This window comes from Streptomyces sp. NPDC001843, from assembly GCF_042891955.1.
Taxonomy (GTDB): Bacteria; Actinomycetota; Actinomycetes; order Streptomycetales; family Streptomycetaceae; genus Streptomyces.
Map to the genome: position 1 here is coordinate 70,605 of NZ_JBIATQ010000015.1, position 55,818 is coordinate 126,422.

Consider the following 55,818-nt stretch of genomic DNA (forward strand, 5'->3'; position numbering starts at 1 on the left):
CTTGCGTTGCTAAAACCCCCCGCCGTACACCCCCCCGCGGGGGGTTCGGTGGGTCAAACCCCGCCGGCCGGGCCGGCGCCGGGGGCCACCGCCCGGGGCCCACGGCGCAGAAGGGCTTCAGGAACCGGTGCCCTCGGGGTCCTCGGGCACGTCCGTGTCGTCCCGGTCACCCTCCGCCTGTGACGGCGTGGGGTGCTCCGGGGAGCCGGCGGTCGTGGTGCTGTCCGGCTCTTCCGGCTCGCCCTCGGCCTGCGAAGGGGTGTGATCGCTCATGCTGTCTCTCCTGGGGATGGTCATTCCTCGGTCGTCTGCTGTGTCCAGGTCCAGGCGTACTGCAGCCAGTCCGCCACCGTGAGCGCGCCGAACCCGCCGCAGACCAGGCGGGTGGCCCGGGGTGCCGACGCGTAGGCGCACACCAGGGCACCGACCAGCCAGGCCGACGTGCAGAACGGGCAGGACACCAGCTCGCCGACGGCACGCCGGACCCCGCTGCCGCGGGGCGCGTCCGTGACCTCGCCCGCCTGGTCCTCGGACTCGCGGCGGGTGAACGGCGCCCGGACGAAACCGGTGATCCTGTCCCTGGTCAGCAGCCTGGAACCCTTGTAAGCGGCGGCGCCCATCAGGGCGACGTCCCAGGGCGGCACCGTCGGGGGCAGCCGCACACCACGGCGGCGCGCTACCGCGGCGAACAGGGTGGCTCCCGCCGCGAACGTGCCGGCGAGCAGGGCGTAGCCCCCGAGGGGGTCCTCGACCTCGTCGTCGTAACGCACGCTGTCGGTCGTCATGGCGCCTCCCGTCGGTGTCACCCCTTGCAACTGAGCCGGCACCGAGTTCCCCGGGGAGGCATCACCACACGTCGGAGGGGCGGGCCGTGGTCCTCAGGCGGGGCGGGACCCAACCGCCCATACTGTTGCTACGTACGGATCTGCGTACGGAGCCCTTCCCGGAGATGAACCCCGCCGCCGTGCGGCGCGTCACCTCCCCCGACAAGGAGTTCCGGATGACCCAGACCCAGCGTCCGTCTCCGTCGGATCTGCGGATCGGCCTGCTCGGTTCGTACGGCGGGTGCAACATGGGCGACGAGGCGATCCTGCAGTGCGTGCTCGCCTGCCTGCGCGCGCACCGACCCCACGCCCGCCTCGTCGTCTTCAGCCGGCACGCCGACCACACCCGGCTCCACCAGTCGCGGGCCGACGAGGTGGTGCCCTGGGAGGGCGTCCCGCAGAAACCCGTGCTCGACGCCCTGGCGAGCCTTGACCTGCTGGTGCTCGGCGGCGGCGGCATCCTGTACGACGGGGAGGCACGGCGCTACCTGCGGCTGGTCCGGGCGGCCCAGGACCGCGGAGTGCGCACCTTCGCCTACGCCGTCGGCGCGGGCCCGCTGCGGGAGCCGGAGGACCGGGAGGCGGTGCGCAGCGTGCTGCCCGCGATGGACGACGTCGTGGTCCGCGACGAGGAGTCCCGCCTGGTCCTCGAAGAGGTCGGCGTCGAGCGGGAGCTCACCGTCACCGCCGACCCGGCGCTGCTGCTGCCGGCGGAACCCTTCACCGAGCGGATGATGCTCCAGGAGGGCCTCCCCGTCGGCGGCCGTCTGGTCGGCATGTCCGTGCGGGAGCCGGGCCGGGCCGCGGAGAACCTCGACGAGGCGAGCTACCACGCCCTCCTCGCCGACGTGGCGGACTTCCTGGCCCGGCGCCTGGACGCGCACGTCGTCTTCGTACCGATGGAACGCCAGGACGTCCACCACGCGCACGGCGTCCTGTCCCGGATGAGCGCTCCGGACCTGGGCCGGATCCTGCACAACTCCTACAGCCCGGGCCAGGTGCTGGGCTTCATGCGCCACCTCGACCTGGTGGTCGGCATGCGTCTGCATTTCGTGATCTTCGCAGCGGTCACCGGCCTGCCCTTCCTGCCGCTGCCGTACGCCGGCAAGGTCTTCGACTTCGCCCGCCGCACCGGTGCGCCGGCGCTGGTCGGCGTGGCCCGGGAACAGGCGGGACTGCTGCTCGCCGAGGTGGACCGGCTGTGGGACGAGTTCCCCGAGCGGCGCGCCGACCTGGGCGCCCGGGTGGCCGGGTTGCGCGCCCTGGCCGGCCGGACCTGCGTCCGCTGCGGCGACCTCCTCGACTCCGTGGACGGCGGCCCGCGGGGCGCCGCACGGAACCGCGAAGCCGATCTGTGCCTGTTCGCCACGGGTGCGGCGCCGGTGCGGGCCGCCGACGGCGGGTAGCGGGGGAGAGATGCCAGTTCTGGAAGAACCGCCCCACCTCCGGACCGTCACGCTCCCGCCGCGCCCGGCCCGGCACGGCGGGCGGACGGACGTCCTGGTGGTCGGCGGCGGCCCGGCCGGCACCGCGGCCGCGTACGCGGCCGCCGACGCCGGCGCGGACGTGGTCCTGGTGGAGCGCTACGGCTTCCTCGGCGGCAACGCCACCGTGGCCCTCGTGATGCCGTTGATGTCCTTCCACAACGAGCACAAGCAGGCCGTGTTCGACGCCCCGTGGCAGCAGGGCGACCGGCTGCTGCCCGGCGACCACGGCGAGGGCGAGGCGGTGGTCGCCGGCTTCCTGCGGCGGCTGCTGGACCGGCTCACCGAACGCGGCGGCTGCGTCCCGCCCTCGCTGGAGACCGGCTACACCGTGCCGTTCGACCCGGAGGTGTACAAGTCCGTGCTCCTCGATCTGCTCGACGGGGCGGGTGTCCGCCTGCTGCTGCACGCCTTCGCCTCCACCGCACTGCCCCTGGACGACGGCTGGCGGGTGGTGTTCGAGACGAAGTCGGGGCCGGTGGTGATCGACGCCGGGGTCGTGGTCGACGCGACCGGTGACGGGGACGTGGCCGCCGCGGGCGGGGCGCCCTGCGAGGTCGGCCGCCCCGAGGACGGGCTCGTACAGCCGATGACGCTGATGTTCCGCGTCGTGGACTTCACACAGCCGCGGTTCGCCGAGTACGTGCGCTCCCATCCCGACCAGTGGCGCGGGGTGCACGGCCTGTGGGACCTGGTCGAGGAGGCCACGGCGGCCGGCGAACTGCACCTGCCCCGCGAGGACGTCCTGTTCTTCGGCACGCCCCACCCCCACGAGGTCGCCGTGAACAGCACCCGGGTCACCGGGGCGCTCGGCATCGACGTCTGGGACCTGACCCGGGCCGAGCACACCGCCCGCCGCCAGATGGCCGAGATCGACCGGTTCCTGCGCACCCGCGTCCCGGGCTTCGAGGACGCCTACGCGGTGCAGAGCGGCACCCAGATCGGCGTACGGGAGACCCGCCGCGTCCTCGGTGACTACCAGCTGACCGGAGACGACATCCTGCAGGCCCGCGCCTTCCCGGACGTCGTCGCGCACGGCGCCTACCCGATCGACATCCACAACCCGGAGGGCACAGGAACCGTGCTCAAGCGCGTGCCACGAGGGCGTTTCTACGACATCCCGCTGCGCGCCCTGCTGCCGCGCGGCGTCGAACGGCTGCTGGTCGCCGGCCGCTGCATCTCCGGCACCCATGTGGCGCACTCCTCGTACCGGGTGATGCCCATCGCCATGGCGACCGGCCAGGCCGCGGGCGTCTGCGCCGCGCTCGCCGTCCGCCTCGGCCGGCGCCCCCGCGAGGTGCCCCACCGGATCGTCCAGCAGGAACTCCTGCGCCAGGGCGCCCGCCTGCGCTGCGAGGCCGCCGACCTGTCGCCGACGCCTCAGTGACCGGGCGCCGCCCCCGCCGGAGCCGGCTCCGGTACCGGCCCGGGCTCAGGCGGCGTCGGGTCGGGAGGCGGGGTGGGTGACGGGCCGGGCGGAGGCTCGGGCACCGGCTTCGGCAGCGGTGGGCCGGGCGCCGGGTCGGGACGGCCCGGGACCGGCGGGGCCGGGGCGGGTTCCGGTGGGACGGGGATGGGCGGCTGGACCATGTTCTCCTCCTTCGTCCTCATGGTTACAGGCTGCTGCGTGTTCCCCGTACGCCAGGCGTCACGCCCCACGACGGTCCGTTCGGCCCACCTGCCGCTCTCCGGGCTCCGACGGGTCGCGGTCGGCGCGAATCCCGGCCACCTGCCCTGAACTCGACGCCGTCACCGGTTACTGAGACCACGACGCGGTCATCGCTGAGGTCACGTGTGTGTATGTGCACCCTGCCCTCATTTTTTGATCCCGGGAATCATTCGATGTCGGAATTTTCGATTCCGGGGGTGGTGAAGGGTGGCGCTCTTCCTTCTTGGGGTGGCGAAGGGTGGCGATTTCTTGGATCAGGTATCCGGCTTGAGGGGGGCACTCTTTGAATAGCAAGGGACATGTCTGTCCGTGCGCCCCTGCCGTGCGCGGGCGTGCGGTGCGGCGTGTGTCGTGGGTCGCGGCTCAGCGGCCCGACCGTAGCTCTTCGTCGGCAAGGTGCCGCACCGAAGGCCTTCTTCCGGAGAGGAGAATCGCGCATGCGGAACCGCAACATGCGCGTTGACCTGCCATGACGCAGAGTGCTTTGCATGAAGTGTGGCCCCAGTACCTTGCCGGAGTTCTCGTACTGGCCACCGGCGCGGCGACTGCGGCCGCCGCACGTGCCTTCCGTCGGCGCCGTTCGGCGACCCGTGGCCAGGACACTGCGCCCCACCCGGAAGAGCCCCGCTGATCCCTATTGGAACTTCATACTTGGATGCATGTATGCCCTCTCAAGAGAATGTCGTCCGCCGGACGACAAAAAGCGTCGTCATTAAGACGACACATTCCAGTCGTCCTGAAGAAACCAATCGTGCTGCGGCCTGGCTGCATTTACACACCCAGCGCGAGCGTGACCCGGATGAATGGGCTGGTGAACTGGCCCTGGCCGCCAGCCGCGAGTTCAGGCCCGCCGACCGCGACCTGGCCGATGTGGCCGCCAAATACGACGAGCTGATCCAGCGTGTCCGCTACCGGGATCCGGACATCGACGAGACCAGCGTGCTCGCGGCCCTCCTCGTCATACGCGCCCTGCGCGACAAGCTTCTCCTGGACGAGCGACGCCTGATCGGCGCGGCTCGCGCGCTCAAGGTCACCTGGCGGCGCCTCGCCGACGCCCAGGAGCTCAAGAGCCGGCAGGCCGCCGAACGCCGCTACCTCCAACTGCGGGACGACATCGACGACATGGCCCCGGACTCCCAGGAGAAGACCCAGGCCGAACGCGTGGAGGCCGCCCGTGCCCGCCGCGCCCGCCGGGCCGAGTTCGCCTGGGCAACCACACACGCCGGCCCGATCATTTCCCTGGCGCTGCGCCTGGACGCGGTGAACGACCTGCAGCAGCGCGCTGACGCCTCCGAGGCCGCCCGCAAGGCGCACCAGCTCGTCAATGCGGGCACTGTCTTCGAGGGGCGGCCCGCACCGCCGCCGGTCCGCATGCCGTGGCCGGATCGGCTGCACGAGGCGGTGGCCACCTACCGCACCCACCAGAATGCGTTGGCCGAATACCGGGCCCGTCCGCAGCCCGCCGTTCTCGGTGAGGAGGCCCGGCCGCCCGAGGGAATCCTGTTGCCGGTGACGTACGACCGGTTGGTGCACGACCTGTTCGGCCTCATCGGCAACGCCCTGGACGTCGACTTGGATGACCACCCCGGCCTTGCCGACGACATCCGGGGCCTGTACGCGGAGGCCGGGGCAGCCTCACCGCTGCTGGACTGAGTCCGCCGCCGACGCCGTGCTCCACGCGTCCGGATGCCGCCCGTGGGTAGCCGGTGGACGCTGGAGTGCCGTTGCCTTATTTCCGCATGATGGCGGGTTCGTGGTGCCGTAGCAGGCTGACGACGGCAACTCCGAAAGCGATCGCGAGCAAGAGCAACATGCCGGTATTCAGCAACCACGCGGCAGCTGTGTGATGGAACAGGGGGTCTGTTTTCACCCTCTCGTCAGGGATGATCGACGCGAGCTGGATGGTTCCTGCCATCGCCGCGAACGCCCATCGGGAGGGTGCCAGCCACGCCAGGTATTCGATCCCGGGCGTTCCGTGCACCTTCACCAAGGCACCGCAGAAAACCACCTGGACGATGGCCAGCAGTACGAGCAGGGGCATGGTCACCTCCTCCTTGCGCACGAGCGCGGAGATGAGGAGGCCGAGCATCATGGCTGTGAAGGCCAGAAGGGCCAGCACGAGTGTGATCTCCACCAACGGCGGCATGAGTACGCCCCGCCCCCGTGGAGCGTTCAGATCGACGCCGGAAAGAGCCACCAACGCGAGCACGGCGGCCTGGACCACTGTGACGGTGCCGAGAACGAGGACTTTGGACATCAGGTAGGCCGATCTGGACAGCCCGACGGCTCGCTCCCGCTGGTAGATCACGTTTTCCTTGACCAGTTCGCGTACGGCGTTGGCCGCGCCGGTCAGAACAGCGCCGACACAGAGGACAAGCAGAGCGCTCGTTGCCGTATTACCGTCCAGTTGACTGCCCGCGATCAACCGGGTCAGAACACCCATCACAACAGGAAGCGCGATCATGACGCCGATGAAGGTACGGTCGGCGCCGAGGACGGCGGCATAGCGTCTCACCAGCGTCCCGAGCTGTGCTCCCCACGTCTGTCGCCGCTGAGGGGATCCCTCTACTCGCGCCTCGGCTCGGAGTGCGGGTTGCTGCCTGCTGAAGGCTGCGACGTAACGCTGATGATGAGGTGAGCACCGGTACTCCCCGGCCCAGTCGCGGTCGCTGTCTGTCTCGAACGCCTCAAACGCCTCTGGCCAGTCTGTGAAGCCCAGGAAGGGCAGGGCCTCGTAGGGAGGCCCGAAGTAGGCAACCTTTCCGCCCCGAGCCAGTACGAGCAGCCGATCACATTCCTTGAGGCTGAGCACACTGTGTGTGACAACGATGACGGTGCGTCCCCCGTCGGCGAGGACGCCCAGCATGCGCATCACCGAGCGGTCCATACCGGGGTCAAGGCCGGAGGTCGGCTCATCGAGGAACAGCAGGGACGGTTTTGTCAGCAGTTCCAGGGCCACGCTGACGCGTTTGCGCTGGCCCCCCGAGAGGCTGTGGATGGGCTGGTCGGCGCGTTCTTCCAGGCCCAGTTCCTCGATGACCTCCTCGACCCGTGCCTTTCGTTCCATCGACTCAGCGTCCTGCGGAAAGCGCAGCTCCGCAGCGTAATTAAGTGCACGCCGCACGGTGAGCTGCGTGTGCAGGATGTCGTTCTGAGGGACGAGCCCCAGGCGCTGGCGAAGTTCCGCGTAGTCGCGATACAGGTCACGCCCGTCGTACAACACCGTGCCGCCGTCCGCAGGTCGCAGGCCGGTGAGGGCGTTGAGGAGCGTGGATTTTCCCGCGCCGCTGGGGCCCACTATCGCGAGCAGGCACCTCTCGCCGACAGGAAAGGAAATGTCGCGAAGGAGCTGCCTGCGGTCATTTCCAACGACCACCGTCAACCCCTGGACATCAAGGCAGACCTCGCCGGTGTCGACATACTCTTGCAACTGATTTCCGACAAGGCAGAAGGCTGTGTGGCCGATGCCGATAATGTCGCCTTGGGTAACCGGAGACCGCTCGACAGGCTGACCGTTCAGAAAGGTGCCGTTGTGGCTGCCGAGGTCGACGATCTCGTAGGTCCCGTCGGAATGGGCCCGCAACTCGGCATGCCAGCGGGAGACGATCAGATCGTCGATGACGATTTCGTTGTCATCGCTGCGTCCTATGCGTACAGTTCGCGTGGGCAGTGGCCGGACTCTTGCCGGCTTCCGAAAGGTACCCGTAGTGGTGGGCAAGAGGACGCCAGAAGGCCCTGTCCGTGGGCCGGCCCTGTCTTCTGGGTCAACTCGGGTGGTAACGACCAGGCGTGGCCCGTCAGTCGGACTCCCGAAGCGGATGTCACTGTCGGGTCGAACATCCCACGCGTGGACCCGGCGGCCGTCGGCATAAATGCCGTTCTTGCTGTGCTGGTCCTCGATCATCCAGCGCCCCGCCTTGGCGCTCAGTACCGCGTGGTGCCATGACACACGGCTGTCCTCAAGGACGACATCGCAGCACGGATCCCGCCCGACGCGGTACTGCCGACTGGGATTGATCGGAGTTACCGTCCCCGCGTCGGTTTTGAGGAGAAGTTCAGGCGCGCCGCCGGTCCGCTCTCCCATGGCACTATGCTACTGAGATTCTCGTTCCTGTGCCCGCTCATGTGTCGATCTTCGACCGAACCTGACGATGCCAGAGCTGAGCCGGGCGGGAGCTTCTGGCCCTCTTCAGGCATCACAAGCAGGCAGAACACATACCTGAATCCCTTTGCCCAGGTGTCCTGCTCGTCGATCCAGGCCCACAGGTCACGAGTGCGGCTCTTGTGCGCCCCGTACTGCTTGGCGCACAGGTCGTAATAGACGGAGTTGCCAGGATCGAACTTTACCTGTTTCGGGGCCTTGACATACCCGAGGCCCTGCATCTCATGCGGTTCAGCGCAGTTCACGAGGGTGAAGGCATAGTCATGCTCTGCCAGCTTCTTGGTGTCGACACAGTCGCCGATCGAGCTGTTCTCGATGGAAAGACTGTCCCCGTACTTCCGGTAGTTGCCCACCGGGCCGTAGAGGCTGACGGACTTCCCGAAGAGCAGACAGGCGGTGTTCCGCACGCCGTTGTCCCAGCCGGCCTTGCTGGGGGGTAGTGCGAAGGCCCGCACGTCAACCATCTTGCGCACGGTGTCCCGCAAAAGGCCGGTGCAGACCCCCGGACCATTGGCCATCGCATCGGCCAGGGAGGTGGTCGGGTTCACGTCCAGTGTCTGACCGTCTGGATAGGTCCTGCAGTCCACGATTTTGAGTTTGGGCAGGCCTTTGAGCCTTCCCTCGGGCCAGGCGGCGTCGACACAGTCCCCGGGCTTCAGTTGGCGGGTGAGTCCAACCTTGTCCCCGTAGGGCCAGGTCTTGCCGTTCTCGGCAGTGTTCGGACCATTGAGCAAGGCGACCCCCGCCCAGAGCCCTCCGCCGATGAGCAGCATCGCGGCCGCGATGACCCACAGAATCCGGGAGGAAGGAAGTCTCGAAGGCCAGGGACGCCGCCACTGCGGCCATGCACCGCCCTCGGCTGCCCGGCCTTTCCCGGCAGGCGAGGCCGCGGAGGGCGACCGCAGGTCCGAGGGCTCGCCAGGCAAGGTCCTCGTCCTTTCCGAGGAGGCCGTGGGTTCCTGCACCCGGGAGGCTGCTCCTGGCGTGACGCAAAGATCGGCAAGTTTGCGCGCCGCTTCGTCGCTCCGCATCCGCTGTGCCGGGTCCTTGGCCATCAGGCCGGCCAGAACAGGCGCCAGCGCCCCGGCGCGGGTCGGAGGTGGGGGCTCTTCGAAGAACAGGGCTGCCAGCGTTTCGTAGGGGGTGGGACGGTCGAATGGTCCACTCCCCTCGACGGCGTAGTACAAGGTGGCGCCGAGGGAGAACAGGTCGGATGCCGGGCTCGGGGGCACTCCGCGGGCGCGCTCCGGTGCCAGGAACCCTGGGGTTCCGATGAACCCGGATGTCCCGGTCAGCCGAGTCTCGTCGGAGTCGGGCTGCAGTGAGATGCCGTAATCGGTCAGTAGCACCTGGCCGCCTTCACCACGCCCTAGCGCCTCGGGGGGCCCGCCGGCGAGCAAGATGTTGGCCGGCTTGACGTCCCGGTGCAGGATCCCGGCCCGGTGGCCGGCCAGCAACGCATCGAGTACGGCCAGACCGATGCGCGCCGTCTCTGCAGGGGAGAGCGGCCCGTGATCGCCCACCAGTTCGGCGAGATCCTTCGCGCCGGGCACGAACCCCATCACGATCCAGGGCAGGCCATCCTCTTCGACGACGTCATGCACGGTGGCCACATGCTGATGACCGCGCAGGCGAGCAGCATGCCGGGCCTCGACCCGCGCCCGAGCGATCCGAGCGCGCAGCTCCTCCTGGGGAACCCCCGCCGGAAGGGCGAGTTCCTTGACCGCGACCTCGCAATCGAGCGTCTGGTCATGAGCAAGCCACACCCGCCCCATCCCCCCGGCGCCCAGTCTGCGCAATAGTCGGTACCGCCCCGCTACCAGGCGTTCGGCATCATTGCCCTCCGTCATGGCAGACCTCCACAACGCCTGACACCAGAACAGTATGATTCCTAGCAAATGATGACAAACTGGCTCATTGAGGGCACCTGAGATCCCTCCCGCCAGCACGTCCCACCAGGTGGAAGACGGCTCGTCCACTCGTGCGGCACGGGGGCCTGAGCACGCACAGAGAGTGTTCACACCTCCAGCCGAAGCTCTCACGTTCGGCGAGCGCTACGTTCCCGCGCTGTTTAGCGTGGCGGCGTGAGCCCGCGCACCCCCTCCGGACCGTCACTCAGCGCCTTCCACGGATGGAGACAGGCCGGTGCCACGACGTTGGCCGGACTGGTCGCCATGTGGGCCGTCGCCGCGCTGGGGGCATGGGCGGCGGGTGCGGCGCGGATCCCGGGCGGCGCCTTCCCCCGGGTGGTCACCGCGGCCGTCCTGACGGCCGTCGGCGGAAGTGTGAAGCTCTCCGGGAGCGCCGGAGAACTGGCGAGGACGCGGGCCACGCTCACCGTTATGCCGCTGTCGGTCACGGTCACCGGGACGCTGGTGTTCGCTGCGGGTTTCCTGCGGCCGCTGCGGCACCGGGCTGCGGTCGGCGGACGGGAACTAGCCGGGTGGGCCGGCCGGGTCGGCGCGCTGTGGCTGCTCACACTGATCGGCCTGGCGTTCATCGCCCGCCAGACCTTCGCCGTGGCCCCGGGGGGCGATCTGATCGGCGACATCGGCGGTCTGTTCGACGCCTCGCCGAAGGTCGGCTTCAGCACGGACGTGCCGCTGACAGTCGTCTTCGGAACGCTGTGGCTGGCAGGGGTGATGGTGCTGGCACTGCTCATCGCGGGCGGAGCGCCGCTGCCGGCCCGGCTGGTGCGTTTGCGGCAGTCGGTGCGTCCAGCGGCGTACACCATGGCAGCCCTGCTGCTCGGGTTCGTCGCTGTCGGCGTCGTTGTCGCCTTGGTCATGGCCGCGACGCGCGGTCATGACGCGCACCGGGACGCCGTCGTCCTGCTCGGCCTGCCAAACCTGGTCTGGCCGGCGTTCACCATCGGGCTGGGTGCCACTTGGCGCGGCAGGTTGGACGGCCCGTCCGGGCTGCCCATGCCGCACCTGCTCGACGAAGTGTTGCGCGGCCCTGACGTTTCCCCGCTGAACCTCGGCACGCTGGCCGACCACGACGGCCGAGTGTGGTGGCTGGTCGTCGTCGACGCGGTGCTGCTGCTGGCGGCCGGGTTCCTGATGGCGGCGCGCTCACCCGTCAGGGTTCCGGAATGGCGGCACGGCTTGCGCATGGCTCTCTCTCTGGCGCTGACCGTGCTGATGATCTGCCTTGTCGGACGAGTCTCGGTGCACTACGGCCTGTACCTGGTGGGCCTGGGCGACGTGGGCGGCAGCCTGTCCGGGCAACTGCTGCTGAGACCCGACGTGTGGCCTGCTGTCGGCATCGCCGCCCTGTGGGGCTGGGTGGCTGGGGTGGTCGGTGCCCGGCTGGCCCGTACGATGCGCCGGCGGGGCAACACCGCAGGCCGCCGGGGATGCGGTGACCGCTAGATCAATGGTCGCGGTGGCGGGCTCGCGGGGAGCCGACGGCAGCGCCGGCACGGCAGACTCCGCAGTTCCGGCCAAGCGCAGCGACGCGGAGCGCAACCGGGGCCGCATCATCGCCGCCGCCCGCACGGTGTTCGGGCGCGACGGGCTGACCGCGTCGATGGCCTCGGTCGCACGGGAGGCCGGGGTCGGTATCGCCACCCTCTTCCGCCGCTTCCCCCACAAGGAGGACCTGGTCGCCGCGGTCTTCGCCGATCGCATGAAGGCGTAAGCGCAGGCCACCGCCGAGGCCCTGGCCGCCCCGGACCCGTGGCACGGTTTCACCGGCTACATCCAGGACGTCTGCGCTATGCAGGCCGCCGACCGCGGCTTCGCCGACGTCCTGACCATGAGCTTCCCCGGCGTCCCGGAACTGGAGCAGCACCACGCCCGGGCGTACGAGGGCTTCCTCGAACTCATCGGTCGCGCCAAGAGCAGCGGGCACCTGCGCGAGGACTTCACCAGCCGCGATCTCGTACTGCTGCTGATGGCCAAGCCGGAGTCCTCAGCGCCACCGCCGACGCCGTCCCGGACGCCTGGCGCCGCCTGGTGGCATGGATGATCCAGTCCTTCCAAGCCCGGCCCGCGGACAGCTGCCGGACCCGCCGGAAGACGCTGCGCTGTACGAGGCCATGCGCCGCGCCAGCCAGGATGTCACCACCCGCGAGACGGTAAGCGACGCTGACTCCGAGGCCGGCGGCCGTGGCCTTCACCCGGGACCTCGCCCGAGCGTGCAGCCCTTGCCTGGGGCAGGTGCCCGGCGCAGGCTGGTCGTATGGCTGCTCAAGACGGCCCCACCCTGATCGGCTCCGTGCAGCGCGCCTTCCGCCTGCTGGAAGCCGTGAGCGCGCATACGAACGGCGCGCCGGCCAAGCAGCTGGCCCGGGAGACGGGACTCCCGCTGGCCACCGCCTATCACCTGCTGCGCACCCTCGTGTACGACGGGTACGTGCGAAAGCTCGACGACGGCGGTTTCGTCCTGGGTGACAAGTTGCAGACGCTGCACGTCAGGGGCGGCGGACAGGCGCTGCTCAGCCGGGTTCGGCCCACGCTCGCCGCGCTGCGGGACGAGCTCGCGACCGCCGCCTACCTGACCTTCTACGAGGAGGGCGAGATCCGGGTCGCGGAGATCGTCGACGGTCCCCGCACACCCCGGGTCGACCTCTGGGTGGGGTTCGAGGACGCGGGGCACGCCACCGCGCTGGGCAAGTCCGTGCTGCGCGAGCTCGACGACGAAGCCCGCCGGGACTACCTCTCCCGCCACCACCTCGCCGACCTCACGCCGCGCACCATCACCAGCACCCCCGAACTGCTCCGGCAGCTCGACGCCTCGCCCGTGGCCCCGGCCGTCACCGACCTCGAGGAGTACTCCCTCGGCACGGTCTGCGTCGCCGTGCCCGTCTACAGCGGGAACACACTCGGCTCGCTGGGCGTCTCCCTGCCGGCGGACCGGGTCTCCCGGCTGGAGGAGATCCGCGCACGGCTGCTTCCGACGGCCGGCCGCGTCACCAGGGGCCTGTCGCTCACTATCTGAAAATCCGGTCCTTGTCGCGCCGGGGACCGAACTCGTTTCCTGGATTAAACGGACTTATGGGAAGTATCTCCCCGGCTTAGAGATAGAGGACTGCGGACTACACATGAGTCAGGCCCGAGACCATGGCGACCACCGGCCGACACGACTGTTCAGGAGGCGAGCGGCCGGTCCTGTGCTCAGAAGGCGAGCGGCCGGTCCCGAAGCCTCCGCCCGCAGACGCGCCGCCGCGCGGCTGGCCGCCGGCACCCCGGTACTGCCCATACTGATCGTCTGCCTGGTCGTCCTCGTGGACCTCGCCGGGGGAGCGGGGCGGATCTGGCTGCCGTTGCTCGCCGCCGGGCCCGCGCTGGCCGCCACCACCAACGGTCCGCGCGGAGTCCTGAGCGTCGGTCTCCTCGCCGCGGTGCCGAGCGCCGCCCTGGGCGTCTGGAACCGGGTCCCCGGCCACGAACTGGCGGCGGTACTGGCCGCCCTGATGGCCGTCACCCTGGCGAGCGGACTCACCAGCGCGATGCGCGGGCGCCGCGAAAGGGTGCTCGCGGCCGTCCGTTCGGTCGCGGAGGCCGCTCAGCACGCCCTGCTCAGGCCGGTGCCCGCGATGGTCGGCCCCTTCCAGGTGGCCGTCCGCTACAGTGCCGCCGCGGCGGAGGCCCGTATCGGCGGGGATCTCTACGCCCTGCTGCCCACCCCGTACGGGGTCCGGCTGATCGTCGGTGACGTGCGCGGCAAGGGGCTGCCCGCCGTGGGCACCGCCGCCCTGGTGCTCGGTGTCTTCCGGGAGGCCGCCTACGACGAACCCGACCTCCTCGCCGTGGTCGGCAGGATCGAGCGGAGCCTGGCGCGCAACCTCGGGGACGACGACTTCGTCACCGCCGTCGTCGCCGGATACCCCTCGGCCGGGCGGCTCGAGGTGGTCAACTGCGGGCACGCGCCGCCCCTGCTGGTGCGGGCGTCCGGCGGCGTGGAGGCGGTGGAGCCGGACCGTCCGGCGCCGCCCCTCGGGCTGCGCGCCCTCTCGGGCGAGGCGCCCGGCCTGAAATCACTGCCCTTCGCCGACGGAGACCAACTGCTGCTGTACACCGACGGGGTCACCGAGGCCCGCGACCACGGCCGCACGTTCTACCCGCTCGCCGAGGGACTGGCGCGCCATGTGTCCGACGAACCGGCCCGCACCCTCGCCGCCCTCCATGACGAACTGCTGGACCACGTGGGCGGCCGGCTGCACGACGACGCGGCGCTGCTCCTGCTGCGCATACCGGTCGTCCCCGAGTCCTCGGGCACCGCGGCGGCCGTCGCCGCGCTCCCCGGCGGCGCCTGCGCCACAGTCCCCGCGGAGCGCGGCTGCGCGGGGTACGGCTGCGCGGGGTACGGCTCCGAGCGGTTGCGCAACCCCGTCCGGCAGCCCCTGCCGGAGCAGGCCTGAGCTGCCCGGAAGCGGGAGCTCACGCCGCGACGAGATCCGCCCACCGGGTCACCCCGCCGGAGTGGACGCGCATGCCGTGCCGGGTCGCCAGCGCGTGGACGATCTGCTCGCCCCGGCCGTGCTCGTCCGGGTCGACACCGGCGGGCGGCTGTCCTGCCTCCCGCGCGGGTCCCGCGTCGGTGACCTCGACCCGCAGGGTGCCCACCCCTTCGCCCCGGGCCCAGGACAGCCGCAGCTGGGCGGGGGGCAGGGCGTGCACGAGCGCGTTGGTGAGCAGCTCCGACACCACCAGGAGCGCATCCTCCACGATCTCCCGGGACACCTTCCAGCCGGCGAGCACGGCCGCGACGCGCCGGCGCACGGCGGGAACGGCCCCGGTGACGGGCTGCAGCGGACACACGTGTTCCACTGCGCCCCGGAGCATCGGGTCGAGCTCGAGCTGTACCGACATCGTGTCTCTCCTCCGGTGGGCGCGATCGGCCGGGCGCTGGGCCGCAGCGCACTGTGCCGGGCCTCATAGCAACCTAGGTTTCGGGACGAAGCGGGTCAATGAACGGCGGTCGGCATTGCCGAACACCGGCGTGTGTGCGGCCACGGGTCGTCCACGTGATCGAAAAGCGGACCGACCGCGGCGGTAATAGGCTCACCTCATGACCGGCCCGGTCCAGTCCATCGAACGGGCGGCGGCGATCCTGCGTCTGCTCGCGGGCGGGCCTCGCCGACTCGGGCTCGGTGAGGTGGCGGCCTCGCTCGGGCTGGCGAAGGGCACCACCCACGGCATCCTGCGCACCCTTCAGCACGTGGACTTCGTGGAGCAGGACGCGGCGACCGGAAAATACCAGCTCGGCGCCGCCCTGCTGCATCTGGGCACCAGCTACCTCGATGTCAACGAACTGCGGTCGCGCTCCATCAACTGGGCCGACGCCCTGGCCGCCCGCAGCGGGGAAGCGGTCCGCCTGGGCACCCCGCTGGAGGGCAAGGTCCTCGTCGTCCACCATGTGTTCCGGCCCGACGACACGCTCCAGACCCTGGACGTGGGCTCGCTGCTGCCACTGCACGCCTCCTCCCTGGGCAAGGTCCTGCTGGCCTTCGGGACCGCTCCCCTGGAGCCCGCCCTGGAGTCCGGCCTCGAGGCGTACACCCGGCACACCCTGGTGGTACCGGAGCAGCTGACCCGGGCCCTCGCCGAGGTGAGGGAGGTCGGGTGGGCCGCCGAGGTCGAGGAGATGAGCGTGGGCGAAGCCGGCATCGCCGCGCCGATCCGAGGACACGGCGGACTCGTGGTGGGCGCCGTCGGACTGTCCGGCCCGGTCGAGCGGATCTGTGACGGCCGGGGCCGGCCCCGGCCGAGCCTGATCACCCTGCTGCGGGAGGCCGCACGGGCGATCTCCAGAGATCTCGGAGCGGCTCGCTGGTAGCGGCACCGGTATCCCCGCCCCGCGACACATCGGAAGGGCAGAGCCGATCATGGTTGAACGGTATGTGATGTCCGTCGATCAGGGCACCAACTCCACCCGGTGCATTCTGTTCGACCATCACGGGCGGCTGGTGTCCGTCGCCCAGCGGGAGCACCGGCAGCACTTCCCCAGACCCGGATGGGTCGAGCACGACGCGGTCGAGATCTGGCGCAATCTGGAGCGCATCATGCCCGAGGCACTGTCCGGCGCTCACGTCGGCGTCTCGGAGGTCGCCGCCGTCGGTGTCACCAACCAGCGGGAGACGACGGTGCTCTGGGACCGGCGGACGGGTGAACCGCTGGGCAGGGCGATCGTCTGGCAGGACACCCGTACGGCGCCGCTCGTCGAGGAACTGAGGCGCGACCCGGGCGAGGAGTTCTTCCTCGAGCGCTGCGGCCTGCCCCCCTCGACCTACTTCTCGGCGCTCCGCGTCCGCTGGCTGCTCGACCAGGTCGACGGACTCCGCCGGCGCGCCGGGGACGGCGAGGTGCTGTTCGGCACGATGGAGAGCTGGCTGATCTGGAACCTCACCGGGGGAGCGGACGGCGGGCTGCACATCACCGACGCCACCAACGCCAGCCGCACCATGCTGATGAACATCCACTCGCTCACCTGGGACGAGGAACTGCTGGCGTTCTTCGGCATACCCCGTCCCATGCTGCCCGAGATACGGTCATCCGCCGAGGTCTACGGTCAGGCCCGCGCGGTCCTGCCCGGCGTACGCATCACCGCCGCCCTCGGTGACCAGCAGGCCGCACTGTTCGGACAGACCTGCTTCTCCCCGGGGGAGGCGAAGTGCACCTACGGAACGGGCAGCTTTCTGCTGCTCAACACCGGCGCCGACGTCGTACGGTCCCGGCACGGGCTCCTGACGACCGTCGCCTACAAGATCGGTGACCAGCGGCCGGCCTACGCCCTGGAGGGTTCGATAGCCGTCACCGGTTCGCTGGTCCAGTGGTTCCGTGACCGTCTGGGACTGATCAGCACCGCGCCGGAGATCGAGACCCTCGCCCGGACGGTCGAGGACAACGGCGGCTGCTACATCGTCCCCGCCTTCTCCGGTCTCTTCGCCCCCCGCTGGCGCAGCGACGCGCGCGGTGTCATCGTCGGCCTCACGTCGTACATCACCAAGGGACACCTGGCCCGGGCCGTCCTGGAGGCCACCGGCTGGCAGACCCGCGAGGTCGTCGACGCCATGAACGCCGACTCCTCGCTGGCGCTGAAGGAGCTGAAGGTGGACGGCGGCATGACGGCGGACAACCTGCTCATGCAGTTCGTGGCCGATGTGCTCGACGTGCCGGTGGTACGGCCCATGGTCGCCGAAACGGTCTCCCTCGGCGCCGCCTACGCCGCGGGGCTCGCCGCCGGTTACTGGCCGGACCTGGAAGTCCTGCGCCGCAACTGGCACCGGGCCGCCCAATGGCTGCCGGACATGGATCCCGAGCGGCGGGAGCTGGAGTACGACAACTGGCAGCGCGCCGTGGAGCGCTCACTGGGCTGGATCAGACCACCGAAACACACCCGACCGAAGTGAGGTGGCCATGGACTGCGACGAGTTCATCGCCCGGGTCCGCGAGCGCGGCGAGTACCGGAGCACGGACGAGGCCCAGAAGATCACCGAGGACGTCCTCGAGGTCCTGGCGCAGCGGATCGACGCCGGGCAGGCCGAGGACCTGGCGTCCCGGATGCCCGACCCGCTCGGGCGGGCGCTGACCGGACCCGGACGGCGGCAGCCGGAGGAGTTCGGGATCGAGGAGTTCTACCGGCGGGTGGCGGACCGCACCGGTGCCCGGCCGCGCACCGCGCAGTGGGACGCCGGCGCGGTGCTGACCACCGTCGCCGACGCCGTCGCCGGCGGCGAGCTCGACCAGGTCGTCAGTCGGCTCCCCGCCGGCTACGCCGTCCTGTTCGGCCGGTCGGACCCGGCCGGCTGAGGTCCGGACCCCCGCAGCGGCGGGTCCGGCTCACCCCGCCTGGGTTCCGGCCCACGCGGCGCCGGCGGTGGAGAGGCGGTGCGTGGTCAGCGAGGTGACCGCGAGCAGCACGAGTGCCAGGCCCAGCGTCACCACCAGGTGGGCGTGTGCGGTGAGTACGGCCCCCGTGAGCGCCCCGGCGAACATGGCCAGCACGGACAGCACCCGGCGGCCGGGCCGGGGCGCCGCACCGCCCGCCGGGGAGGAGTCGGCGGCCAGCCCCGTCAGGGTCAGCGTCAGGACGGTGGTGGTGAGGTCGGGCACCCCCAGGCGGCGGGCGGCCGCGTTCTGCACGCCCATGGCGAGGCCCAGCGACACGATCAGGGCGTAGCGGACGCCGGTGGTGACATGGCCGTCGGCGGCCGCGGCGACCGCCACGGCGACGGCGACCAGCGCCGTCTGCACCGCGGTGGCCGTCCGCAGCAGATGCCCGCGGTGGGCGGCGAACCGCGCACCGAGACGGCCGCCGGCGAGCGCTCCCAGCAGGAACGCCGCCAGCGACACGACCGACGCGAGCGCCGACAGGCCGGCCGCGCCCGCCAGGGCGAAGCCGAGGAAGACCACGTTCCCCGTCATATTGGCGACGAAGACGTGCCCGAGCGTCAGATAGCTCACCGCGTCGACCAGTCCCGTGACCACGGTCAGGGCCAGCATCAGCGGCGGCAGCGGACCGTGCCGGTCGCCGCTCGGCGGTACCAGGGTCCGGGCGGCGTCAGTCAACAGCCGGCGCATACGGCGCTCCTTCCGGCGACGGGGCCGCACGGCGCAGCACCAGGCGGGTGAGCAGCCCGGCGGCCGGGCCGATCGCGATCGCCGCCGCACCGTTCCACCACGGCCGACCGGCCAGTCCCAGCACCTGGTCGGCCGACCAGCGGCCGGGGCCGGTGAGTGCCAGTACCGCCGAGACGACGACGAGGACCAGCGGGTACTCGTAGCCGTCGTTCTGCACCCACAGGCCGTTGCGCCACTTGACGGTGGACGCGACCGTCATGACTCCCATGGCGGCCATGGCCGCCACGGGAGTGAGGAGTCCGGCGGCCAGGAACACGCCGGCGCCGACCTGGCTGCCGCCCGCGGCGAGCGCGGTGAGCCGGCCGCCGCGGAAGCCGTCGTGCCGGAACTCCTCCGTCCCGCCCGCCAGACCGTTGCCCCCCAGCCGGAAACTGACCTTCTGCACTCCGTGACCGGCGATGAGGAGACCCGCCACCAGCCTCAGGACCAACAGTCCGGTGTCCATCGTGTCGTCCGCGCCCCGGTCAGCCGGCCGCGTGGGCGCCGATGACGGCCTGCGCGTAGACGAGGCCCATGCCGTAGGCGCCGCCGTGCTCCTTGACGACCTCCGTGACCGGGACGTACGTGTCGGTCCGCGCCCAGTCCCGCTGGAGCTCCAGCAGCACCTGCACCCAGGTCACGGGCACGGCACCGGCCTGCACCATGCGCTGCACGGCGTGCTCGTGGGCCTGCGGGCTGACACCGCCGGACGCGTCGGTGACGACGTACACCTCGTAGCCCTGGGCCAGCGCGGACAGTGTCGGCAGGACGATGCACACCTCGGTCCACAGACCGGCGATGACCAGCTTCTTGCGGCCGGTCGCCTTGACCGCCTCGACGAAGGCGAGGTCCTCCCAGGCGTTCATCGTGGTGCGGTCGATGATCTTCTGCTCGGGGAAGACGTCCGCGAGCTGCGGCAGGATCGGGCCGGAGAAGGACTCGGCGGCCACGGTGCTGAGCACCACCGGTACGTCGAACACCTTGGCGGCCTTGGCCAGGCCGACGGTGGAGTTGATGATGGCGGTGCGGTCGCCGCTTCCGGTGCCGAAGAACATCTGCGGCTGGTGGTCCACGAACAGTACCGCGCAGTTGTCGGGGGTCAGCAGGTCCGGGCTGGGAGCCGCGGTGACCTCGGCGATGTCGGCCATGAGTGTGCCTTTCCTTGAGTGATGATGTGTTGGCAGGGGATGGGGCATGAGGGGGTCAGAGAGAGAAGCAGGGGTCGAAGGAGGTGCCCGCCGTCGGCGCGAGGGAGCCGCGGCGGACCCGCCACTGCCGGTGCAGTTCCGCCTCGGCGACGGCCTCCGCCAGCGACTCGGCCTGACGGACGCCGGGCAGTCCGGCACCGGACGCGGCCTGGTAGCCGCCGAAGTGCGCCACCGGGCTCCAGGCGGGACTGACCGGGGGCAGTTCCTCGTCGAGGCCCTCGTACTCGGCGGCCGCGTACACGATCCGGCCGCCGGTGACCGTCAGCAGCGACTCGATGTGCGGGATCACCGGTTCGGCCACGGTGAGGAAGTCCTCGGAGAGGATCGCGAGGTCCGCGTAACAGCCTGGGCGCAGCACGCCCTTGACGTCCTCCTCGCCGGTCAGCGCGGCCCCGGACCGGGTGAACAGGGCCAGTGCGGTCTCCCGGTCGAGGCGGTGCCGCGGGGCGCGCAGCGCCAGGTCGCCGACGGTGCGGCCGCTGACCAGCCAGTGCAGGGCGACCCACGGGTTGTAGCTGGAGACCCGGGTGGCGTCCGTGCCGGCGCCCACCGTCAGTCCGCGCGTCAGCATGTCCCCGATCGGCGGGGCGTCCGCAGCGGCTCCGGTCCCGTACCGGCGGACGAAGGCCTCGCCCTGGAACGACAGCCGGTTCTGGACGGACAGCGCCCCGCCCAGCGCGGCGACACGGTCCAGGCTGTCCGGGGAGACGGTCTCCGCGTGGTCGAACAGCCATCGGTTCCCGGCCGGGAACAGCCCGTCCGCGGCGAGTTTCTCGAACACCGCGAGGTCGCGGCGGATGGTCTCGTCGTAGGTGGCGTGCAGCCGGAAGCCCCAGCCGTTCTCCATGAGCAGCCGGACCGCCTTCTCGAACTCCGCCTCGTAGTCGGGCGCGAGGTCCGGACGCGGCTGGCTGAAATTCTCGAAATCCGCCGCCGCCCAGGTCAGGTTCTCACCCGCGCCGTTCAGCCGTAGCCAGGCGTCCCCGTCCTCGGGGCGGGCCATCTCGATCCAGCGGGTCAGGTCGGCGATCTCCTGGCCCGGTGTCTGCGGAAAGAGATGATAGGCGATCCGCAGCGAAAGGCGGCCTTCCTCGGCCAGTTCCACGACCGTCCGGTAATTGTCGGGGAAATTCTGGAATCCACCGGCCGCGTCGATCGCCGACGTCAGTCCGAACCGGTTGAGCTCCCGCAGGAAATGCCGGGTCGAGGTCTTCCGGTCCTCGCCCTGGAGCACCGGCGCCTTGGCCAGCGTCGAATAGAGAATGAGGGCGCTGGGGGCCGCCAGCAGCATGCCCGTCGGCTCCCCGTCCCGGCCGCGCACGATCTGCCCGCCCTTCGGGTCGGGCGTGTCCCTGTCGAATCCGGCCGCCCTGAGCGCCGCCCGGTTGAGCACGGCCGCCTGGTACAGGTGCAGCACGAACACGGGGGTGTCCGGCGCGGCGGCGTTCAGCTCCGCGACCGTCGGCAGCCGCCGCTCGGCGAACTGCTCCGCCGACCAGCCGCCCACCACCCGCACCCACTGCCCCTTCGGGGTACGCGCGGCCTGCTCGCGCAGCATCGCCAGGCCCTGGCGCAGCGTCGGCACACCGTCCCAGCGCAGCTCCAGCACGTAGTTGAGGCCGCCACGGATCACGTGCAGATGGGCGTCGTTGAGGCCCGGCACCACCCGCCGTCCGAGCGCGTCCACCACCCGCGTGGCCGCCCCGACGCGGTCGGCCACGTCCGCGTCGTCGCCGACGGCCGTGACGATCCCGTCGGTCACGGCGAGCGCGGTCGCGTGCGGGCGGCGCGGATCCTGTGTGTGGATCCGCGCATTGCGGACCACGAGTTCCGCGGCATTGTCGGTGGCTCGCGGGACCAAACCGCCGACCGGCATGGATGACACCGTGGGAAACCCCTCCCGAAATCGAATCGTTCGGTGTCACGCTAAGCCGTCCCGCCCGTCCCGCCTGTCCCGTCCGTGCACTGAATGCGTTCTCAAAGTGCACTGACAGCTTCCCGGCATTCGGTGCGCTGTGGGAACAACATCAGTGCACTCCCAGGCAATTCCCGACCGTCCGCCGGTTTTAGCGTTGCGTGCGTATCGACATCACCGCACCACTTGAAACACCAGGAGAAGCCCATGTCCGACTCCGTCGAGCCGGTCACTCCGGTACTGGAGCCCGCGGCGGCCGCCTTCGCCCAGGCGACCGCGAACCCGCCCTACCTCTTCGACCTGCCCCCCGCGGAAGGGCGCAAGGCGGTCGACGAGGTGCAGTCCGGCGACATCGACAAGCCCGCCGTCGACGAGGAGTGGATCACCGTCTCCGGCGGCCCCACCGGCAGCGTCCGGGCCCGCATCGTCAGGCCCGCCGGCGCCGAGGGCCCCCTCCCGGTGATCCTCTACATCCACGGCGCCGGCTGGGTCTTCGGCAACGCCCACACCCACGACCGCCTGGTGCGCGAACTCGCCGTGGGCGCGCACGCCGCCGTGGTCTTCCCCGAGTACGACCTCTCGCCCGAGGCCCGCTACCCGGTCGCCGTCGAGCAGAACTACGCGGTCGCCCGGTGGGTCGTCCAGGAGGGCGGGTCCAAGGCCCTGGACGGCTCGCGGCTCGCCGTGGCCGGTGACTCCGTCGGCGGCAACATGACCGCCGCCCTGACCCTGTTGGCCAAGGAGCGCGGCGACGTCCCGCTGGTCCAGCAGGTGCTGTTCTACCCGGTCACGGACGCGAGCTTCGACACCGGCTCCTACCACCAGTTCGCGGAAGGCTACTTCCTGCGCCGCGACGGCATGCAGTGGTTCTGGGACCAGTACACGACCGACCAGGCCGAGCGCGCCGAGATCACCGCCTCCCCGCTGCGCGCCACCACCGAACAGCTCACCGGCCTGCCCCCGGCCCTGGTCATCACGGCCGAGGCCGACGTGCTGCGCGACGAGGGCGAGGCCTACGCGAACAAGCTCCGCGCGGCCGGCGTCCCCGTCACCGCCGTCCGCGTCCAGGGCATCATCCACGACTTCGTGATGCTCAACGCCCTGCGCGAGACGCACGCGGCCGAGTTCGCCATCACGCTGGCCCAGGACACCCTGCGCGCCGCCCTGCACACCGCCTGAACCCCCCGGGAGACAACCGCCATGACCACCTCCACGCCCACCGTCGTCCTCGTCCACGGCGCCTTCGCCGACGCCGGCAGCTGGTCCGGCGTCATCGCCGAACTGCAGGGCCACGGCATCCCCGTCATAGCCCCGCCCAACCCGCTGCGCGGCCTCGCCTCCGACGCCGCCTACATCGCCTCCGTCGCCGCCCAGATCGACGGCCCCGTCGTCCTGGTCGGCCACTCCTACGGGGGCGCCCTGATCACCGTGGCCGGCACCACCGAGAACGTCGTCGGGCTGGTCTACGTCGCCGCCTACGTCCTGGAGGAGGGCGAGAGCCTCGGCGAGCTGCAGGGCCGGTTCCCGCTCTCCCCGCTGGTCAGCAACCTCAAGGAGTGGACGTACCCGGTGGCGGGCGGTGACCCGGCCGTCGAGGTCACCATCGCCGAGGACGCCTTCCCGTCGGTCTTCGCGGCGGACGTGCCCGCGGGCGTCACCAAGATCCTCGCCGCGGCGCAGCGTCCGCTCGCCGCCGCCGCGTTCGAGGAGACCGCCGCCGCGGCCGCCTGGAAGACCAAGCCCTCCTGGGCGCTGATCGCCGGCGCCGACGAGGCGATCAACCCGGAGGTCGAGCGCTTCGGCGCCAAGCGCGCGGGCGCGACCGTCGTCGAGCTCGAGGGCGCCTCGCACGCGGTCGCCGTCTCGCAGCCGAAGGAGGTCGCCGACCTGATCCGCGAGGCGGTCCGCGCGACGAGCTGACCGGCCCGCACGGCCGGCCGCGCGGTTCGCGCGGCCGGCGCTCACACCCCGTACCCCCGTCGTGTGCGGTGGCCTTAACCCCCGGTGATCAACAGAGCGACGCGCTCGTAATCAGCACTTCGTACGGTCGCCGGGTACGACAGGCCGATCAGCACACGACAGGGGGGCGCCCGTGGCCGCGCCGGACTCGGGGACCGACGGCATCGACAGGGTGCGGACGGTCTGCTCGTACTGCGGTGTGGGCTGCGGCATGGTTCTCGACATCGGCAGGGGCCCGGACGGGCGCCGTACGGTCCTGAAGGCGTCCGGCGACAAGCGACACCCCGCGAACTTCGGCCGGCTGTGCACCAAGGGCGCCACCACGGCCGACATGCTCGCCGCCCCCGGGCGACTGACCACGGCGCTGATCCGGCCCGAGCGCGGCGAGGAGCCGGTGCCGGCCCCGCTGGACGCGGCGGTCGCGGAGACGGCGCGGCGGCTGCGGGCGATCGTCGACGAGCACGGGCCCGACGCGGTCGCCCTCTACGTGTCGGGACAGATGAGCCTCGAGGCCCAGTACCTCGCCAACAAACTGGCCAAGGGGTTCATCCGCACCAACCAGATCGAGTCCAATTCCCGGCTGTGCATGGCGAGCGCGGGCACCGGCTACAAACTGTCGCTCGGCGCGGACGGCCCACCCGGCTCCTACCAGGACCTCGACCGCGCGGACGTGTTCCTGGTCATCGGCTCCAACATGGCCGACTGCCACCCCGTCCTCTTCCTGCGCATGATGGAACGGGTGAAGTCGGCCGGCGCCAAGCTCATCGTCGTCGACCCGCGCCGCACCGCCACCGCCGCGAAGGCCGACCTGTTCCTGCAGATCAGGCCGGGCACCGACCTCGCGCTGCTCAACGGCCTGCTGCACCTGCTGCACGTCGGCGGGCACACCGACCCCGACTTCATCGCCGCCCACACCGAGGGCTGGGAGGCGATGCCCGGCTTCCTCGCCGACTACCCGCCAACCGCCGTCGCCGAGCTCACCGGCCTCGCCGAGGACGACATCCGCGAGGCGGCCCGGCTGATCGGCGAGGCGGGGGAGTGGACCAGCTGCTGGACGATGGGCCTCAACCAGTCCACCCACGGCACCTGGAACACCAACGCCCTGGTCAACCTGCACCTCGCCACCGGAAAGATCTGCCGCCCGGGCAGCGGCCCCTTCTCCCTCACCGGCCAGCCCAACGCCATGGGCGGCCGGGAGATGGGCTACATGGGCCCCGGCCTGCCCGGTCAGCGGTCCGTCCTCTCCGACACCGACCGCGCCTTCGCGGAGGAGCTGTGGGAGCTGCCCCCGGGCACCGTCCGCGCGGACGGCGTCGGCCGGGGCACCGTCGAGATGTTCCAGAAGATGGCCGACGGCGACATCAAGGCGTGCTGGATCATCTGCACCAACCCGGTCGCGTCCGTCGCCAACCGCCGCACCGTCATCGAGGGCCTGGAGACCGCCGAGTTCGTCGTCACCCAGGACGTCTTCACCGACACGGAGACGAACGCGTACGCCGACGTCGTCCTGCCCGGAGCCCTGTGGACGGAGACCGAGGGCGTCCTCGTCAACAGCGAACGCAATCTCACCCTGGCCCGGCCCGCCGTCGACCCGCCCGGAGAGGCCACCGCCGACTGGCGGATCATCGCCGCCGTAGCCCGGGCCATGGGCTACGAACACGGCTTCTCCTACGACAGCGCCGAGCAGGTCTTCGAGGAGATCAAACGGGCCCACAACCCGGTTACCGGCTACGACTTGCGCGGTGTCAGTTACGAGCGGCTGCGTGACACCCCCGTCCAGTGGCCCGCCCCGACCCCGGAAGGCCCCGACCGCAACCCCGTCCGGTACGTGAACGAGGACGGCGGCCTCACCTTCCCCACCGCCACCGGTCGTGCCGTCTTCCACGCCCGCCCGCACCTGCCGCCCGCCGAGATGCCGGACGACGACTATCCGTTCGTGCTCAACACGGGCCGGGTCCAGCACCAGTGGCACACCCTCACCAAGACGGCGAAGGTGCCCAAGCTGAACAAGCTCGACCCCGGTCCCTTCGTCGAGGTGCACCCCGAGGACGCAGCCGCCCTGGGCGTCGCCGAGGGCGACTCCGTCGAGGTCGCCTCCCGGCGCGGGCGTGCCGTACTGCCCGCGGTCGTCACCGACCGGGTGCGGCCCGGCTGCTGCTTCGCGCCCTTCCACTGGAACGACCTCTTCGGTGAGTACCTCAGCGTCAACGCGGTCACGAACGACGCCGTCGATCCGCTGTCCTTCCAGCCCGAGTTCAAGGTGTGCGCGGTGTCGCTGGCCAAGGTGGCGGCGCCGGTGAGCGTGCGTCCGCCGCGCGCGGAGACACCGGCCGTCGTGATGCCGCCCGCGGTACAGCCGTCCGCCGCCGCGGTCTTCGGGCTCGACCCCGCCCCGCCGCCCGTCCTCACCGACCGCGAACGCCAGTACCTGGTCGGTTTCCTCGCCGGCATCCCCGCCGGCGCCCCCGGCGTTCCCGTGCTGCCCCCGGACGCCCCGTTCAGCCCCGAGCACGCCCTGTGGGTCAACGGCACACTCGCCGGTATGTACTCGCGGGTCACCGCCACCACCCCGCAGGCGGAGCCGCCCGCCGCCGGCCGCCGTGTCGTGATCCTCTGGGCCTCGCAGACCGGCAACGCCGAGGAGTTCGCCGCCGCCACCGCCGACCGCCTCACCTCCGGCGGGCACGCCGCCTCCCTCGTCGCCATGGACCAGGCCGACCTCACCACGCTGCCGTCCGACGCCGATCTGCTGCTGATCACCAGCACCTTCGGTGACGGCGACGCTCCCGACAACGGAGCCGGCTTCTGGGACACCCTGGCCGCGCCCGACGCCGGACGCCTGGAGGGCCGGCGCTACGCGGTACTGGCCTTCGGCGACTCCTCCTACGACGACTTCTGCGGGCACGGCCGCCGGCTGGACCGGCGCCTGGACGAACTGGGCGCGGTCCGCCTGGCCCCGCGCACCGACTGCGAACCCGACTACGAGTCCGCCGCCCAGGTGTGGCTCGACCAGGTGCTCACCGTCCTGCAGGACTCTGCGGCGCCCCCGCCCCCGGTCGCCGTGCCCGTCAGGAAGAAGCCCGCCCCGGTCACCGCCCGCCTGACCGGCAACCGGCTGCTCAGCCTGCCCGGCGCGGGCAAGGAGGTCCGCCGCTTCACCTTCGACACCCGCGACAGCGAGCAGCCCGTGGTGTACGAGGCGGGCGACGCCCTGGGCGTACGGCCCCTCAACTCACCCGGACTCGTGGCGGAGTGGCTCGCCGTCACCGGTCTGGACGCGGAGGCGGTGGTACGGGTCGACGGCGCGGGCGAGGTGCCCCTCGGCGAGGCCTTCCTGTGCCACCTCGACATCACCCGCGTCGGCACCGACCTGCTGCGCTTCGTCGCCGAGCGGGCCCGCGACCCGCGCGGGCTGCGCAAGCTGCTGCGCCCGGACAACAAGGGCGAGCTGGCGAAGTGGTCCTGGGGCCGGCAGGCGGTGGACGTCGTCACCGAGTTCGGCATCCGCGCCGACGCGCAGAGCTGGGCCGACGTGCTGGGCCGGCTGCGGCCGCGCCTGTACTCCATCTCCTCCAGCCCGCTGACCGACCCCCACCTGGTGTCGCTGACGGTGTCCGTCGTCCGCTACGAGAACCTGTACGGCCGCGCCCGCCAAGGCGTCTGCTCCCCCTTCCTCGCCGACGCCGAACCCGGCACCCCGGTACCCGTCCACGTCCAGCGCTCGCCGCACTTCCGCCCGCCCGCGGACCCCGCCACCCCCATGGTGATGGTCGGGCCCGGTACCGGCGTGGCCCCCTTCCTGGGCTTTCTCCAGGAGCGCCGGGCCCGCGGCCACCGGGCGCCCAACTGGCTGTTCTTCGGCGAACAGCACCGGGCCACCGACTTCTACTACGAGGAGGAACTGACCGCCTTCCTCGCCGAGGGCACCCTCACCCGCCTCGACACCGCCTTCTCCCGCGACCAGCGCGCCAAGGTCTACGTCCAGACCCGGATGCGCGAACACGGCCCACTGCTGTGGTCCTGGCTCCAGGACGGCGCGCACCTCTACGTCTGCGGCGACGCCTCCCGCATGGCCAAGGACGTCGACCGCGCCCTGAAGGACATCGCCATGGTCCACGGCGCACTGACCGAGGACGAGGCGACGGCGTACGTCAAGCAACTCACCGCCGACAAGCGGTACGTGCGCGACGTCTACTGAGCCCTCATGAGCTGGTCTCCGCCAGCTGCCGCAGGGTCAGGGCCAGTTGCAGCCGGAACCTGCCCTGCGGGGTGCGTACCGGCCAGCCCAGCAGGTGTTCGGCGTGGGTGAGACGGTCCTGGAGCGTGGAGTGGTGCACGTTGACCTCGGCGGCGGCCGCCCGCAGGCTCGCCGTCGACGCGACGGCCTGGAGTGTGCGCAGCATCCAGGGGGCGTCCGCGGCGGCGGCCTCGACCGCCCGTACGTCGGCTGGCGGCTCGGCATCCGGCCCGACCAGCTCGGCGAGCAGCGCCACACCGCCCAGCTCCTCGGCCCATACGACGCGCTGCCCTGGTTCCCGTGCGCTGGTGAACCGCAGCGCGGTACGGGCGGCGGCCCATGACCGGGGGAGCTCCGGCACCGGCACGGCCGGGCCGACGCCCATCCGCCCCGCGGACGGCTCGACGTCCCCGGGCACCGGGACGATCCGGGGCGGTCCGTCGGCCGGTGCGACGACCCGGGCCCGTGCGGCCGGGTCGGCGGTGTCGAGGCCGAGGCGGCGGGCCGCGTGCAGCCGTATCTGCTCGGCGGCGTCGGCGTCCAGGACGGTCTCCACCAGCGCCGGATCGTCGTACCGGGTGGCGGGGGCTCGGCCCCGGGTACGGTCCAGGACCGCCCGCACGGCCGCCGCGGCCCGCTCCAGCACCACCGCGTCCACCACGCTCGGCTCGGCCGCCACCCGCTCCAGCCACAGCGCCGGCGGCCCTCCCGGCACCAGCGGAGCGGACAGCCAGCCCGGGTCCGGCGCCCCCGGCACGTCCGCGCGCCGCCCGTCGGGCTCCACCCGCAGTCCGACCCGCCGCTCCTCGTCGACCAGTCGCGTGGGACACCCGGCCAGCACGGCGGCACCACGCACCAGCGCCTCCAGTCCGGCCCGGCTCTCGACCAGCCGGTCGAAGTAGGCGATGACCTGGACGGCGGCCCCGGCATCGGGATCAAGCGCGGCCAGGCGCCCGGCCAGTTCCTTCATGTCCCCATGGTGCGGCACGCGCCGGGTTCGGTCAGCCCCCGGTGTGCGGACCGCACCGGACGCCTCACTCCGCCAGCAGCCTGCGCAGCCACTCCAGCTGGGCCGCGCGGGCCGCCTGGGAGAGGGCCGCCTGGGGGGCGAAGCCGTCGAAGCCGTGAAAGCCGCCGGGCCAGACGTGGAGTTCGGCGACGCCGCCGCAGCTCCAGATCCGTGAGGCGTAGGCGACGACCTCGTCGCGGAAGGTCTCCGCGGAGCCGACGTCGAGGAAGGCGGGAGGCAGCCCGGAGAGGTCGGTGGCGCGGGCGGGGGCGGCGTACGGGGACACGTCGGGGCCGCCCCTGCTCTCACCCAGGAGGGCGCCCCAGCCGGTCTCGTTCGCCGTGCGGTCCCATATGCCGAGGCCGGCCATCTGATGGCTGGAGACGGTGTCGTTGCGGTCGTCGAGCATGGGGCACATCAGCATCTGTCCGAGGGGGCGGGGGCCACCGCGGTCCCTCAAAAGCAGGGCCAGCGCCGCGGTGAGGCCGCCGCCCGCGCTGGCTCCGGCGAGCACGATCCGCTCGGGGTCGCCGCCGATCTCCTTGGCGTTCTCCGCGGTCCACAGCAGACCCGCGTGGACGTCGTCGACCGGCGCGGGGTGCGGGTGCTCGGGCGCGAGCCGGTACTCCACCGACACCACGACCGCGCCCAGTTCCCGGGCCCAGGCCAGCGGCCCCTCCACGCCGACCCTGTTGTTGCCGAGGATCATGCCGCCGCCGTGCACGTGGTAGATCACCGGCAGCGGGCCGGTGGCCGCCGGGGAGGCGGGGCGGCAGATCAGCAGGGAGACGTCGGGCGCCCCCTCGGGGCCCGGTACGGCACGGTCCTCCACGTCGAACACCCCGCCCAGGGTGAGGTCGAGATCGGCGAGCATCTCGATCCCCGGGCCCTGACGGACGGTGTCGATCTCCTCCGGGGTGAGCCCCGGAGAGATCACATCCCTGATCATCTCCAGGGCGGCGGCGAGTTCCGGGTCGAACGGGGGCGGGGGCGGGGTCGACGGCACGGCTTCTCCTCACACGGGGTGCTGCGGCTCGTTCGGTCATCATCGGCGCGCCGCTCACGGCGAGGAGGCCGCCGTTCGGCGGAACCTGCCCGCCGTACGGCGGGTGGCCCGGTCGACGCCCCCTCTTCCCGGACCACCCCGCGGCCTTGACTTGGAGAGCGCTCGAAGCCCCAGCGTCTCACCGCGACGACGGATCCGCCGACGCCGGTCCGAGTGAACGGAGAAGTACATGCGGGTGGGCGTGCACATCAATCGCTTCGATCACTCCGGGGGAGGGCCCGCGCTCGGCGCCGAACCGGCCGCCGCCGGAGCCGCCGCCGAGGCGGCCGGCATCAGCCGGCTCTCGGTCATGGACCACTCACGCTTCCCGATTGCTGTAGCCCTGCTGCATGAGCCGGGAGTATGCCGCGCGCTCCCGGCTCAGCTTTCTGGGCCCTTGAGGGGTCCGGTCCCGCCGGATTTCGAAGTCCATCGCCACCCCTGAACTGGGGTGTTGCGACAACCACTAGAACCCACGTACGGCTTCCGGCCCCTCAGGGGTGCAGCGACCGGGATCAGGCGGCCGCGCCCACGTTGCCGTGCAGACGCGCGACGACCTCGGTGAGCTGGGCGGCGACCTCCGAGTCGTCGACCGGGTGGGTCTCGGCGAAGCGGGTCACGGAGCCGGGGATGGACAGCTTGATGTCCTCGACCACCTTGCCGCCGGCGATACCCACGGCCTTGCGGGCCTCGTCCTGCGCCCACACGCCGCCGTACTGGCCGAAGGCGGTGCCGACCACGGCGACGGGCTTGCCGCCGAAGGCGCCCGCGCCGTACGGGCGGGACAGCCAGTCGATGGCGTTCTTCAGCACGGCCGTGATCGTGCCGTTGTACTCGGGGGAGAAGAGCAGGAACGCGTCGGCGGCCCCGGCGGCCTCACGCAGCTTGGCGGCGGCGGCCGGGACGCTGCCCTCGACGTCGAGGTCCTCGTTGTAGAAGGGGATGTCGGCCAGACCCTCGTACAGGTCGACCTCGGCACCCTCCGGAGCCAGCTTGACGGCGGCCTCGGCGAGCTGGCGGTTGTGCGAACCGGCGCGAAGGCTGCCGACGAGCGCAAGGATGCGAACAGACATTGCGGTACTCCAGGGGTGGGGCTGAAACAGCGTCGTTACGATCCGGACCGAGGTCCGTTTAGTTTTCTACCACTCTAAGCGGACCACGGTCCAGTTTTCTTCCGGATGCTTTACGCTGTCTTCATGTCCAGCGCTCCGCCGCCCTTCCCGAAGCTCCAGGAGTCCCTCGACGAGCCCCGGTTGCTGCAGGTCGGTTCCGCCGCCGACGAGCCCTGCCTGCGCGCCGACGCCGCCCGCAACCGCGCCAAGCTGCTCCAGGCCGCGGCCCGGCTGATCGCGGAGCACGGCGTCGCCGGGGTCACGATGGAGGCGGTGGCCGCGGCGGCCCAGGTGGGCAAGGGCACGGTCTTCCGCCGTTTCGGCGACCGCACCGGGCTGCTGCTGGCACTGCTGGACCACTCGGCCGGACAGCTGCAGGCCGATTTCCTCGGCGGGCCGCCGCCGCTGGGCCCCGGTGCGCCGCCGCTCGAGCGGCTGAGGGCGTTCGGTGTGGCGGTGATCCGTCACTCGGCCGAGCGACTGGATCTGCAGTTGGCCGCCCAGCCGGAACCGACCCGCCGGTTCTCCCACCCTGCGGTCCGGGCCCTGCGCGCGCACGTCATGGTGCTGCTGCGGCAGATCCTGCCGGACGCGGACTGCGAGCTGCTCTCCCTGACCCTGATGGCGTATCTCGACCCGGCGCTGATCAGTCATCTGACCAGGCAGTGCGAGATGCCCATGGAACGCCTGGAAGCCGGCTGGACCGACCTCGTCGACCGCGTGACGGGTGCCGCCTCATCCCGCTGACCGCCCAGGTTCGTCCAACCATGAACCACATTCCCCCGCCCGTCGCGCGCCCTGGGGCTTCTGCCAAGATGCGGTACGTCATGGTGCAGAAACCCAACTCGCCCTCGCCCGGGTCGCCCGCACCGCGCTCCGTTCCCACGAGTGCCGATGTGGCCCGCCTGGCCGGCGTCTCGCGCGCGACCGTCTCCTACGTCCTGAACAACACCAGCGCCGTACGGATCAGCGAGCCGACGCGCCGCCGCGTCCGCCAGGCCGCGAAGGAGCTGGGCTACGTGCCCCACGCGGCGGCCCGCAGTCTGCGCGCCGGACACAGCCGCATGGTTCTGATGCCGGCCCCGGCCGTGCCCGTGGGTCCGCTCTACAGCCAGTTCATCAGCGAACTCCAGTGGGCCCTCGGCCGTCTCGACTACACGGTCGTGCAGTACGGCAGCGTCGGGCTGCACGGTGACGAGGCCGTCCGGGCCTGGGCCGAACTGCGGCCCGTCGCCGTCCTGGTGCCCGGCGCCGGCCTCGGCCCCGAGGGGGTCGCCGTCCTCAAGCGGGCCGGTGCCCGCGCGGTGGTCACCCTCGGACCTGAGCGGGTCGAGGGCGCCCATGCGCTGCTGATGGACCACACGGGCGTCGGCCACTGCGCCGGCCGCCACCTCCATGCCCGTGGCCGGCGCCGCGTCGGCGTCGTCGTCCCCGAGGAACCCGGCCTGGAGGTCTTCTCCCGGCCCCGGCTGGAGGGCGTACGACGGGCCCTCAGCGACACGGATGCCACGGTCACCGGGCTCCCGCTCGCCCATGACGAGCAGGCCGCCGCGCAACTTGCCAAGAAGTGGCGGGAGTTGGGGCTCGACGCGGTGTTCGCGTACAATGACGAGTACGCGATGCTGCTGATGCGCGCCCTGCAGGACGAAGGCGTCCGGATCCCCGAGGACACGGCCGTGATCGGCGCCGACGACCTGATGCTCGGCCGGCTGCTGCGGCCCCGGCTCAGCACGGTCCACGTCGAGCTGCCCTCCGGCCGCGACCTCGCCGAACTGGTCGACCGCGCGGTGCGCGACCCCTCCGCCGCGCCCGAGACCCACAAGGTGCTCGGGGCGTCCGTGGTGCAGCGGGACTCCAGCTGATCTTTCGGCCCCAAGGCGCGTGTTCCGCCTTCCGGTTGCCTAGGATGTTGCTCGCTCAACCAAATGCACTTCCGGCGAACGGAGAGCCGCCATGCCGTTGCTCGACCCGAAGACTTGGCAGTCCCGCACCTCCCGCCCCCTGACCGGACCCCAGCACGCCGTCACCGAGCCCGCCACCGGCGACTCCCTCGCCACCGTCACCCTCGCCGCTCCCGCGGACGTCCAGGCGGCCGCACGGGTGGCCGGCGCCGCCCAGCGGGAATGGGCCCGCGTCCCCCACTTCGTCCGCGCGCAGGTGCTGCGCAAGGCAGGTGACCTGTTCACCGCGCACGCGGACGAGCTGCGCGAGTGGATCGTCCGCGAGTCCGGCTCCATACCCGGCAAGGCGGACTTCGAGCTCCATGTCGCCGCCCAGGAGTGCTACGAGGCCGCCGCCCTCGCCTCCCGTCCCGCCGGACAGGTCCTGCCCAGCGAGGCGCCCCGGCTGTCGTACACCCGCCGGGTCCCGGCCGGGGTCGTCGGCGTGATCTCCCCCTTCAACGCCCCGCTGATCCTCTCCATACGCTCCGTCGCCCCGGCGCTCGCCCTGGGCAACGCGGTCGTGCTCAAGCCGGATCCGCGCACCGCGGTCTGCGGCGGTCTCGCCCTCGCGGCCGTCCTCGCCGAGGCGGGCCTGCCCGAGGATCTGCTGCATGTACTGCCGGGCGGGGCCGAGGTCGGCGCCGCCCTCGTCGAGGACCCGCGTGTGCCGGTGATCTCCTTCACCGGGTCGACCGCGGCCGGCCGCGCGGTCGGCGAGGCGGCCGGCCGTCACCTCAAGCGCGCGCACCTGGAACTGGGCGGCAACTCCGCCCTGGTCGTGCTGGAGGACGCCGACCTCGACGCGGTGATCTCCACGGCCGCCTGGGGCTCCTTCTTCCACCAGGGGCAGATCTGCATGACGACCGGCCGCCACCTGGTGCACGCCTCCCTCTACGAGGAGTACGTCGAACGGCTCGCCGCCAAGGCCGACTCCCTCGCGGTCGGCGACCCGCACCGCGATCAGGTGCACCTCGGCCCGGTCATCGACGAGGGCCAGCTCGCCAAGATCCACGGCCTGGTGGAGACGAGCACCGCCCGCGGCGCGAAACTCGCCGCGGGCGGTGTCCACGACCGGCTCTTCTACCGGCCGACCGTCCTGTCCGGCGTCGACGACGACACCCCCGCGTACGCCGAGGAGGTGTTCGGTCCCGTCGCGCCCGTACGCTCCTTCCGGACCGCCGACGAGGCGGCCGCCCTGGCGGCCGACAGCCCGTACGGGCTCTCCCTGGGCATCGTCACCCGGGACACCGCCCGGGGCCTGGACCTGGCCGAGCGGATCCCGACCGGCATCGTGCACATCAACGACCAGACGGTCAACGACGAAGCCGTGGCCCCCTTCGGCGGGATCGCCGCCTCCGGCACCGGTGCCCGCTTCGGCGGCGAGGCCAACCTGGAGGCCTTCACCGAGGTGCGCTGGACGACGGTGCGCGGGGACGTGGCGGCGTACCCCTTCTAGGGATGTTCCGAAATCAGCCCGGGGCTACTCGCCCTGGGCCTCACCCTGCTGGGCGGCGATGCTCTTGCGGACCTCGTCCATGTCCAGATTGCGGGCCTGCCCGATGACGTCCGTCAGGGCGGACTCGGGCAGCGCGCCCGGCTGGGCGAACACGGCGACCTGGTCACGGACGATCATCAGGGTCGGAATCGACTGGATGCCGAAGGCCTGGGCCAGTTCAGGCTGGGCCTCGGTGTCCACCTTGCCGAAGACCAGGTCGGGGTTCTCCTCGGCCGCCTTCTCGTACACGGGCGCGAACTGACGGCACGGCCCGCACCAGGACGCCCAGAAGTCGATCAGGACGAACTCGTTGTCCGTGACCGTCTGGTCGAAGTTCTCCTTGGTGAGCTCCACGGTGCTGCTCATGCGTCTACCTCTTCCTCGACATGGGGGGCGAAGCCGTGGGCAAAACACGGCCCTCTGAGTACATATTCCGGCCGCCTACCCATGTGGCCCCCCGGCACACCACCGACCAGACTGTGCCCATGACGGAAACGGAATCCATCCCTTACGACGTCGTGGTGCTCGGTGCCGGCCCGGTGGGGGAGAACGTCGCCGACCGCACCCGGGCGGCGGGGCTGACCACCGCGGTCGTGGAGAGCGAGCTGGTCGGCGGCGAGTGCTCCTACTGGGCGTGCATGCCCAGCAAGGCCCTGCTGCGCCCGGTGATCGCCCACGCCGACGCCCGCCGCCTGCCCGGCCTGAGCCAGGCCGTACAGGGGCCGCTCGACGCCGCCGCCGTGCTCGCCCGGCGGGACGAGTACACCTCGCACTGGAAGGACGACGGCCAGGTCGGCTGGCTGGACGGCATCGGCGCCGACCTCTACCGGGGCCACGGCAGGCTCGCCGGGCCCCGCACGGTCACCGTGACCGGTCCCGACGGCGGGCTCACGACCCTCACCGCCCGGCACGCCGTCGCCGTGTGCACCGGCACCCGTGCCGGACTGCCGGACCTGCCCGGGCTCGCCGAGGTGAAGCCGTGGACCAGCCGGGAGGCCACCAGCGGGAAGTCCGCGCCGGGCCGGCTGATCGTGGTCGGCGGCGGTGTCGTCGCCACCGAGATGGCCACCGCCTGGCAGGCCCTCGGCTCGCGGGTCACCGTACTGGTCCGCGGCAAGGGCCTGCTGTCCCGCATGGAGCCGTTCGCCGGTGAACTGGTCGCTGAGTCGCTCGGCCAGGCGGGCGTCAACGTCCGCACCGGCACCTCCGTGGAGTCGGTGACCCGGGAGAACGGCACCGTCGTGGCGGTCACCGACTCCGGCGACCGCATCGAGGCCGACGAGATCCTCTTCGCCACCGGCCGCGCTCCGCGCACCGACGACATCGGCCTCGACACCGTCGGACTGGAGCCGGGCTCCTGGCTGGACGTCGACGACAGCCTGCGGGTGAACGGCAGCGACTGGCTGTACGCCGTGGGCGACGTCAACCACCGCGCCCTCCTCACCCACCAGGGCAAGTACCAGGCCCGCATCGCCGGCGCCGCCATCGCCGCCCGTGCCTCCGGCGGGACCGTCCCGGACTCCGAACCCTGGGGCGCCCACGCCGCCACCGCCGACCACCACGCCGTACCGCAGGTCGTCTTCACCGACCCCGAGGCCGCCGCGGTCGGCCTCTCCCTCGCCGAGGCGGAGCAGGCCGGGCACCGGGTCCGGGCCGTCGACGTCGAGTTCTCCTCGGTCGCCGGGGCGGGTCTGTACGGCGACGGCTACCGCGGTCGCGCCCGCATGGTCGTCGACCTCGAGGCCGAGATCCTGCGCGGCGTCACCTTCGTAGGCCCGGGCGTCGGCGAACTCATCCATTCGGCCACCATCGCGGTCGCCGGCCAGGTCCCGGTCAGCCGCCTGTGGCACGCGGTCCCGTCCTACCCGACGCTCAGCGAGGTGTGGCTGCGGTTGCTGGAGGCGTACCGGGGCTGAGCTCACCCGAGCGGGGCGGCGCGGGTGTGGGCCTCAGGTGTCTCGCCCCGCCGCCCCTGCCCTTCCCGTCCCCAGGGGCTCCGCCCCTTCGACCCCGCCGGGGACTGCCGCCCCCAGGCCCCCGCTTCGGACTGGACGGCCTCGTCCTCAAACGCCGGACGGGCTGAGAGATGCCGGGCGGGCTGAGAGGAGAGCCGCGCCTTCCGATCCGGCGCGCACGGGTGGTGGGTGGGCACAGGCCGGGGATCTGGGGGCGGAGCCCCAGCGGCCTGGACGGTCTAGGGCAGCTCGAACCCCAACTCCCGCGCGGCCCGCTCGGGCGTCGGCTCGCTCCAGCGGTTCGCCATCGACTCGTTCGACGACAGAGACCGCAGCTCCGCCCGGTCCAGATACAGCGTGCCGTCGAGATGGTCCGTCTCGTGCTGCACGATCCGCGCGGGCCAGCCCGTGAAGACCTCGTCGAGCACCCGCCCGTGCTCGTCCTCCCCCCGCAGCCGCACCTCGGCGTGCCGGGCCACCACCGCCTGCCAGCCCGGCACGCTCAGACAGCCCTCGAAGAACCCGGCCCGGCCGCTGCCAACGCCCTCGTACGAGGGATTGACCAGCACCCGGAACGGCTGCGGCACCCGGCCACGGGCCAGCCGGATCTCCTCCGGCACCGGCGCCGGGTCCTCGATGACCGCGATCCGCAGCCCCACCCCGACCTGCGGTGCGGCGAGCCCCACCCCCGGGGCCGCCCGCATGGTCAGGCGCAGCGCCCGGACGAAGCGTTCCAGCAGCGCGGGCCCCAACTGGCCCTCGAACGGCTCGGCGCGGCGCCGCAGCACCGGGTCGCCGGCGGCCACGATCGGCAACGGGCCGTCGGTGGCCAGGAGTTCCTCGACCTGCTCGGCAAGGGACGTACGACCGGAGGGAGATGCCATCACGTCAGGATCGCACGCCCACCGCCCGGCCCGCGTGACGCACGCCACTGCGGATGCGGGGAACCCGCCCGTCCGCCGCCCCGACTACTGGACCACCAACAGTGAGAGAAGAAACCCCGGAGAGCCCCGCCGATGTCCACCGCTCCCTCGCCCACCAAGGACGAGGCCCCCCGACACCCCGCCCCGGCCCACTCCCCAGGCCGCCCGGCCCCGCTCCGTCCCCTGTTCCTGCGCCTTCACTTCTACGCGGGCGTGCTGGTCGCGCCGTTCCTGCTCGTCGCGGCCGTGACCGGCCTGCTGTACGCCGGCTCGTTCCAGGCCGAGAAGATCCTCTACGCACACGAGACCACCGTCCCGGTCGGCAGGAGCAAGCTGCCGGTCTCCCAGCAGGTGACCGCCGCCCGCAAGGCCCACCCGGAGGGCACGGTCTCCGCCGTGCGCCCCTCCCCGGAGGCGGACGCGACCACCAGGGTGCTGCTGTCCGGCGTCAAGGGCGTCGGCGACGGCCACACCCTCGCCGTCTTCGTCGACCCCTACACCGGTGAGGTGCGCGGCGCGCTCGAGCAGTACGGCTCGACCGGCGCGCTGCCGCTGCGCACCTGGATCGACGAACTCCACCGCGATCTGCACCTCGGCGACACCGGCCGCCTCTACAGCGAGTTCGCGGCGAGCTGGCTGTGGGTGATCTCCGGCGGCGGGCTCGTGCTGTGGTTCTCCCGGCGCCGCGCCCTGCGCGGGGTGCGCGGCACCAGCGGGCGGCGCCGCACCCTCGGCCTGCACGGCACCGTCGGCGTCTGGGCGGCGGCCGGATTCTTCTTCCTGTCGGCGACCGGTCTGACGTGGTCGGCGTACGCCGGTGCCAACATCGACGAGCTGCGTACCTCCCTGGGCCAGGCCACCCCCTCGGTGTCGGCGACGGCGAGCGGTGAACACGCCGGCCACGGCGCGGCCGCCGCCTCCGGAGGGGAGGCCGGGCACGGCGTCGGCCTCGACAAGGTGCTCGCCGCGGCGCGGGGGAAGGGCCTCACCGACCCGGTCGAGATCGTCCCGCCCGCGGACGCGGACTCGGCCTACGTCGTCAAGCAGATCCAGCGCAGCTGGCCCGAGAAGCAGGATGCCGTCGCCGTGGACCCGGCCACCGGCCGCGTCACCGACGTGGTGCGCTTCGACGACCACCCGGTGCTCGCCAAGCTGACCCGCTGGGGCATCGACCTGCACACCGGCACCCTGTTCGGGATCGTCAACCAGATCGCCCTCGCGCTGCTCGCGCTCGCCCTGATCCTGCTGATCCTGTGGGGCTACCGGATGTGGTGGCAGCGCGGCCGGGGCTCCGCCTTCGGCCGCCCGATACCGCGCGGCGCCTGGGCGCAGGTGCCCCCGTACCTCCTGGTACCGGCGCTGGCGGCGATCACCGTGCTCGGCTGGTTCGTCCCGCTGCTCGGCATACCACTGGCCGCCTTCCTGGCCGTGGACATCGTCCTCGGCGAGATCGCGCACCGCCGAGGGCGCCGGACGTACGGGAGTGCCACGACGTGAAGTGGCCTGGGGCGCCAGGGGGTTGGACATGTTCTCCGTGAGACCGCTCGACGTGGCCACCTGGCCGGACTTCGCCCGCCTGGCCGAGGACCAGGGCGGCGTGTGGGGCGGCTGCTGGTGCATGGCCTTCCACGCCGAGGGGTCGGGCGGGACAGGTCACCGGAACGGAACCGGTCCGAGAAGGAGCGCCGGGTCCGCGAGGGCCGCGCTCACGCAGCCCTGGTGTACGACGGCGAGACCTGTGTCGGCTGGTGCCAGTTCGGGCCCACCGGCGAACTGCCCCGCATCAAGCACAGGAGGGCCTACCTGCAGGGCGACCCGGAACTGCCGGACTGGCGGATCACCTGCTTCTTCGTCCACCGCGGCCACCGGCGCAAGGGTGTCGCGGCGGTCGCCCTGGAAGGCGCCCTCGGTGAGATCGCCCGGCTCGGCGGGGGCTCCGTGGAGAGCTACCCGGAGGACGCCGATGGCCGGTCGGTGTCCGCGTCCTTCCTGTACAACGGGACGTTGGCGCTCTTCGAGAGCCGGGGCTTCGCACGCACCCGCCGCCTGGGCAAGCACCACTGGGTGGTGAGCCGGACCGTGCGGCCGGTGACAGGGCCCGGTCCAGTGCCGGAACCAGGCCCCGAACGGTGATGCGTCACCCGTCGAGGGCGGCCAGTTCCGCGTTCGCCCGTTCGGTGACCAGGGTGAGCACGCGTCCCGCGGCGGCCCGGTCCTCTTCGGGGATGCCGGCGTAGAGCCTGGTGGCGACGGCCGCGGTCTCGGCGGAGCCCTTGGCGTACAGCCCCCGTCCGGCGTCGGTGACCCGTACGCGGAACGGCTCCTCGGGGGCCAGCAGCCCGGCGTCGACCAGTTCCTCCACCGTGGCGCGCACGTCGGCCGCGCGCGACTTCACAGTGGTGACGACCCCGTCGACGAGGTCGTCCGTCCGCACCGGTCCGTCCGCGACGGCGGCGAGCCGCAGGGTGACGAACTGCTGGAAGGTGACCCCGTAGGGGGCGAGAACCCGCTCGAGGACGGCGCGCGAGGCGTAGTGGGCGAGGCCGATGACGCGGCCGTCGACAACGGGTGTGCTGGTGGTCATGACTGCTCCGTCTCATTGCCGTGCGCGGTGAATGGATCAAGCGGTGCGTCGAGCAGGGTCGTCAGGTCGCGGGTGAACTCACGGGCCCGTGCGCTGTCGAGCCCGCCCAGCGGCTCCAGCAGCTGCCGCAACAGGCCTTGGACGACGGTGACGGCCCGCCCGGTGACCTCGCGTCCCTGCCCGGTGAGGGCGAGCCGCACCGCACGTGGATCACGGGGGTCCCGGGTACGTTCCAGCAGTCCCGCGGACTCCAGGGAGCGCGCCAGTTTGGACACGTACAGCGGTTCCAGGCCGGTGTGATCGGCCAGCTCGCGCTGGCTGGGCCGCAGTCCCGAGCGATGCATGCCGTGCAGCGATGCGACCAGCGAGTACTGGGCATGAGTGAGACCCAGCGGGGCCACTGCGCGGTCGACCGCGACCCGCCACTTCATGGACAGACGCCACACCAGAAAGCCGGGCGTGGCTCCTTCGGAACCCTTGCTCATGACTCATACAGTACATGGCTACTATGTACATGGCTACTATCTGCACGCTCGGCCTCGGCCGTACGCCACCATGCGCCCCTGGTGTGCCCTGTGGGTGGAGGATCCTCCTGAGCCCGCGCGATCACTTCCACGGTTGCTCCGGATGGCCGGCGGCGTCGGGCATCGACGTGGGCACGCTTCCGTGACGTCGTCCGGGCGGTGCCCGGCAACCTGTTCGACCTGGTGCGGTGGGAGGGGCGATGGCCGATGGGAACCATGTTCTTCGTCGCTGAATCGATGACCGCGTCCCAGGAGGAGTTCGCCCTGGGCGTCGAGTGTTTCCTGCGCGCTGACTCCCGGCGCGCACTTCGCCGTCGCATTCGGGAACGAGAGGTGTACGAGAGCCTCGTACCTTTCGCGGACGACGTGCGGACCATGCGGCTGAGGTCCTCGGCCGCCGTGCGTGAGGGCTACTCGGGGATGATCTTCGCGTGTGGCAGGAGGAACGCAGAGTGACGACGCGCCGAGGGCCACCGCCGGTTCGCCGCGATCGGGACGCCGTGCCGACACCACGGCAACGGCGGTGCGCCAGGAGGTTGGGTAGCCTTTGGGGAGGCCCTGACGACGGAGGCGAGCATTGCGGCAGAGTGCGGTGGTGATCGGTGCCGGAGTCGCGGGGCTCACCACGGCGGTGTGTCTGGCGGAATCCGGAGTGGACGTACGCGTGGACACCGATCTGCCGCCCGGTGCGACGACCTCGGCGGCCGCGGGCGCGATGTGGGATCCGTATCTCGTGGAGCCGGCAGACATGGTCGCCCACTGGAGCCGGGTGACCCTGTCGGATCTGGTCGCGCTGAGCGCCGACGCGGACACGGGAGTCCGCCTCGTGGAGGGGACCCACGAGTCCCGCCTTCCGTGCGACCTGCCGGAGTGGGGCAGCTTGGTGGGCGCACACGCTTGTGCGTCCGATGAGCTCCACCCGGGCTTCGTCACCGGATGGCGCTACCGCGCTCCCGTCGTCGACATGCCCCAGTACCTTCACTACCTCACGCGACGGCTCGCGCAGGCCGGCGGGCACATCCGCCATCACCGTTACGACACGCTCGAAGAAGCGATGCGTGAAGCGCCGGTGGTCGTCAACTGTTCCGGCGCCGAAGCCCGGTTCCTCGCTGACGATCCTTCCGTCGAGGCGGTGCGTGGCCAGCTCGTCGTGATCGAGAACCCCGGGATCCGCTCGTTCTTCTGCGACGACACACCTGGGGCCGAGGAGCTCACCTACATCTTCCCGCACGCCGATGTGGTGGTCCTGGGGGGGACATCGGACCGGGACAACTGGGATCTGCGGCCCGACAGGACCGCGGCCCGGGAGATCATCGAGCGCTGCGCCGCAGTGGAGCCGTCGATCGCAGGCGCCCGGGTACTCGAACACCGGGTCGGGCTGCGGCCGGCCCGTTCGAGGGTCCGGCTCATCGACGAGCCGCGCGAGGGCGCGCTGCTGCTGCACAACTACGGTCATGGCGGAGCCGGACTGACGCTGTCATGGGCATGCGCCCGTGATGTCGCGCAACGAGTTCATGCCGCGTTGGGGCTCATTCCCTGATCTGCCACTGACGGCGCTCCGCGATACCGCTCTCCGCACCCCGGCGGAACAGATACAGCCAGGTCCGGGCCGCCAGCGTCGCGGTCAGCACGGTGGTCCACGGCCAGCTGACGGCATGTGCGGCCACCAGCCCCGCACCGACGGTCGGCGAGATCGCCGTGAGCGCCATCAAGGTGACTTCGCTCCGGCTCCGACGAAACCGGTAGGCGATGGAGAACTCCGACCGCTCGTACCAGGCGATTGCGGCGCTGATCAGGACAGCGAGGACCATGGTCGTCCACGGCTCGTCGCTGACCTGCGCGTAGGTGACGGGGAGCGAAATGAGGAAGGGGAACACGCCGCCGTACTCGGACAGCACGTTTCCCCACTTCATGATCCGCCCGAAGGAGTTGGAGCGGATCCGAGCCAGTTCGCCGGAGGCACTCGCGTAGACGATCAGCGAGAGCACCGTGCTGAACGTCGCCGCGATGAGCAGCAGGCGTACGTCGTCGGGGAACCGGGTCGACACGAAGGCGAAGCCCAGGAGAAAGGTGATGGCGGCGAGTATGGAACCGGAGAAGGCGATACCGGCGGCGGCTTCCCCGGACTGGAGGGTCGCCGGATCATCCTGCTCGAACCGGGCGATTTCGAATGCCGGTGCACCGGTCAACGTCACCAGTGCGGTCACGGCGTGGTCGGCGGGAGCCAGGGACTCCATGAGCTGCTCCCGCGCGTCGACGGGCACGAGATGCCGTGCGTCCGGGTCTATGTATTCGACGCGCAACTTGTACTGGTAGTGGATATGGACGGAGTCGTTCACCGGGCCGGTACGGATGACCCGGGTACCGATGAAGCCGCCCTGCAGCAAGAGCCGGGCCAGGGCCAGTTCCTCGGTTCTCACCACGACGGAGATCAGCGGCCGTTCGTTCGGCTGCTGAGGGATCCCTCTCACCATCTCGGCCAGCAGTCGCGAGGCCATGCCCTGGCGGCGCATCCCGTCCCGGACAGCTATCACCGACAGGCGTGCGTGCCCGGGCGAAGGCATTTCCGTGACGATGCAGCCGACTACACTTCCGTCGGATTCGGCCACCCGGACCAGATCACAGGCAATGGCGTTCGCGAGGTGCTCCGGCGACGGGATGACAGCCGGGTCACACGTGTCCGCGAGCAAGGCGGGAAGCTGGACCAGATCGGCCGGGCGCGCCGCCCGGGTGGACCACTCAGTCATGAGCATCCGTTCCGCTCGACCAGATGTCTGGAACGCACAGGTTTTCACAGCGACCGTGTCGATGTCCGCGGGAACCGGCCCCGTACGCCGCGGCTGAATCCTACCGATCAACTCGGCGCCGTACAGGGGGAGCAGAGGTGCAACAGAGGGGGCACGACCGGCGCCCCCAGGTGCAGGATGTGACGCGACCCGTGTTCCGCGCCCGCACTCCTCCGAGGACTGAGCCACCGGCCGCCGAGACCCCGCGCCTACTATGGGTGGGCACACGTGCGTCGACAGTGAACAGGGCGGAACGGGAGAGGGCTGTGACGGAGAACGCCAGTGGCCTGGAGGACCCGCCCGCCGAGGTGCTGGCGGCCGCCGCTGCCGCGTTCGGGCTGCTCGCCTCGTCCGCCCGGCTGCACCTGATGTGGGCCCTGTCCCAGGGCGAGAGCGATGTCACGCACCTCGCCGACCGGGTGGGCGGCGCACTGCCCGCGGTCAGCCAGCACCTCGCCAAGCTGAAGCTCGCCGGACTCGTCCGCTCGCGACGCGAAGGCCGGCGCCAGGTCTATTACGTGGACGACCCCGACGTCCTGACGCTGGTACGGGTGATGGTCGGTCAGCTGACCGCGCGCTCCCGGCACGACCCCGCCCCGGTTCACCGGCTGCGCGGGATCGGTGGCTGAGCCCACCACGGCCTCGGGGCAGGACGCGGGAACGCCGGCTTCCGGCGCCGCTCTGCCGCGGTGAGCCGCGGACATACCCAGGCGCGCGCCGCCTCACACAGGTCTTACCCGCCCTGCGGTACAAGGGGGTTGGGCGAACCTGGGTGCAGGGAGACGAGTCATGTCCGATTCCGGGGCGCGGAGGCGTCGGCGCTGGATCTCACTGTTGGTCCTCGTGTTGGCGCTGTACGTCATCGTGCGTGCTGCCAACACCCCGCAGGACGGCACGCCCCCGCCAGTGCAGGCGCCCGTCTCCCCGAAGACTTCCTCGGCCGGCTCCTGAGCGTGAGTACCGCCGCCCTCCGAGGATTCCCGATCACGTACGCTGCCACCATCCACCGGGCCCGCACCGGGACGCGTCCTGTTCCTAGGCGCATGCGATGCCTCAGCTGTGAATCGGGTGAGAAACGTGCTGCTCGGGGCCCCTGTTTGTTAGATTGCGCAATCACGCAACTGAGCGGAGCAGTGCCTCGCTCGTCCGTACACCGCCGCGCACGCCCGGCCGCACCCGACGGCCCGGCCTGACGGGCCCGACCGTTCATGGGAGTGGTAGATGAGCGACCCGTGGGACGGCACGGCCGGCCAGGCCACACGCGGCCGCACCACCCGGCTGCCCGGGGAACCCAGGTCCCGGGCCGACGGCATCCGCCCACCGGGGGGCAGGGCCGCGGCCAGGGCGGCCTCCCACTCGCGCGGCGGCTCGAGGTCGCGGCGCCGGAACCGCCCGGTGGGACGCGGCAGGCGGTTTCTGAAGACAGCCGCGATCACCCTGTCCGTCCTCGTCATGATCACCGCCGGTGCCGGCTGGTGGTTCTACGAGCATCTGAACGGCAACATCAACAGCGTGTCGCTGGACGGCAAGGGCGGGACCGAGAAGGCGGACGCGTTCGGCCGTACGCCGATCAACATCCTGGTCATGGGCTCGGACGGCCGGACCAGCAAGGCGGACTGCAAGCTCGGCGGCGGCTGTTCCAAGACCGGCGTGCAGACGGGCAGCAACGCGGATGTGGAGATGGTGGTGCACATATCCGCCGACCGCTCCAACGCCACGGTGATGAGCATCCCCCGGGACACCATGACCAAGGTTCCCGCCTGCACGGACAGCGCGACCGGCCAGTCCACGCCCGGCTACTACGGGCAGATCAACAGCGCGCTGGAGTACGGCCCGGCCTGCCAGGTGGCCACCGTGCACCAGCTCACCGGAATCCCCATCGACCACTTCGTCAAGCTGGACTTCTCCGGTGTGGTGAAGATGTCCGACGCGGTCGGCGGTGTCTCCGTGTGCGTGAGCGACGACGTCTACGACACCTACTCGCACCTGAAGCTGTCCAAGGGCACCCACACCCTCAAGGGCGTCGCGGCACTGGAGTTCGTACGCTCCCGGCACGGCTTCGGTGACGGTAGCGACCTGGGCCGTACGGTCTCCCAGCACATCTTCCTCAGCGCGATGATCCGCAAGTTCAAGAGCGCGGGCACGCTCACCGACCCGGCCGCCGTCTACGATCTCGCCGACGCCGCGACCAAGGCGCTGACCGTGGACGACGGACTCGACAGCGTCAAGAAGCTGATATCGCTCGCCGCAGACGTGAACAAGGTCCCCACCAGGCGCATGACCTTCACGACGATGCAGACGGCCCCCGACCCGACCAACAAGGAACGTGTGGTGGTGGGCCCAGGAGCCAGGACCCTCTTCACCACCATGGCCAACGACCAGTCACTGACGACCGGTTCCGGCAACAAATCCGCGGCCGCCTCCGCCACCGCCGAAGCGACGGCCACCGCCCCGGCCGTGCCCGCCTCGCAGATCGCCGTGACGGTGGAGAACGGCACCACCATCACCGGCCGCGCCTCCGCCGTCGCCACCGCCCTCACGGACCAGGGTTTCAACTCCGGCACGACCACCGCCAACGCCCCGAGCCCCGCCACGACCACGACCCTGACCTACGGCACCGGCCAGAAGGCACAGGCACAGACGGTCGCCAAGACACTCGGCCTGTCCGCCTCGCACCTCAAGCAGGGCACCGGCACGGGCCTGACCCTGGTGGTCGGCGGCGACTGGCCGAGCGGCACGCGTTACCCGGGCGGCGCGTCCTCGTCCGCCCCGGCCGACACGAAGGCCGCGGTCGGAGGCGCCCACGCCCAGACCGCCGACCAGGCCAAGACCTGCGCCAAGGTCAGCCCGTACAAGACCGTCTCCCTGAACGGCGTCGCCATGACACCGTCCCAGGCGTACGCCGCGGCGAGGAACAAGCCGGACTCCGACAGCTGACCAGGCGGCCGGGGGGCGACCGGCCCGGCACAGGGTTGTACAGTTGCGCGATGTCGCAATCATGGCGGTAGGTGTGGCACGTCTGGCCCACACCGCCGTCGGCGTGAAGCATGAAGAAGGGGTGGGCGGGATGCTCCGCAACGGGCTGGAACCCTGGCACCTGCTGATCGTGGCCATCGTCATGATCCTGCTGTTCGGCTCCAAGAAGCTGCCCGAGGCCGCCCGTGGTCTGGGCAAGTCCATGCGCATCCTCAAGAGCGAGGCCAAGGCCATGAAGGTCGACGGCACCGCTCGACACTCCGCCACCCCCACCGAGAGCGCGGTCGAGGCCGAGACGGCTCGCTGAGGCCCGCCCGCCCCGCCGGTCGGAGGCCGGCGATGTCGAAGCCGTACCGCAGGCTCGTCGGCGACGGTGTGGTCCCCGCGTCAGACGTACGACGCTGCCGCGCGCACACCGGGCGGCGCGGCCTCCACCTGGTTACCCGGTCCACGACGTCGGTCGTCTTCACGCGGACATTTCAGGGGTTGCTCAAGTAGGGCTCGGGACGGGCGATGGGTCATCGCCCGTCCCGAGCGTTCCGCCATGCCGTTCGCACCACCCTGATGGCGGAGTCGGAGAACGATGGATGTCTGGAGCGTCACGGGTGTTTTCACGAATAAACGGCACAAACGGGTGGACTGCCTGGCGTCAGCCGCGAGCGATGCTGTGGGTCACAGCGGGTGTGGCGGCCCTCGGAATCCTCGTCGCGCTGGAGATGGCCGCACGTCGCTACTGCGGCCAGCCGGGGCCGATCACCAATCAGGTGAGAGAGGTGGTATTAGCCCCCAAGCCGGGGCCGCTGTACGGCGGTATGGCCTTGATGATGGTGGTGCTCACCTGGCGGCAACGGTTCATCGCGGCTGCTGCCGCGATCGGCGTCGACGCCGCCTTCGTGCTGGTGCGGTGGGCGATCGGCGCCAGGACGAGCGGCAGTCATTTCTTCGGCAACGGGGCGTTGTGGGTGATGCTGGGCTGTGCGGTCATCGCCGTCACACGCCGCACCGGTCAGGAACGTGTTTTGCTGCTGAAGGGCGTCGGGCTGGGCCTGCTGCTGGTCACCGGCCGCAAGACCGGTGACACCTGGCTGCTCATCACGTCCAGGACCCGCCCGATGGTGCTCGACCAGTACGTGGCGACCGCCGATCACGCACTGGGGAACCCGTCGTGGCTGGCAGGCCGGATCGTCGGGGCCACCGACCCGATCGGCCCCCTTCTCCTCCACCTGGTCTACGGTCAGCTCGCGGTGGCCGCGGTCGTCGTCGCGCTGTACCAGCTGCGCAACGTGGCGGCCGAGCGCCGCTTCCCGCGCCACCATCTGGTGCGCACCTTCCTGGTGATCGGCCTCCTCGGGCCGGGCATCTACATGCTCTTCCCTATGGTCGGACCAGTCTTCGCCTACGGCCCGGGTGCCTCCGGCACCGGCGGGCTGCACTGGGCGGTGGCCGACCTGTGGCCCCACACGCCGCCGCCGACCCACAACCCGCACCCCATGCCCTACGACGAGATCACCCCGCGCAACTGCATGCCCAGCCTGCACACCGCGTGGGCCACCGCGATCTTCCTGCACACCCGCAAGGGCCCGAGGTTCCTGCGGTTCGCGGGCGCGTTCTGGCTGATCGCCACCCTCACGGCGACACTGGGATTCGGCTACCACTACGGCGCGGATCTGGTCGCCGGGGTGGTGTTCGCGCTCACCATCGAGGCAGCGCTCCGCTCGCTCGACCGCGGCTGGGACCGGGCCGGGATCCGGCTGGTCGCTCACGGCACGACGGTCTTCGCCGCGCTCCTGCTGGCGTACCGCTTCCTGCCCGTCGAGATGGCCGAACAACCGTGGCTGTTCGGCCCGCTTCTCATTCTGGCGATGACCTCGGTGATCTACGGCTTCGTACGGACCACCAGGTCGTGGGAACCGCGGCTCGCACCAGTGCGACAGCCGGAGGCCCAACCCGAACCGGTCTGAGAAGGGCACTCACGACGTAGGTCCAACTGCCCATGCCGACAGGGTAGTAGTACTTGCGACGGATCTCCGGCGTCGTATCGACGGGTGACGCACAAGATCATCCCAGCGCCTAGCGTTGCACGTGATCGGAAACGGCCTGCGGGCTGCCCGCGCTTCTGGTCGCCCCCTTCCGCGCCCATCCGGAGCTTCGTCATGCCCAGAGCACCATTCATCGCGGTCCCACCTGCCCTCACGCTCGTCCTCGGCACGTGGGGGCTCACACGGGGGGACAGCATGTGGCGTGACGAGGCGGCGACTTGGGAGGCGACCCACAGGAGCGTCCCCGAGATCTGGCACCTGCTGGGCCGGATCGACGTGGTCCACGGCCTCTACTACCTCTTGATGCACATCGTTTTCACCGTCTTCGGAGACAGCCTCTACTCCCTGCGACTGCCTTCCGTCCTGGCCATGGTATGCGCCGCTGTCGTGATCACCCTGCTGGCTTCCCGCCTGGCCGGCCGGTGCACAGGACTGGCCGCGGGCCTGGCGTTCGCTCTTCTCCCCGCGGTACAGCAGTACGCGCAGGAGGGACGCCCGTACGCTCTGGTGACCGCCTGTGTGGCACTGTCCTGCCGGCTGCTCGTGGCGGCGGTCGACAGCCCGGGCACAGGCCGCTGGGTGGCATACGGCACGGCCGTGCTGGCGGCCGCGCTCCTCAACTGGTTCTCCCTCATGGTGCTGTGCGCACACGCGGTGACCATGGTCCTCGCCAGCCCGCCGCGCGCGACGCTCCTGCGATGGGCACTCGCGGCGTGCGCCGCCGTGCTGGGCACGGTGCCCCTTGTGGTGGCGAGCCAGGCACAGGCGGAGCAGATCGCCTGGATCCCCCCGACCGGACCGGGCACGCTGCTCGGCCTCTTACTGACGCTGTCGGCAGGCGCGTTGTGCGCATGGCTCGCGCGCCCCGGAACGGCCGGTGACGGGACGCGCGGCGCCCGGCTCACGCTCACCACGCTGGCCCTGCCGCTCCTCGTCGTCCCGCCGCTCCTGCTGGCCGCCGTCTCCACGGTCCGCCCCGTCTACCAGGCCCGCTACGTCCTGTTCTGCCAGGTCGGACTCGCCCTGCTCCTCGGCGCCACGTGCCACGCACTCGCGTCCCGCGTCCGCACGCCACCCCGTCGCACCATCGCCGCGGTCGTGGTTCTCGCCTTTCTCGGGCTGCTGCCCGTCGAGATGTCACTGCGCGGCGCGAGCGGCCGGATCGACGACGTGCTGTCCACGGCCCGGAACGTCGCCAGGGTCCGTGAACCGGGTGACGCGGTGTTGTTCATCCCCGCTGCGCGCCGTGACACCGCCCTGGTCTCGCCCGCCGCGTTCACCGGGACCGACGACGTGGCACTCGCCGAGAGCCCACTGAGGTCCGGCACCCTGAACGGTGTGGAGGGCACGCCGCGGCAGATAGCGGACGCCATGCTGACCGCACGCCGCATCGTGGTCGTCACCGACGACAGCGCGGTGCCCCTCACCACGGCTCGCGACCGGACCAAACAGCGGGTCCTGCGCGCGCACTTCGTCCGCTGCCTCGAGAAGAGCGAAGCAGGCCGCAAGGTCGTGGTCTACGAACGCCGTCCGGGCTGACCGGCCCCGCGATCGGACCCGCCCCGGGCGGAGGATCCGCCTGGCGCGGCCCGCCGACCGGATCCGCGGACCGCCTTGCCGGAGGCAGCGCCGGTCGCCGCCCCGGCCCCGGACTGGCGTCCGGAACCCCGCCCACCCGTTCCGGCGGCGCCGGCGGCGGAACCGCCGGATCCCGCGCGGCGGGCAGAACCGCGTCCCCCGGTCGCCGAGGTGCCGGCGGACGCGGTCGTCCCGGTCGCGGTCCGGCGGTCGGAGCCCCGGCTCCCCGTCCTGGCGCCGGCGCCGGTCGCCGCTGTGGCCCCTCCGCCGTTCCGGCTTCGGCGGCCGGCCCGCCTGCCCGGCTTGGTGTCCGCCTTCCCGTCCGGGCGGGATGCCGCCGGTGTCGCCGGCTGGGGGACCTCGATGGTGACGGGCACGCCGGACGGCTCCCGGGCGCCGGTGATGGCGGCCAGTTCCGCGTCGCTCGAACCGACGCGGGCCGCCCGAGGACGGATGCCCGCGTCCGACATGAGCCGGGTGACGTCCCGTTTCTGGTCCGGCAGGACCAGCGTGACCACGCTGCCGGAGCCGCCGGCGCGGGCCGTGCGGCCGCCCCGGTGGAGGTAGTCCTTGTGGTCGGCCGGGGGATCGACGTTCACCACGAGGTCGAGGTCGTCGATGTGTATGCCCCGGGCCGCGACGTTCGTCGCCACCAGCGCGGTGACCTGACCGTTCTTGAACTGTTCCAGCGTGCGGTTGCGCTGCGGCTGGGAACGGCCTCCGTGCAGTGCCGCCGCGCGGACACCGACGGCCAGGAGCCGCTTGGCGAGCCGGTCGGCCGACCTCTTGGTGTCGAGGAAGAGGATGACCCGGCCGTCACGGGCCGCGATGCGTGTGGTGACGGCCTTCTTGTCGGTCTCGTCCTGGACGTGGAGCACATGGTGCTCCATGGTGGTCACCGCTCCCGCGGACGGGTCCACGGAATGCACCACGGGGTCGGTCAGGAACCGCTGCACCAGACGGTCGATGTTGCGGTCCAGGGTGGCCGAGAAGAGCAGGCGCTGCCCGTCGGGCCGTACCTGCTGGATCAGCTTGGTGATCTGCGGCAGGAAGCCCATGTCGGTCATCTGGTCGGCTTCGTCCAGCACCGTGATGCGTACGTCGTCGAGCACGCAGTCGCCGCGTTCCACGAGGTCGTTGAGCCTGCCGGGACTCGCCACGACCACCTCCGCGCCGCGCCGGAGCACACCGGCCTGCTTGGTGATGGAGAGTCCGCCGACCACGGTGGCCAGCCGGAGGTTCACCGCCGTCGCGTACGGAGTCAGCGCGTCCGTCACCTGCTGGGCGAGTTCCCGGGTGGGCACCAGCACCAGGGCGAGGGGCGCCTTGGGCTCCGCCCGCAGTCCGGCCGTGCGGGCCAGCAGCGCCAGCCCGAACGCGAGGGTCTTGCCGGAGCCGGTGCGTCCTCGGCCCAGCAGGTCACGGCCGGCGAGCGAGTTGGGCAGGGTGGCTGCCTGGATGGGGAAGGGGGTGGTCACGCCCTGCGCGATGAGCGTCTTCAGCAGCCCCGCGGGCATCTCCAGAGCGGCGAAGTCCTCGACGGCGGGGAGCGCTGGTGTCGTGCTTTCCGGCAGCTTGAACTCCCTCGACGACGACGCGGACGGTGGGGGTGACGAGGCGCGTCGGTTCGGTTTCTGGGGCCTGCGGGACATGCGGTTGTCTGCCTTCCTGGAAACAGCACGAACCGGGGTCCGCACCATGGCGGTGCGGACCCCGGTGCGTTGATACGCGTCCGGCGCTCAGGCGGGGACGATGTTCTCCGCCTGCGGGCCCTTCTGGCCCTGCGTGACGTCGAAGGAGACCCGCTGGCCCTCCTGGAGCTCACGGAAGCCCTGCGACTGGATGTTCGAGTAGTGGGCGAAGACGTCGGGGCCGCCGCCGTCCTGCTGGATGAAGCCGAAACCCTTTTCGGCGTTGAACCACTTGACGGTTCCCTGTGCCATGACTTTCTCCTTCTGTAGGCAGAGGGCCCATCCGGAGATGCCGGAAAACAAATAATGCGCCCGAGGAGAAGCATTCCCGTCAGGCGCACATAAGTATATGGGTACCACAACTGCAACACCGAGACCGTAGCACAGCTCGGCGGTCCGTGACGGACAATCGAGGCGCGCGCCGGCCGGGTCGGCAAAGCCGGCATCGTGTCAGCATCGGGACTCACCGTGCCGGTACCAGCGGCCCGTCGCCGGCTGACGCCCTTCGCCGACGCCTACGGTGCCTCACGCCTTGGCCGGAGGCACGATGGCAACGGTGGCACGGAGTGCGGCGTTCTGCAGCACCGTGAGGCGCTCGATGACGAGTCCCACCAGCACGGCCGCCGCGATCATGAGCGCCTCTGCCACCACGAGGAGGGCCATCGGCTCCGGGACCACCCGGCTTGCCAGGACCACCAGCGCGTGCGTGACCCAGGCGGCCCACCACAGATTCACCAGCGTCGTGTCCCGCCCCTTCTCCCACGACGTGGAGCTCGCCCGCCCGATGTCGAGGACGACCTGGCGAGGGGCGAAGAAGTTGACCACCGGCACGAACCACGCGCCGATCGTCCGGCCCCGGCTCGGGACCGAGGCCTGGGGGGACAGTTCCTGGGCGTTGTGCCGGCAACGGGCGAGCCACACGAGGAACAGCACGGTCGCGAGAACCATCAGATCGACGAAGATCATGGATACGAGGCCCGACTTGTGCAGGGACGCGTCCGTGTGGTGCAGGTAGTTGTCCCGGACGGCCGCTGCGCGGAAGGTGTCCGCCACGGCGGCCGCCGTTATCGCCGCCTGGGCGGAGCGGGCGAGGATCCGGGGAGTTCGGCGGGCGGCACTCGTCATCGTCTTCTGGCCTGTCTCAGAGGCGTGGGCGGTCACGGCGGACACCCTGGGGCGGAGTGATCATATGGTCTGATCCCGGAGCCATACCGGCGACGATCGACGCCTCCTGGACCAGGACGGCGTCGTGGGCGACCGCGCCGGTCCGGAACATGGTGATCCGCTCCCTCGGCCCGGAGGCGGTCTGAATGCACGGCGCTCACCCCGCCCGGCGGAGCAGCGGCGATTACCGGCACACTCTCCCTGTCGCAGTCCCTTCACCAAGGATGAACCAAGCATGATCACGCTCACTAAGGAAGACGGCCCTGCGGACCTGGACGGAGTGACCCATCTGTCCATCGGTGTCTCCTGGGACCCCACGGGGGGCGCCAGTGGCGGCATCATGGGCGTGCTCCGCCGCAAGGCCGGCACCGACCTGGACCTGATCGCCATCGCCATGCAGGGTCCGGACCCGGTGCGCCTGGCCGGTCTTGACTCCCTCGACCCCATGGGCAACGGCTCACTCGTGCACAGCGGCGACAACCAGACCGGGCGCGGGGACGGGGACGACGAGACGGTGACCGTGGAGTTCGCGCGCCTGCCGGGCAACGTCACTTCGATCGTGTTCGTCGCTGCCGCCTTCAAGAAGGGCAGCTCCTTCCAGAAGGCGCGCAACATCAGCTTCAAGGTGTACGACGCGACCGGCGGAAGCTCCCAGCAGGTCGCCGACATCTGGCCCAGCCTGCTCACCCAGGACAACGGCTGCGCCGTGGCGAAGGCCGTGCGGGTGGGAGGCTCATGGAAGCTGGAAGTGGTCAACGTGACCGGGAAGATCAAGCAGGGCGACGAGCACGCCTTGATGCGTTTCGCGATCAGCAAGTAGCGCGCCTGCGTCGTCCGTTCCGAGTGGCCCAGTGACGCACGGCACGGATGGCGAGCGTCGTGGGACCGGCACGGTGCGGACCACCCGTCATCGACGCCTACGCGGCTCCAGCCGGCCCGCTGGTCCGGGGCCGGCTGGAGGTCTGCGCATCCGGGTGGGGCACTGCTCGGGCAGCCGGATGGGGAAGACGGCGAAGCTCGCGCCGCCGAGCACGGGGCCCTGGGCGAGGGCGCCGAAGACGTCGGCCGGCGCCGGCCGGCCGCGGGTGGTGAGGGCGTTGGCCCGAACGGCTGGACCGTGATGGCCCGCGCGGCGGCGAGGGCAGCGGTCCACGCGCTGCCGGCGCGACATCCCGCACCGGGCAGTACCGGCGCGGCGGTCGCTCAGCTCCTCGTTCCACGCGCCGTCTGAGCGAACCGGGCGGGGTATGCCGCCCCCTGGAGAAGCATTGCCATACGAGGGGTGTTGACGGGCCGCGTCGGGACCTTAAGATCCGTGCTGCTCGAACTGCCGATCATCGTACGGTATTTCGAACGGGTCAGTTGACGGCTTCGGCAGGCTGCCCTGCTCCGGCCGGTACGCAACGCAACGGTCTGTCACAAAGGAATGAGCCGCATGCCCTCAGAAGCCGGAGTGCCCCGCAGAACCGTCCTCACCGCCCTCAGCGCCGTCTCCCTCGCCGGGACCTTCGCCGCCGCCGCTCCGGCCGGGGCCGCCGAACCGACCGGCGCGACCGCGAACGCCACCGCCGAGAACCTCCCCGCCGCAGCCGCCCACTGGACCTTCGACGAAGGCTCCGACACCCTTGCCGCCGACTCCTCGGGAAACGGTCGCACCGCGACGCTCCAGGGCGCGGCCGGGTGGGACACCGGCAAGATCGGCGCCCACAGTCTCAACCTCAAGTCAGGTGGCAACGCCACGGCGTCCGGGCCGGCGCTCGACACCTCCAAGGGGTTCTCGGTGGGCGTCTGGGTCAACCTCGCTCAACTCGGCGGCTATCAGACCGCCGTCAGCATCGACGGCAAGGTCGTCAGCTCCTTCTACCTGGGGCTGCGGGACGACACCGGCACCTTCGCCTTCGCCCGGCTCGACTCGGACGCCACCCAGGGGGCCGCGGTGGCGGCCGCCGCTTCGGCGCCCAGCACCGACACCTGGACCCACCTGACCGGCGTCAGTGACCCGACCGCCGGAGTCATTCGTCTCTATGTCAACGGCGTACTGGAGGGGGAGACCGCCTACACCGCGGGCTGGGCAGGCAGCGGCGACACCGCCATCGGCCGCGCGCTCTACGGCGGCGGGCACGTCGACCAGTGGCACGGCCTGATCGACGACGTGTGGATGTTCCCGTCCGTCCTCACCTCCGACCAGGTCGCGGCGCTGGCCGGGGTCCCGGTGGAGTCCACGACACCACTGCTGAGCGTCGACGTCGGCAACCCTGCGCACGCCGTGTCACCCATCCTCCCCGGTTTGATGTTCGAGGACATCAACCACTCCGGCGAGGGCGGCCTCTACGCCGAGCTCGTGCAGAACCGCTCGATGATGGCCGACGACAGCACGCCCGTCCACTGGTCCGGCGTAGGCGGAACGACCCTCGCACTCGACAACAGCACGCCGCTCAACACTGCGCTGAATCGTTCCCTCAAGGTCGTGCTGCCGAGCAGCACAGGGGCGGGAAACCGGGCCGGCGTCGCGAACGACGGCTTCTGGGGCATACCGGTGCGGCCCGGAACCGTCTACACCGCCCGGCTGTTCGCCAAGGCGTCGCGGCGCATCGGCCCGCTCACGGTGGCCATCGAGTCGGCGGACGGCGCGACGGTGTACGCCTCCGCACACGTGTCCCACATCGGCACCGCCTTCCCCGGCCGTCCGTTCGAGCTGACCCTGCGCACCGGTTCACGCACCCCCGTGGTCGGTGACGCGAGGCTGACCGTCACCACCGCCGACCCGGCCGCCGCGGGTGAGACGCTGTGGCTCCAGCACGTGTCCCTCTTCCCGCCCACCTACCACCACCGGCCCAACGGCCTGCGCGTCGACCTGATGGAGAAACTGGTCGCTCTGAAGCCGAAGTTCCTGCGCTTCCCCGGCGGAAACTTCCTCGAGGGGAACACCGTCGCGACACGCTTCAACTGGAAGCAGACCATCGGTCCC

50 protein-coding genes and 1 pseudogene (1 of these 51 cut by a window edge) are annotated in these 55,818 nt (G+C 71.2%); 31 read left to right on the plus strand and 20 right to left on the minus strand.

The genetic code is table 11. The features are described 5' to 3' along the window. Window positions 1-117: 117 nt before the first annotated feature. Together ACFYZQ_RS32195 and ACFYZQ_RS32200 are read right to left on the minus strand one after the other, a co-directional pair. Complete coding sequence (locus ACFYZQ_RS32195; protein ID WP_389155435.1) at window positions 118-273, minus strand: hypothetical protein; 156 nt, start codon at window positions 271-273, stop codon at window positions 118-120. A 20-nt stretch (window positions 274-293) separates the two neighbouring features. Next, window positions 294-785 carry a DUF1360 domain-containing protein gene (locus tag ACFYZQ_RS32200; RefSeq protein ID WP_389155436.1) on the minus strand — a complete coding sequence of 164 codons (492 nt, stop codon included), beginning with the start codon at window positions 783-785 and terminating at the stop codon, window positions 294-296. 215 nt (window positions 786-1,000) lie between these two features. Here ACFYZQ_RS32200 and ACFYZQ_RS32205 point away from each other — a divergent pair, with 215 nt between their 5' ends. The 3 genes from ACFYZQ_RS32205 (at window position 1,001) to ACFYZQ_RS32215 (ending at window position 5,630) form a co-directional block, all read left to right on the plus strand. After that, complete coding sequence (locus ACFYZQ_RS32205; protein ID WP_389155670.1) at window positions 1,001-2,230, plus strand: polysaccharide pyruvyl transferase family protein; 1,230 nt, start codon at window positions 1,001-1,003, stop codon at window positions 2,228-2,230. 10 nt (window positions 2,231-2,240) lie between these two features. Next, on the plus strand, window positions 2,241-3,695 hold the full coding sequence (locus ACFYZQ_RS32210) for an FAD-dependent oxidoreductase (RefSeq protein ID WP_389155439.1): 1,455 nt from the start codon (window positions 2,241-2,243) through the stop codon (window positions 3,693-3,695). Window positions 3,696-4,640: 945 nt separating this feature from the next. Further along, entirely contained in the window at window positions 4,641-5,630 is a 990-nt protein-coding gene (locus ACFYZQ_RS32215) for a hypothetical protein (protein ID WP_389155442.1), read from the plus strand. 76 nt (window positions 5,631-5,706) lie between these two features. On the opposite strand, the gene ACFYZQ_RS32220 is transcribed toward ACFYZQ_RS32215, so the two are convergent. Then, window positions 5,707-8,061: an FHA domain-containing protein gene (locus ACFYZQ_RS32220; protein ID WP_389155444.1), complete on the minus strand. Its 2,355-nt coding sequence runs from the start codon at window positions 8,059-8,061 to the stop codon at window positions 5,707-5,709. Further along, the gene (locus ACFYZQ_RS32225; protein ID WP_389155447.1) at window positions 8,001-9,989 is read right to left on the minus strand and encodes a protein kinase; all 1,989 of its coding nucleotides are present in this window, start codon (window positions 9,987-9,989) and stop codon (window positions 8,001-8,003) included. Before ACFYZQ_RS32225 ends, ACFYZQ_RS32220 begins: the two co-directional genes overlap by 61 nt. Window positions 9,990-10,223: 234 nt before the next feature. Here ACFYZQ_RS32225 and ACFYZQ_RS32230 point away from each other — a divergent pair, with 234 nt between their 5' ends. The 5 genes from ACFYZQ_RS32230 (at window position 10,224) to ACFYZQ_RS32250 (ending at window position 14,506) form a co-directional block, all read left to right on the plus strand. Next, window positions 10,224-11,513: a streptophobe family protein gene (locus tag ACFYZQ_RS32230; protein WP_389155449.1), complete on the plus strand. Its 1,290-nt coding sequence runs from the start codon at window positions 10,224-10,226 to the stop codon at window positions 11,511-11,513. Continuing rightward, a complete protein-coding gene (locus tag ACFYZQ_RS32235) occupies window positions 11,503-11,781 on the plus strand; it encodes a TetR/AcrR family transcriptional regulator (RefSeq protein WP_389155452.1) in 279 nt (92 codons plus the stop codon). The genes ACFYZQ_RS32230 and ACFYZQ_RS32235 overlap by 11 nt, the downstream gene beginning before the upstream one ends. Window positions 11,782-11,859: 78 nt before the next feature. Beyond that, window positions 11,860-12,111, plus strand: coding sequence for a hypothetical protein (locus ACFYZQ_RS32240; protein WP_389155455.1), 252 nt, complete (start codon window positions 11,860-11,862; stop codon window positions 12,109-12,111). A 213-nt stretch (window positions 12,112-12,324) separates the two neighbouring features. Continuing rightward, window positions 12,325-13,083 carry an IclR family transcriptional regulator gene (locus ACFYZQ_RS32245; RefSeq protein WP_389155458.1) on the plus strand — a complete coding sequence of 253 codons (759 nt, stop codon included), beginning with the start codon at window positions 12,325-12,327 and terminating at the stop codon, window positions 13,081-13,083. Between the two features lie 103 nt (window positions 13,084-13,186). Beyond that, entirely contained in the window at window positions 13,187-14,506 is a 1,320-nt protein-coding gene (locus ACFYZQ_RS32250) for a PP2C family protein-serine/threonine phosphatase (RefSeq protein WP_389155461.1), read from the plus strand. A gap of 19 nt (window positions 14,507-14,525) precedes the next feature. Here ACFYZQ_RS32250 and ACFYZQ_RS32255 read toward each other — a convergent pair whose 3' ends face one another. Beyond that, window positions 14,526-14,957 (minus strand): ATP-binding protein, encoded by a 432-nt coding sequence (locus ACFYZQ_RS32255; RefSeq protein ID WP_389155463.1) that lies wholly within the window; start codon window positions 14,955-14,957, stop codon window positions 14,526-14,528. A gap of 199 nt (window positions 14,958-15,156) precedes the next feature. Here ACFYZQ_RS32255 and ACFYZQ_RS32260 point away from each other — a divergent pair, with 199 nt between their 5' ends. The 3 genes from ACFYZQ_RS32260 to ACFYZQ_RS32270 are packed head-to-tail and all read left to right on the plus strand — an operon-like array spanning window position 15,157 to window position 17,897. Beyond that, on the plus strand, window positions 15,157-15,924 hold the full coding sequence (locus ACFYZQ_RS32260; protein ID WP_389155466.1) for an IclR family transcriptional regulator: 768 nt from the start codon (window positions 15,157-15,159) through the stop codon (window positions 15,922-15,924). Between the two features lie 49 nt (window positions 15,925-15,973). Beyond that, window positions 15,974-17,497, plus strand: coding sequence for a glycerol kinase GlpK (gene glpK, locus ACFYZQ_RS32265; protein WP_389155468.1), 1,524 nt, complete (start codon window positions 15,974-15,976; stop codon window positions 17,495-17,497). A 7-nt stretch (window positions 17,498-17,504) separates the two neighbouring features. Continuing rightward, window positions 17,505-17,897 carry a DUF2267 domain-containing protein gene (locus ACFYZQ_RS32270; RefSeq protein ID WP_389155471.1) on the plus strand — a complete coding sequence of 131 codons (393 nt, stop codon included), beginning with the start codon at window positions 17,505-17,507 and terminating at the stop codon, window positions 17,895-17,897. A gap of 30 nt (window positions 17,898-17,927) precedes the next feature. Here the strand turns inward: ACFYZQ_RS32270 and ACFYZQ_RS32275 are convergent, their stop codons facing one another. Genes ACFYZQ_RS32275 through ACFYZQ_RS32290 form a run of 4 tightly spaced genes read right to left on the minus strand, consistent with a single transcriptional unit; the run spans window position 17,928 to window position 21,791 of the window. Then, window positions 17,928-18,668 carry a YoaK family protein gene (locus tag ACFYZQ_RS32275; protein WP_389155473.1) on the minus strand — a complete coding sequence of 247 codons (741 nt, stop codon included), beginning with the start codon at window positions 18,666-18,668 and terminating at the stop codon, window positions 17,928-17,930. Then, the gene (locus ACFYZQ_RS32280) at window positions 18,649-19,173 is read right to left on the minus strand and encodes a DoxX family protein (protein ID WP_389155476.1); all 525 of its coding nucleotides are present in this window, start codon (window positions 19,171-19,173) and stop codon (window positions 18,649-18,651) included. The genes ACFYZQ_RS32275 and ACFYZQ_RS32280 overlap by 20 nt, the downstream gene beginning before the upstream one ends. A 19-nt stretch (window positions 19,174-19,192) precedes the next feature. Further along, on the minus strand, window positions 19,193-19,855 hold the full coding sequence (locus ACFYZQ_RS32285; RefSeq protein WP_389155478.1) for a hydrolase: 663 nt from the start codon (window positions 19,853-19,855) through the stop codon (window positions 19,193-19,195). A 55-nt stretch (window positions 19,856-19,910) separates the two neighbouring features. Next, window positions 19,911-21,791, minus strand: coding sequence for an amidohydrolase (locus tag ACFYZQ_RS32290; RefSeq protein WP_389155480.1), 1,881 nt, complete (start codon window positions 21,789-21,791; stop codon window positions 19,911-19,913). A 246-nt stretch (window positions 21,792-22,037) separates the two neighbouring features. Between ACFYZQ_RS32290 and ACFYZQ_RS32295 the strand changes: the two genes are divergently transcribed. The 3 genes from ACFYZQ_RS32295 to ACFYZQ_RS32305 all read left to right on the plus strand — a co-directional run bounded on the left by ACFYZQ_RS32295 (window position 22,038) and on the right by ACFYZQ_RS32305 (window position 27,987). Next, window positions 22,038-23,009: an alpha/beta hydrolase gene (locus ACFYZQ_RS32295; protein ID WP_389155483.1), complete on the plus strand. Its 972-nt coding sequence runs from the start codon at window positions 22,038-22,040 to the stop codon at window positions 23,007-23,009. Between the two features lie 21 nt (window positions 23,010-23,030). Continuing rightward, window positions 23,031-23,750: an alpha/beta fold hydrolase gene (locus ACFYZQ_RS32300; RefSeq protein ID WP_389155486.1), complete on the plus strand. Its 720-nt coding sequence runs from the start codon at window positions 23,031-23,033 to the stop codon at window positions 23,748-23,750. A 250-nt stretch (window positions 23,751-24,000) separates the two neighbouring features. Further along, on the plus strand, window positions 24,001-27,987 hold the full coding sequence (locus ACFYZQ_RS32305; protein ID WP_389155672.1) for a molybdopterin-dependent oxidoreductase: 3,987 nt from the start codon (window positions 24,001-24,003) through the stop codon (window positions 27,985-27,987). Window positions 27,988-27,991: 4 nt separating this feature from the next. On the opposite strand, the gene ACFYZQ_RS32310 is transcribed toward ACFYZQ_RS32305, so the two are convergent. Further along, complete coding sequence (locus ACFYZQ_RS32310; protein ID WP_389155489.1) at window positions 27,992-28,996, minus strand: helix-turn-helix domain-containing protein; 1,005 nt, start codon at window positions 28,994-28,996, stop codon at window positions 27,992-27,994. Window positions 28,997-29,060: 64 nt separating this feature from the next. Then, window positions 29,061-29,984, minus strand: a complete 924-nt coding sequence (locus ACFYZQ_RS32315; protein ID WP_389155675.1) for an alpha/beta hydrolase — start codon at window positions 29,982-29,984, stop codon at window positions 29,061-29,063. Window positions 29,985-30,270: 286 nt separating this feature from the next. Here ACFYZQ_RS32315 and ACFYZQ_RS32320 point away from each other — a divergent pair. Continuing rightward, window positions 30,271-30,399 (plus strand): annotated as a pseudogene (locus ACFYZQ_RS32320) (LLM class F420-dependent oxidoreductase); the annotation flags it as partial. A 196-nt stretch (window positions 30,400-30,595) separates the two neighbouring features. On the opposite strand, the gene ACFYZQ_RS32325 reads toward ACFYZQ_RS32320, so the two are convergent. Next, entirely contained in the window at window positions 30,596-31,153 is a 558-nt protein-coding gene (locus ACFYZQ_RS32325; protein ID WP_389155492.1) for an NAD(P)H-dependent oxidoreductase, read from the minus strand. 105 nt (window positions 31,154-31,258) lie between these two features. Between ACFYZQ_RS32325 and ACFYZQ_RS32330 the strand changes: the two genes are divergently transcribed. From ACFYZQ_RS32330 to ACFYZQ_RS32340, 3 genes are all read left to right on the plus strand, one after another. Then, window positions 31,259-31,939 (plus strand): TetR/AcrR family transcriptional regulator, encoded by a 681-nt coding sequence (locus ACFYZQ_RS32330; RefSeq protein ID WP_389155495.1) that lies wholly within the window; start codon window positions 31,259-31,261, stop codon window positions 31,937-31,939. A gap of 80 nt (window positions 31,940-32,019) precedes the next feature. Then, on the plus strand, window positions 32,020-33,054 hold the full coding sequence (locus tag ACFYZQ_RS32335) for a LacI family DNA-binding transcriptional regulator (RefSeq protein ID WP_389155497.1): 1,035 nt from the start codon (window positions 32,020-32,022) through the stop codon (window positions 33,052-33,054). A 91-nt stretch (window positions 33,055-33,145) separates the two neighbouring features. Next, window positions 33,146-34,591, plus strand: a complete 1,446-nt coding sequence (locus tag ACFYZQ_RS32340; protein WP_389155500.1) for an aldehyde dehydrogenase family protein — start codon at window positions 33,146-33,148, stop codon at window positions 34,589-34,591. A 24-nt stretch (window positions 34,592-34,615) separates the two neighbouring features. Here the strand turns inward: ACFYZQ_RS32340 and trxA are convergent, their stop codons facing one another. Beyond that, a complete protein-coding gene (gene trxA, locus ACFYZQ_RS32345) occupies window positions 34,616-34,996 on the minus strand; it encodes a thioredoxin (protein WP_388794032.1) in 381 nt (126 codons plus the stop codon). A 119-nt stretch (window positions 34,997-35,115) separates the two neighbouring features. Between trxA and ACFYZQ_RS32350 the strand changes: the two genes are divergently transcribed. Further along, window positions 35,116-36,546: a dihydrolipoyl dehydrogenase family protein gene (locus tag ACFYZQ_RS32350; protein ID WP_389155502.1), complete on the plus strand. Its 1,431-nt coding sequence runs from the start codon at window positions 35,116-35,118 to the stop codon at window positions 36,544-36,546. Between the two features lie 278 nt (window positions 36,547-36,824). On the opposite strand, the gene ACFYZQ_RS32355 is transcribed toward ACFYZQ_RS32350, so the two are convergent. Further along, window positions 36,825-37,469 (minus strand): peptide deformylase, encoded by a 645-nt coding sequence (locus ACFYZQ_RS32355; protein ID WP_389155504.1) that lies wholly within the window; start codon window positions 37,467-37,469, stop codon window positions 36,825-36,827. 132 nt (window positions 37,470-37,601) lie between these two features. Here ACFYZQ_RS32355 and ACFYZQ_RS32360 point away from each other — a divergent pair, with 132 nt between their 5' ends. Both ACFYZQ_RS32360 and ACFYZQ_RS32365 read left to right on the plus strand, forming a co-directional pair. Further along, window positions 37,602-39,005 carry a PepSY-associated TM helix domain-containing protein gene (locus ACFYZQ_RS32360; RefSeq protein ID WP_389155507.1) on the plus strand — a complete coding sequence of 468 codons (1,404 nt, stop codon included), beginning with the start codon at window positions 37,602-37,604 and terminating at the stop codon, window positions 39,003-39,005. Window positions 39,006-39,227: 222 nt separating this feature from the next. Continuing rightward, window positions 39,228-39,641: a GNAT family N-acetyltransferase gene (locus ACFYZQ_RS32365; RefSeq protein WP_389155510.1), complete on the plus strand. Its 414-nt coding sequence runs from the start codon at window positions 39,228-39,230 to the stop codon at window positions 39,639-39,641. Between the two features lie 4 nt (window positions 39,642-39,645). Here the strand turns inward: ACFYZQ_RS32365 and ACFYZQ_RS32370 are convergent, their stop codons facing one another. Then, a complete protein-coding gene (locus ACFYZQ_RS32370; RefSeq protein WP_389155513.1) occupies window positions 39,646-40,092 on the minus strand; it encodes a MarR family transcriptional regulator in 447 nt (148 codons plus the stop codon). Continuing rightward, entirely contained in the window at window positions 40,089-40,577 is a 489-nt protein-coding gene (locus tag ACFYZQ_RS32375) for a MarR family winged helix-turn-helix transcriptional regulator (protein WP_389155516.1), read from the minus strand. Before ACFYZQ_RS32375 ends, ACFYZQ_RS32370 begins: the two co-directional genes overlap by 4 nt. Before the next feature lie 246 nt (window positions 40,578-40,823). Between ACFYZQ_RS32375 and ACFYZQ_RS32380 the strand changes: the two genes are divergently transcribed. Together ACFYZQ_RS32380 and ACFYZQ_RS32385 are read left to right on the plus strand one after the other, a co-directional pair. After that, a complete protein-coding gene (locus tag ACFYZQ_RS32380) occupies window positions 40,824-41,072 on the plus strand; it encodes a hypothetical protein (RefSeq protein ID WP_389155519.1) in 249 nt (82 codons plus the stop codon). Window positions 41,073-41,211: 139 nt separating this feature from the next. Continuing rightward, entirely contained in the window at window positions 41,212-42,156 is a 945-nt protein-coding gene (locus ACFYZQ_RS32385) for an FAD-dependent oxidoreductase (protein WP_389155522.1), read from the plus strand. Here the strand turns inward: ACFYZQ_RS32385 and ACFYZQ_RS32390 are convergent. Next, window positions 42,146-43,369: a GNAT family N-acetyltransferase gene (locus ACFYZQ_RS32390; RefSeq protein WP_389155525.1), complete on the minus strand. Its 1,224-nt coding sequence runs from the start codon at window positions 43,367-43,369 to the stop codon at window positions 42,146-42,148. The two genes, ACFYZQ_RS32385 and ACFYZQ_RS32390, sit on opposite strands and share 11 nt — an antisense overlap. 299 nt (window positions 43,370-43,668) lie before the next feature. Here ACFYZQ_RS32390 and ACFYZQ_RS32395 point away from each other — a divergent pair, with 299 nt between their 5' ends. The 5 genes from ACFYZQ_RS32395 (at window position 43,669) to ACFYZQ_RS32415 (ending at window position 49,956) form a co-directional block, all read left to right on the plus strand. Beyond that, complete coding sequence (locus ACFYZQ_RS32395; RefSeq protein ID WP_389155528.1) at window positions 43,669-44,031, plus strand: ArsR/SmtB family transcription factor; 363 nt, start codon at window positions 43,669-43,671, stop codon at window positions 44,029-44,031. 592 nt (window positions 44,032-44,623) lie between these two features. Next, complete coding sequence (locus ACFYZQ_RS32400; protein WP_389155531.1) at window positions 44,624-46,339, plus strand: LCP family protein; 1,716 nt, start codon at window positions 44,624-44,626, stop codon at window positions 46,337-46,339. A gap of 43 nt (window positions 46,340-46,382) precedes the next feature. Next, a complete protein-coding gene (tatA, locus tag ACFYZQ_RS32405) occupies window positions 46,383-46,685 on the plus strand; it encodes a Sec-independent protein translocase subunit TatA (RefSeq protein WP_389155534.1) in 303 nt (100 codons plus the stop codon). A 355-nt stretch (window positions 46,686-47,040) separates the two neighbouring features. Then, window positions 47,041-48,339 carry a phosphatase PAP2 family protein gene (locus ACFYZQ_RS32410; protein ID WP_389155537.1) on the plus strand — a complete coding sequence of 433 codons (1,299 nt, stop codon included), beginning with the start codon at window positions 47,041-47,043 and terminating at the stop codon, window positions 48,337-48,339. A gap of 192 nt (window positions 48,340-48,531) precedes the next feature. Continuing rightward, on the plus strand, window positions 48,532-49,956 hold the full coding sequence (locus ACFYZQ_RS32415) for a glycosyltransferase family 39 protein (RefSeq protein WP_389155540.1): 1,425 nt from the start codon (window positions 48,532-48,534) through the stop codon (window positions 49,954-49,956). Here the strand turns inward: ACFYZQ_RS32415 and ACFYZQ_RS32420 are convergent. The 3 genes from ACFYZQ_RS32420 to ACFYZQ_RS32430 all read right to left on the minus strand — a co-directional run bounded on the left by ACFYZQ_RS32420 (window position 49,935) and on the right by ACFYZQ_RS32430 (window position 52,847). Further along, window positions 49,935-51,647 carry a DEAD/DEAH box helicase gene (locus ACFYZQ_RS32420; protein ID WP_389155543.1) on the minus strand — a complete coding sequence of 571 codons (1,713 nt, stop codon included), beginning with the start codon at window positions 51,645-51,647 and terminating at the stop codon, window positions 49,935-49,937. The genes ACFYZQ_RS32415 and ACFYZQ_RS32420 overlap by 22 nt on opposite strands. 87 nt (window positions 51,648-51,734) lie before the next feature. Next, window positions 51,735-51,938 (minus strand): cold-shock protein, encoded by a 204-nt coding sequence (locus tag ACFYZQ_RS32425; RefSeq protein ID WP_016578941.1) that lies wholly within the window; start codon window positions 51,936-51,938, stop codon window positions 51,735-51,737. Window positions 51,939-52,211: 273 nt separating this feature from the next. Beyond that, the gene (locus tag ACFYZQ_RS32430) at window positions 52,212-52,847 is read right to left on the minus strand and encodes a DUF4328 domain-containing protein (protein ID WP_389155546.1); all 636 of its coding nucleotides are present in this window, start codon (window positions 52,845-52,847) and stop codon (window positions 52,212-52,214) included. A gap of 20 nt (window positions 52,848-52,867) precedes the next feature. Between ACFYZQ_RS32430 and ACFYZQ_RS32435 the strand changes: the two genes are divergently transcribed. The 3 genes from ACFYZQ_RS32435 to ACFYZQ_RS32445 all read left to right on the plus strand — a co-directional run. After that, window positions 52,868-52,996, plus strand: coding sequence for a hypothetical protein (locus tag ACFYZQ_RS32435; RefSeq protein ID WP_389155549.1), 129 nt, complete (start codon window positions 52,868-52,870; stop codon window positions 52,994-52,996). Between the two features lie 89 nt (window positions 52,997-53,085). Then, on the plus strand, window positions 53,086-53,670 hold the full coding sequence (locus ACFYZQ_RS32440) for a TerD family protein (RefSeq protein WP_389155552.1): 585 nt from the start codon (window positions 53,086-53,088) through the stop codon (window positions 53,668-53,670). Between the two features lie 615 nt (window positions 53,671-54,285). Next, a protein-coding gene (locus ACFYZQ_RS32445) for an alpha-L-arabinofuranosidase C-terminal domain-containing protein (RefSeq protein WP_389155555.1) crosses the window boundary here: on the plus strand, window positions 54,286-55,818 show its 5' portion. 1,086 nt of this gene lie beyond the right edge of the window; the window shows 1,533 of its 2,619 coding nt (coding positions 1-1,533); it begins with the start codon at window positions 54,286-54,288; its stop codon lies beyond the right edge, outside the window.

Bases quoted from the DNA above. Each gene is read 5' to 3' on its own strand.
- ACFYZQ_RS32205 (WP_389155670.1), top strand. From the start codon at position 1,001: ATGACCCAGACCCAGCGTCCGTCTCCGTCGGATCTGCGGATCGGCCTG.
- ACFYZQ_RS32250 (WP_389155461.1), top strand. From the start codon at position 13,187: ATGAGTCAGGCCCGAGACCATGGCGACCACCGGCCGACACGACTGTTC.
- ACFYZQ_RS32390 (WP_389155525.1), bottom strand. From the start codon at position 43,369: ATGCTCATGACTGAGTGGTCCACCCGGGCGGCGCGCCCGGCCGATCTG.
- ACFYZQ_RS32215 (WP_389155442.1), top strand. From the start codon at position 4,641: ATGCCCTCTCAAGAGAATGTCGTCCGCCGGACGACAAAAAGCGTCGTC.
- ACFYZQ_RS32295 (WP_389155483.1), top strand. From the start codon at position 22,038: ATGTCCGACTCCGTCGAGCCGGTCACTCCGGTACTGGAGCCCGCGGCG.
- ACFYZQ_RS32245 (WP_389155458.1), top strand. From the start codon at position 12,325: ATGGCTGCTCAAGACGGCCCCACCCTGATCGGCTCCGTGCAGCGCGCC.
- ACFYZQ_RS32275 (WP_389155473.1), bottom strand. From the start codon at position 18,668: ATGCGCCGGCTGTTGACTGACGCCGCCCGGACCCTGGTACCGCCGAGC.
- ACFYZQ_RS32285 (WP_389155478.1), bottom strand. From the start codon at position 19,855: ATGGCCGACATCGCCGAGGTCACCGCGGCTCCCAGCCCGGACCTGCTG.
- ACFYZQ_RS32280 (WP_389155476.1), bottom strand. From the start codon at position 19,173: ATGGACACCGGACTGTTGGTCCTGAGGCTGGTGGCGGGTCTCCTCATC.
- ACFYZQ_RS32200 (WP_389155436.1), bottom strand. From the start codon at position 785: ATGACGACCGACAGCGTGCGTTACGACGACGAGGTCGAGGACCCCCTC.
- ACFYZQ_RS32255 (WP_389155463.1), bottom strand. From the start codon at position 14,957: ATGTCGGTACAGCTCGAGCTCGACCCGATGCTCCGGGGCGCAGTGGAA.
- ACFYZQ_RS32410 (WP_389155537.1), top strand. From the start codon at position 47,041: ATGCTGTGGGTCACAGCGGGTGTGGCGGCCCTCGGAATCCTCGTCGCG.
- glpK (WP_389155468.1), top strand. From the start codon at position 15,974: ATGGTTGAACGGTATGTGATGTCCGTCGATCAGGGCACCAACTCCACC.
- ACFYZQ_RS32305 (WP_389155672.1), top strand. From the start codon at position 24,001: ATGGTTCTCGACATCGGCAGGGGCCCGGACGGGCGCCGTACGGTCCTG.
- ACFYZQ_RS32210 (WP_389155439.1), top strand. From the start codon at position 2,241: ATGCCAGTTCTGGAAGAACCGCCCCACCTCCGGACCGTCACGCTCCCG.
- ACFYZQ_RS32330 (WP_389155495.1), top strand. From the start codon at position 31,259: ATGCTTTACGCTGTCTTCATGTCCAGCGCTCCGCCGCCCTTCCCGAAG.
- ACFYZQ_RS32375 (WP_389155516.1), bottom strand. From the start codon at position 40,577: ATGAGCAAGGGTTCCGAAGGAGCCACGCCCGGCTTTCTGGTGTGGCGT.
- ACFYZQ_RS32290 (WP_389155480.1), bottom strand. From the start codon at position 21,791: ATGCCGGTCGGCGGTTTGGTCCCGCGAGCCACCGACAATGCCGCGGAA.
- ACFYZQ_RS32425 (WP_016578941.1), bottom strand. From the start codon at position 51,938: ATGGCACAGGGAACCGTCAAGTGGTTCAACGCCGAAAAGGGTTTCGGC.
- ACFYZQ_RS32220 (WP_389155444.1), bottom strand. From the start codon at position 8,061: ATGGGAGAGCGGACCGGCGGCGCGCCTGAACTTCTCCTCAAAACCGAC.
- ACFYZQ_RS32355 (WP_389155504.1), bottom strand. From the start codon at position 37,469: ATGGCATCTCCCTCCGGTCGTACGTCCCTTGCCGAGCAGGTCGAGGAA.
- ACFYZQ_RS32310 (WP_389155489.1), bottom strand. From the start codon at position 28,996: ATGAAGGAACTGGCCGGGCGCCTGGCCGCGCTTGATCCCGATGCCGGG.
- ACFYZQ_RS32240 (WP_389155455.1), top strand. From the start codon at position 11,860: ATGCAGGCCGCCGACCGCGGCTTCGCCGACGTCCTGACCATGAGCTTC.
- ACFYZQ_RS32350 (WP_389155502.1), top strand. From the start codon at position 35,116: ATGACGGAAACGGAATCCATCCCTTACGACGTCGTGGTGCTCGGTGCC.
- ACFYZQ_RS32420 (WP_389155543.1), bottom strand. From the start codon at position 51,647: ATGTCCCGCAGGCCCCAGAAACCGAACCGACGCGCCTCGTCACCCCCA.
- ACFYZQ_RS32195 (WP_389155435.1), bottom strand. From the start codon at position 273: ATGAGCGATCACACCCCTTCGCAGGCCGAGGGCGAGCCGGAAGAGCCG.
- ACFYZQ_RS32260 (WP_389155466.1), top strand. From the start codon at position 15,157: ATGACCGGCCCGGTCCAGTCCATCGAACGGGCGGCGGCGATCCTGCGT.
- ACFYZQ_RS32440 (WP_389155552.1), top strand. From the start codon at position 53,086: ATGATCACGCTCACTAAGGAAGACGGCCCTGCGGACCTGGACGGAGTG.
- ACFYZQ_RS32380 (WP_389155519.1), top strand. From the start codon at position 40,824: ATGGGAACCATGTTCTTCGTCGCTGAATCGATGACCGCGTCCCAGGAG.
- ACFYZQ_RS32400 (WP_389155531.1), top strand. From the start codon at position 44,624: ATGAGCGACCCGTGGGACGGCACGGCCGGCCAGGCCACACGCGGCCGC.
- trxA (WP_388794032.1), bottom strand. From the start codon at position 34,996: ATGAGCAGCACCGTGGAGCTCACCAAGGAGAACTTCGACCAGACGGTC.
- ACFYZQ_RS32300 (WP_389155486.1), top strand. From the start codon at position 23,031: ATGACCACCTCCACGCCCACCGTCGTCCTCGTCCACGGCGCCTTCGCC.
- ACFYZQ_RS32315 (WP_389155675.1), bottom strand. From the start codon at position 29,984: ATGATCAGGGATGTGATCTCTCCGGGGCTCACCCCGGAGGAGATCGAC.
- ACFYZQ_RS32335 (WP_389155497.1), top strand. From the start codon at position 32,020: ATGGTGCAGAAACCCAACTCGCCCTCGCCCGGGTCGCCCGCACCGCGC.
- ACFYZQ_RS32370 (WP_389155513.1), bottom strand. From the start codon at position 40,092: ATGACCACCAGCACACCCGTTGTCGACGGCCGCGTCATCGGCCTCGCC.
- ACFYZQ_RS32360 (WP_389155507.1), top strand. From the start codon at position 37,602: ATGTCCACCGCTCCCTCGCCCACCAAGGACGAGGCCCCCCGACACCCC.
- ACFYZQ_RS32225 (WP_389155447.1), bottom strand. From the start codon at position 9,989: ATGACGGAGGGCAATGATGCCGAACGCCTGGTAGCGGGGCGGTACCGA.
- ACFYZQ_RS32415 (WP_389155540.1), top strand. From the start codon at position 48,532: ATGCCCAGAGCACCATTCATCGCGGTCCCACCTGCCCTCACGCTCGTC.
- ACFYZQ_RS32340 (WP_389155500.1), top strand. From the start codon at position 33,146: ATGCCGTTGCTCGACCCGAAGACTTGGCAGTCCCGCACCTCCCGCCCC.
- ACFYZQ_RS32270 (WP_389155471.1), top strand. From the start codon at position 17,505: ATGGACTGCGACGAGTTCATCGCCCGGGTCCGCGAGCGCGGCGAGTAC.
- ACFYZQ_RS32325 (WP_389155492.1), bottom strand. From the start codon at position 31,153: ATGTCTGTTCGCATCCTTGCGCTCGTCGGCAGCCTTCGCGCCGGTTCG.